Below are 45,790 nucleotides of genomic sequence, written 5' to 3'. Positions count from 1 at the left end.
TATTTCGGTGTTACGGAAAACAACTGGAAAGAAGGCACAAAGAAAGATAAGAACTTCATCGCCTCGGAAACCCCATGGTTCGTAGGCCGCGCTGCCGCTGCACTGGCCGCCGATCCCAATGTATTCTCCAAAACCGGCAAGGTCTTCAGTTCCTGGAACCTCTCCGATGAATATGGCTTCACAGACCGCGATGGCACCACCCCGCACTGGGGCAACCATCTCCGTGACGTGATCCCCGATTATCTCTACAAGCCCCTGGATGATGAGTTCTACAGCTACTGGCGTTTCGCTTCCGGCAAAAAGGTGGGAACCGGAGCCTGGGAATAACACTAACAATTCACTGGAACAGACATATAGAGTTTAGTTATGTAAAAAAAGCGTCCGGATTCTTCCGGGACGCTTTTCTCTTAAAACTCAAAACCGGCCAGTTCTTCCGGCTTGATATTATATCGTTGTTTAAGCGGGATGTTCTTGATGGAAATAACGCCCGGGGCGCTGTCTTCCAGGTAAGCGATGAAAGGGATGCCGCGTTTCTCGGCATACTTATATTGCTTATCCTGCTTGATATCGTCCGGGTAAAGTTCGGCAACGATTCCCCTTTCGCGCAGCAGGCTAACATACCCGAACACCTCAGCCAGCTTCTCCGCGCCGGGGTGGAAAAAGATCACCCTGGTGCTTTGCTGTGCTGTGGCGGGAAACAGCTTCAGCTCTTCCAGCACGTCATAGATCCTGTCTACCCCAAACGAAATACCTACGCCTGAAATACCCGGCAGACCGAACAATCCCGTGAGGTCGTCGTAACGGCCGCCGCCGCCGATGCTGCCCATATTCACCTGTGCCGGCGCTTTCACTTCCACGATCATGCCGGTATAGTAATTCAGCCCGCGCGCCAGCGTAAGATCGATGATGGGAGCGGATTTGAAGCCGGTGAGATTGCTGCTGACGATGAACCGCAGTTCTTCCACCCCCTTTAAGCCCGTGGGCGAATCCGCCAGCAGCTTGCCGAGGCGCTCCAGCTTTTCATCATTGGTACCTTCTGCGGAAATAAAATCCATCACGGTATTGATCTCCGCAGGCTGCAGGCCTCTCTCTGCCAGCTCTTCCCGCACGCCGTTCGCACCGATCTTGTCCAGTTTATCGATGGCGATGGTGATGTCGGTCATGAGGTCGGGACGGCCCACCAGTTCGGCAAGACCGGCCAATACCTTGCGGTTGTTGACTTTCAGCTGATACCCGTCCAGGCCGAGTTCGGTCATAACGGTATCGTAGATCTTCAGCAGCTCCACTTCATTGACCAGGGAAGGACTTCCCACCACATCGGCGTCGCACTGGTAGAACTCGCGGTAGCGGCCGCGCTGCGGCTTGTCGCCGCGCCACACCGGCTGTATCTGGTAACGTTTGAAAGGGAGGTTGAGCTTGCCATGGTTCATCACCACGTAACGGGCGAAAGGGATGGTGAGATCATATTTCAGTGATTTCTCACAAAGCAGCAAACCCAGTTCCCTGCTGTCTTTCGCCATCTGCGCCTGCCCGAGGATGTCGCCGTTGTTGAGTATTTTAAAGATCAGCCGGTCGCCTTCCTCGCCGTATTTGCCGAGCAGGGTGGAGGTGTTTTCCATGGCGGGCGTTTCCAGCGGCTGGAATCCATACAGTTCAAAGGTCTTGCGGATAGTGGAAAGAATGTAGTTGCGCTTGCGCACCACTTCCGGCCCAAAATCGCGGGTGCCTTGCGGGATACTAAGTTTTATCATTATGCGAAAAATGTAATGTTTGAATAAATCAACTGTTCCTGACGATGCGCTCGCACGCGGAAAAGATCAGCTTGTACACAGGCTCGAAAAGGGCATCGTCGTACCACGGATCGGGCACGGGCTGCTGGTGTTCCAGCAATAATTGTACCTTCCCCCGATCCGCGTCGCTGCGCGCTTTGCGCAGTACGTCGCGGTAATTGTCCAGGTCCATTACGAATATCCTGTCGAAGGTATCGAAGTCTTCCGCCTGGAACTGCCGCCCCCGGAGCCCCGAAATATCGATCCCATGCAGCCCGGCTACCTTTACCGAGCGGGGATCGGGAGGATGCCCCACATGCCAGTTGCCCGTGCCCGCCGAATCGATCTCCCAGCCCAGGCTCCGCTGATCGGATAAATGCCGTAGAATGCCTTCCGCGAGGGGCGAGCGGCAGATGTTGCCGAGGCAGACCATTAAAATTTTCATTGTGTTCAGATTGCTTCCGGGATAAACAACTGTAAACCAGCTGGTTAATTTCCTTTGCCGGCCTGCGTTCCCCCCGTTTTTTCAGATCGCAAAACTACCACATTTTCAGGGAAGTGCGCAACGTATTCCGGCACAATTGCATATGTTAAAACTTTAGTGTAATATGGAATCCATATGGAAACTGTTAGCCGGCGCATCTTAATTGCAAACTCCCGAACCAGGCCTGGCGGGTTTTTTAACAAACGAATAAAGTTTGCATAACTAGAATAAAACAATTTTTTTTGTATACTTGTAATTTGCCACTAATGCAACAGGAGAACGATAACACGAACAAACGGATGAATGTGTCATACCGCCCCATGGGCGAACTGATAAGGGGAGTCTTCTTTATCCTTTTCGGTTTGTATGCGCTATTTTCAGAGAAGCTGGGATTTGGTAAGCTGAACATTTCCACCGAGCTGACCTATGCATTGGGCGGCGTATTATGTGCGTATGGATTATTTCGTGTGTACAGGGGCGTTAAGCAATTATTTTTTTGATCAATTTTTCACCATTAGACTGTGTGTATGTTTTTAAAAGCTAAAAACTGGATGGGCTCGTTATTGACGGCTTCTGTGCTCGCAATAACCATCGCAGGCTGTGCCGGCGGCTCATCCCAAGGCGGTGAGAAAGATACCCCCACTTCAGGTACCATGCGTATTTCGGTGGATGAAACTTATCAGCCGCTGATAGAATCAGAGATCCGTGTATTTCAGTCACTATACCCGAAAACGAAGATCATCGCAGAATACAAACCGGAAGCGGACTGTTTCAAAGATATGTTCAACGACAGCTCCCGCATGATCATCGTTACGCGCGACCTGAAAGAGGACGAAAAGGAATTCTTCAAAAAGGAAAAGATACGCCCGCAGAGCCTGCAGCTCGCTACGGACGCCATCGCCCTGATCGTGAACAACAGCAACCCGGACTCCATCCTCACGATGGACCAGGTGCGCAAGATCATGGACGGCACCAGCGAACGTAAATGGCAGATCGTATTCGACCACCAGAATTCCAGCACCGTGCGCTTCATCCGCGATTCCATCAACAAAGGGAAGCCGCTTCCCGCCACTACCATGGCGGCCAAGTCGAACCCGGAAGTGATCGATCACGTATCAAAGAATAAAGACGCCATCGGCGTGATCGGCGTGAACTGGATATCAGACACGAACGACACAAAAACGATCGAGTTCACCAATATGGTGACCACTGTTAAATTGCGCGCAGATAATAACACAGACTTTGTAAAACCTTACCAGTTCTACATTGGCATGAAATCATACCCGCTCACACGGGGAATGTTCTACATTTTGAAAGAGCCCTATCAGGGTCTTGGCGCGGGGTTTGCTACCTTCCTCGGCGGCCAGGAAGGCCAACTGCTGATAGGCAAGTATAAATTGTATCCTGCAAGATTGAATATTGTCTTCAGGGAAGCCACTTTAAAGTGAAAAAATAAATACTGATAAACACAACTAAAACCGGATTGCTCATGAACAGAAGGAACAGTTTATTTGTAGCCATGCTTTGCATAGCCAACGGAGCCATGGCACAATCTGTGGAAGATGGTTTAAAGGATTTGTATTATGGCAAATACCAAACCGCGAAGCAGAATCTTGAAAAAGCCATCACTGCAAAACCGACGGATGACCGCGCTTATTACTACCTGGGGATAGCTGAACTGGGATTGGAAAACAAAGACGCTGCCGCTGCCGCCTTTTCCAAAGGCCTCACCGCAGTGCCCAACTCCCCCCTGCTCACCGCAGGCCTTGGCCGCATAGATCTGCTGAACGGTAAGTCTGCAGAGGCCAAACAGAAATTTGAAGCGGCCAGCACCGCCACCGAAGGCCGCGACGGCGACGTTGCACGCGCCATCGCAGATGCCAACTCAGAAATTATCGGCGGCGACCGCGGTTATGCGCTCAGCACCATGGAAAAACTGCTGAACAACGAAGGACGCAAGAAAAAACAAATGTATACAGCCACCGCAGCCGATTATATCGAGCTGGGCGACGCTTACCGCTTCCTGGGCGGTGAGAACGGCGGTAAAGCTATCAGCACTTACGAAAAAGCGCTGGAGCTGGAACCCAACAACGCCGAAGCGGTAATGAAACAAGGCCTGGTGAACTACAACGCCAAGCTGCTGAAACAAGCCGTGGAAGACTGGGCTAAAGCCACCAACATGGACGCTAACTACGCCCCGGCTTACTTCGAGCTGTACCAGTTCTACATCACGCAAAGAAAAGAACAGTTCTCCCTGCCGCATGCTGCGCAGTACCTGCAGAAATACGTTGAAGTAGGCGACCCGTCAGACAAAGCGAAGAACGAATATTACCTAGCCGCCATCGCTTTCTACCAGAAAGACTACGATGCCGCTATCACCAAGGCAAAATCCCTGATGGCTTCCGCTAACGAAGTGTATAAAGGCAAGCTCACCCTGCTGGCCGCTGACGCGCACCTGCAGAAAGGCGATTCCCTTTCCGCAAAAGCCCTCATGGACGAGCACGTAAAAACTACCGGCGAAGACAAGCTGAGCTCCAACGACCTGAAACTGCTGAGCGCCATCTACGGCAAGCTGAAGACTTCAGACTCCGCAACCCAGGCTGGTTACAAAGACCTCGCCGGTAAATACCTGGAAAGATATGCAGAGACCGATACGGCAAAAGATGCTGAATCTTTCAGGAACGTGGCAGAAGCGTTCAAAGACATGCGTAACTATGCTAAAGCAGCCAAATGGTATGGCAAAGCTGTGGAGGTGAAAGAAAATCCCGGCGCAGTATCCGACCACTTCTATAAAGGCTTCTATGAGTACTACGCAGGCAACTACGCCGCTTCAGACAGCTCCTGGACTGCTTTCACCGCTAAATATCCTGAGCAGGTGACCGGCTTCTACTGGCATGGTATGGCCAACGCCGCACTGGACCAGCTGGCGAAAGAAGGCAGGGCTAAAGCGCCGTTCGAGAAATACGTTTCCCTGGTAAAACCGGAAGACGAAGCCAAGAACAAAAGGTTCCTGACCAACGCGTACACTTACCTGATGCTGTACTACTACAACCTGGACGACAAGACCAACATGCAGCCCTACATGGACAAACTGCTGGCCTTCGACCCGAACAACGACACCGTTCGCCAGGTGAAGGAAAACCTCGCATCCACTGAAAAGGCAGCCTCTGCTGCGGCCACCAAAGCAGCCGCTTCAAAAGGCACCAAATAAGATAAAGTATTTTCCTGCAAAAGGGCAGCGCTGTACCGGCGCTGCCCTTTTTATTTGCGCTCCAGGCAAGGTTTTAACGTTTCCTTGCATTGTTTTTACCGAAATAAATGAGTAAATTCAGTAATGACTGAACAGCCATCGTGGCTCACTCTGGCATGTTTTTTTATTACATGAACCCATATTGCAGCCGAACTTATCTGGCCGCAGTAATGTTTAGATTAACGGATTAAATTAAAAAACCATGAAGAAGCGTATAAGTACACTCATTGCCCTGCTTTTCCTGGCTGGCGGGGTAATGGCTCAAACGATAGACGATGGGTTGAAGAACCTTTATTATGGTAAATATGCAACCGCAAAATCTGATTTCGAGAAAGCGATAGCCGCCAAGCCGAATGATGACCGGGCGTATTATTATCTCGGTATAGCGGAACTGGGGCTGGAGAACAAAGACGGCGCCGCCGCCGCATTCCAGAAAGGCTTGCAGGCTGTTCCCAATTCACCGCTGCTGAATGCCGGTTTAGGACGGATAGAACTTCTCAATGGCAACGCCGCCGCGGCAAAACAAAAATTTGACGCCGCCACTGCCGCCACCAAAGGAAAGAACGGCGACGTGGCCCGCGCCATTGCAGATGCGAATACGGAAGTGAAAGGGGGAGATAAGGCTTACGCCCTCACCACCATGGAAACCCTGCTGAACGGCAACGACAGCAGGAGAGGGTATAAGCCCGTTGCAGCGGATTATATAGAACTTGGCGACGTTTACCGCTACATGGGCGGTGAGAACGGCGGCAAGGCCATTTCAGCCTACGAAAAAGCGCTGGAGCTGGAAGCCAACAACGCTGAAGCCGTCATGAAGCAGGGGCATGTGAATTATAACGCCAAGCTGCTGGAACAGGCCGTGGGCGATTATGCCAAGGCCGCGCAGCTGGACCCTAACTACGCGCCCGTTTTCTACGAATTGTACCAATTCTACTACACGCCGAAGCCGCGCCAGTTCTCGCTTCCAAAGGCTAAAGAATATTTGCAGAAATACCTCGCCCTGTCTGACCAGGCGGATAAAACCAAGAATGAGTACTATTTAACTTCCATCATGTTCCTGGACAAGGATTATGACGGCGCCATCACCAAGGCTAAAGGCCTCATCCCGCAGGCCAACGAGGCTTATAAGATGAAGCTGGAACGCCTGATCGCGGATGCTTATTTGCAGAAAGGGGATTCCCTGGGCGCGAAGAAGTCATTTGACGAATACGTGCAGAAAACCGGCGAAAGCAAGCTGGAGCCGATCGACTATAAACTCGGCAGCGAGATCTACGGCCGTATCAAATACCAGGATTCTGCCACCCAATCCGGCATAGACCAGAAAGCGCTGACCTACCTGGAACAATACGCCAATGCTGATACCGTGAAAGAACTGGACCGTTACGAAGAGGTGGCCAAAGCCTTCCAGGCGGCCCGCGTGTTCGGCAAGGCAGGGGAGTGGTATAAAAAGTATGCGGACCTGAAAATAGAACAGAAAGAAAAACCGGCAGCTGTTGACTGGTATAACGTGGGTATCAACTATTACCTGGCTTCCGCCGGTTCCACCACCGATACCACTATGCTGGTAAAGGCGGATTCAGCCTTCAGCCAGCTGGCCACCAATTACCCGGACCTCACCACCGGCCACTATTGGCAAGGAATGGCCGCCGCGGCGCGGGACGTGGAGGCCAAAACAGGCGTAGCCCTGCCATATTTCGAGAAATACCTGAGCATGGCTGAGGCAGACCCGGTGAAGAACAAGGCCGGCCTGATCAAAGCATATACTTACCTGATGGTGTACTATTATAACAAAGAAGATAAGGCGAACCTGCAGAAATACATGGACAAGCTCACCCCGCTGGATCCGAACAGTGAGCCTGTGAAGCAGATCAGGGATATCCAGAACCAGAACAACAACAGAACCTCGAACAACCGGAGCGGCGCCGGGCGTACAACGCCGGCCAGGCCAAATAATTAACATTCAGAACCTTAGCATATCAAAGCCCGGGCAACCTGCCCGGGCTTTTTATGTTACGCATTTAGAGTCAATCCATTATGTATAAAGTACCCTAAGCCGGAAACTATGGAAACCAAGTAATCATATCTTATTATATTACATATACAAAAAAAAGATTAGATTTCTTGTCGTCGTCGATTTGATTTCTAGTTTAGTTGCAGTATTTTTGCGCTTTCGGACAATTTATATGGGAAGCTTATGTTTTTTGCCTCTGAACTTTTGACTGCTAACAACACTCCATTCAGTTATTTTCCTATCATTTTACAACTGATTGCGGCACTGGGTTTTGTTGGTATTACGATGATCGCCACCCATTTTTTAGGGCCTAAACGGAAAACCAAGGATAAGCTTGAGAACTTTGAAAGCGGCATCGAGCAAATGGGAAATGCCCGCCAGCCGGTTGCCATCAAATATTTCCTGACCGCCATCCTGTTCGTTTTGTTCGACGTGGAGGTGATCTTTTTCTATCCGTACGCTGTTAATTTTAAAGAGCTGGGCTGGGAGGGTTTCCTGGCCATGCTGGCATTTGTGGCATTCTTTATGGGCGGTTTCTTCTACATTATCAAGAAGGGAGCGCTGCGTTGGGAAGACTAGTACTTCGATTAAGTTAACTATTAATAATATTCCCGCTGTTTTTCGTGTGGCGGGAAAGGAGGGTAAAGAATATGTCTCGTCCTGTTCAGTTTAATAATAAGGTGAAGCTGGTGGAAATGCCGGAAGGCTACTCCGGCGAAGGTTTTTTTGCCACCTCTTTCGATAAGGTGATAGGCATGGCGCGTAAAAACTCTATCTGGCCTTTACCGTTCGCTACATCCTGCTGTGGCATTGAATTCATGGCTACCATGGCCGCCCACTACGACCTGGCGCGTTTCGGTTCCGAGCGCCTGGGCTTTACGCCCCGCCAGTGCGACCTGCTGATGGTGATGGGCACCATCGCCAAAAAAATGGGTCCTGTACTGCGCCAGGTATATCTGCAAATGGCCGAGCCCCGCTGGGTAATAGCCGTGGGCGCCTGCGCCAGCAGCGGCGGTATCTTCGATACCTACTCCGTATTGCAGGGCATAGACCAGATCATCCCGGTAGACGTATATGTGCCGGGCTGTCCGCCCCGCCCGGAAGCCATCCTGGACGGCGTGATGCGCATCCAGGACCTGGTGGGCGAGGAAAGCCTCCGCCGCCGCCACTCGGACCGGTACAAGGATCTGATGAACTCCTATGGAATAGAATAGAAACGATAATAGCTTATACATGTCTTTGACGAACGAGCATATAAAAAACAGGCTGGTTGAGAAATTCGGCGAGGCGTTGACGAACTTTGAAGAGTCGCACGGCATCATGTCCTTCCACGCTCCCAAAGAGCTGAACCTGAAGGTGATGCAGTTCCTGTACGACGAAGAGGACCTGCAATTCCGCTTCCTGTCCGACCTCACTGCCGTGCATTATCCCGATCAGAAAGGGGCGGAACTGGCCGTGGTGTACCATCTCCATGCCTTTGTGCCCAATGTGCGCCTCCGCTTCAAAGTGTTTACCGACATCCAGGCGCCGCAGGTATTTACAGCCTCACAGCTGTTTGCCAGTGCCAACTGGATGGAAAGGGAAACGTACGATTTCTTCGGGGTCGATTTTGTGGGCCATCCCAACCTGATCCGCATCCTGAACGTGGATGAAATGGATTACTTCCCCATGCGCAAGGAATTCCCGCTGGAAGACCAGAGCAGGGTAGACAAAGATGATGAAATGTTCGGCCGCGGAGGAAGCGTCGGGATTTAATTTAAACTACTATTAGCAAGCTAGGATATGTCAGAGCAGCAACATATAAAATTACCGGAAGGCTCCATCGAGAAGCAGACCAGTACGCTCAACCTGGGGCCTACCCACCCTGCCACGCACGGTGTGTTCCAGAACATTCTGGAAATGGACGGCGAGCGCATCGTGTCTGCCACGCCTACCGTAGGTTATATTCACCGCGCATTTGAAAAGATCGCGGAACGCAGGCCATATTACCAGATCACGCCGCTGACGGACCGTCTCAACTATTGTTCCGCTCCCATCAACAACATCGGCTGGCACCTCACCGTAGAGAAGCTGCTGGGTATTCAAACGCCCAAGCGCGTGGATTACCTCCGCGTGATCATCATGGAGCTGGCGCGCATTACGGACCACCTGATCTGCAACTCTGTGATCGGGGTAGACAGCGGCGCTTTCACCGGCTTCCTCTACGTAATGCAGTACCGTGAGCTGGTATACGAGATCTATGAAGAGATCTGCGGCTCCCGTCTTACAACCAATATCGGCCGCGTGGGCGGTTTCGAAAGGAACTTCACCCCCGCCGCTTTCCAGAAAATAGAAAGGTTCCTCGCTGAATACCCGGATGTGCTGAAAGAGTTTGAGAACCTCTTTACGCGCAACCGCATTTTCATGGAACGTACCCAGGGCGTAGGCGGTATTTCCGCTGAAAGGGCCATGAGCTACGGTTTTACAGGTCCTAACCTCCGCGCCACCGGCGTGGACTACGACGTGCGCGTGGCCAACCCGTACAGTTCTTACCAGGACTTTGAATTCAGCATTCCTGTTGGCAGCACCGGCGATACATACGACCGCTTCCTGGTGCGCAATGCGGAAATGTGGCAGAGCCTGAGCATCATCCGCCAGGCCATGGAAAAGCTGAAACAACTGCCGGAAGATGTATATCATGCCGATGTTCCGGCATATTACCTGCCTGATAAAGATGATGTATATACGAAAATGGAAGCGCTCATCTATCACTTCAAGATCGTGATGGGTGAGAGCGATATACTGCCGGGAGAACTGTACAACCCTGTAGAGGGCGCAAACGGGGAGCTGGGCTTCTACCTCATCAGCGATGGGGGCCGTTCGCCGTACAGGCTGCATTTCCGCAGGCCCTGCTTCATCTATTACCAGGCATATCCTGAAATGGTGAAGGGTGCGATGCTTAGCGACGCGATCATCTGTATGAGTTCGCTGAACCTGATCGCGGGAGAGCTGGATGCTTAGCAACAATTACGTTCCTTATGATACCTGTGAAAAAAGTTCTTTGTTTTTTAATATGCATAACCGCCCTGCAGGCGGCCATGGCGCAGGGAAACCTGCCGAAACCCTGCACAGGGCCGAGAGCGGCGCTGATCCCTTTCCTGAAAGGCACGAAGTGGGGATTTTGCGACAGCACGAAAAAACTGGTGATACCCGCAGTGTACGACGAAGTTTTTCCCTTCGGACAAACGCCGGGAAACACGGAGAACTGGCATTGGGCGAAGGAAGACGAAGCCTACGTGCGCAGAGGCAAACAGGCCTTCTGGGTGAACAGGAACGGAGAAACCAGGCCGGTGACCGGTGGGGATGAAAAAAAGCCGCAGGAAGTAGTGCAGTTCGAACGGGAAGGTTCATGGCCATCCAATTATTCTGCCAACGGCAAGCAGGGTTTTATCCTGAAAGAAGACACTACCGTGCCGGCGATTTACGATGAGGTACGCCGCCTGACCGCTACCGATTACCTGGTGAGGACAGGCCGGAAATTCGGCGTGGTGGACGACAAAAAGAATGTCATTGTGCCCATTGAGTTTGAAGAGATCCGGGGCATGCGGCTGAAAGATGATACCAGGGCCTACGAAGTGCTGAATGAAAAACTCCGCTGGGGCGTGTACGCGAAAGGCAAAGTGGTATTGCCCGCGCAATACCGGAGCATCGAAAAGATGGAGGCCTGGAGCCTTGACTGGTATAACGTAAACAATGACGACAATACCTGGGCACTGCTGGACGGCCATGGAAAAATGATAGGAACAACGCACCAGCGGATAGAAAGATACGACGCGGAAACCGACCGTTTTTGCGTGAAGGACAAAGAGAAATGGGGATTCATGGACAGAAAGGGAAATGTAGTGATACCCTGCAAATACGACAGCGTGGAACCTTTCGACTACCGTTGGGGGATTGCGCTGGTGACAGCCGGGAAACGCTCATTCTACGTGGATTGTAACGGAGTGGAATACTGTTCGAAATGATACACAACGATAAAGGACAAAAGCAATTTTAAATAAAGAAGATTAATCAATGGCCGTTCAATTTTCTGAAGAGAAGCTGAATAAAGTAAAAGAGATCATAGCGCGCTACCCGGAAGGGAAGCAGAAGAGCGCGTTGATTCCGGTGCTGCACCTGGCCCAGGAATCGTTCGGCGGCTGGCTGAGTTCCGAAACGATGGATTATGTGGCTTCACTGCTGCAGATCACGCCCATCGAAGTGTATGAAGTGGCGACTTTTTATTCCATGTACAACCTGAAGCCGGTTGGTAAATATCTCTTCGAGGTTTGCCATACCGGTCCCTGCATGGTAAGCGGGTCAGACAACATCATTGAATATATCAAACAGAAGCTGGGGATCGAAGTGGGAGAGACGACGGCCGACGGGCTGTTTACCCTCAAAACGGTGGAATGCCTCGGCGCCTGCGGTTATGCGCCAATGATGCAGCTGGGCAAGTTTTACAAGGAGCACCTGACCAAAGAGAAAGTGGACCAGATCATCGCGGAGTGCCGGGCGCAGGCGAACTGAGCCTGCCGGGGTGAGAGCTGAAAGCTGAAGAGTGCGACGCAACGGAGCTGACAGGAGCGCTGCGGCCGGATACATAAAAACAAACAGGGCTGCAAAGAGCGGCCACAGCAGAGAAAAATAAAACACTTGCCGCGGGAATGCAATACAGAAGCGGCAACCTTTACATAAAGCGAGACAATGGGACGTAAATTATTGTTAGATAAGGCGCATATAGAAGGCATCCGGTACTATGACGTATACCGGAAGAACGGCGGTTATGCCGCTGCTGAAAAGGCCCTGAAGAGCATGAGCCCGGATCAGGTGACAGAAGAAGTGAAGAAAAGCGGCCTCCGCGGCCGTGGCGGCGCGGGTTTCCCGACGGGCCTCAAATGGAGCTTCCTGGCGAAACCGGAAGGAGTGCCCCGTTACCTCGTTTGCAACGCGGACGAATCGGAGCCCGGTACTTTCAAAGACCGCTACCTGATGGAATTTATCCCTCACCTGCTCATTGAAGGCCTGCTGATCTCCAGCTTCGCCCTCGGCGCTAACCGCACTTACATCTACATCCGCGGCGAATACGCCTGGATCCCCGATATACTCGAAGAAGCCATTGCAGACGCGCATAAGAACGGCTGGCTGGGTAAGAACATCCAGGGCAGCGGTTTTGACCTGGACATCTACGTCCAGCGCGGCGCCGGCGCTTACATCTGCGGAGAAGAAACCGCGCTGATCGAATCGCTGGAAGGCAAACGCGGCAACCCGCGCATCAAGCCACCTTTCCCCGCTGTGAAAGGCCTCTGGCAGAGCCCTACCGTGGTGAACAACGTGGAAACGCTCGCTGCAGTAGTACCTATCATCAACATCGGCGGCGACGAATATTCCAAATACGGTACCGGCAAATCTACCGGCACCAAGCTCATTTCCGCCTGCGGCAACCTCAACAAGCCTGGCGTGTATGAGATCGACATGAACATTTCAGTAGAAGAATTCATCTACTCAGACGAATACTGCGGCGGCATTCCGAACGGCAAACGCCTGAAGGCCTGCATCCCCGGCGGTTCTTCCGTACCCATCCTGCCCGCCAACCTGCTGCTCAAAACAGCCAAAGGCGAAACGCGCATGATGACCTACGAAAGCCTGAACGACGGCGGCTTCGCCACCGGCTCCATGATGGGCTCCGGCGGTTTCATTGTGCTGGACGAAGACCAGTGCGTGGTGCGCCACACCATGAGCCTGGCCCGCTTCTACCACCATGAAAGCTGCGGCCAGTGCAGCCCCTGCCGCGAAGGTACCGGCTGGATGAAAAAAGTGCTGCTGAACATCGAGAACGGGAAAGGCAAAATGAGCGATATAGACCTGTTGTGGGACATACAGCGGAAAATAGAGGGCAACACCATCTGCCCCCTCGGAGATGCGGCCGCATGGCCTGTTGCCGCTGCCATCCGCCACTTCAGGGACGAGTTCGAATGGCATGTGACCCACCCGGAAGAAGCCGTGAAACGGAACTTCGGGCTGGCGCATTATGCGGACCCGCTGCCCATACCCGCGGCGGTAGTGTGATAAGGAAACAACATTATTTTTCTTTTTTACTTTTTTATAATGGCGGAAGAAAAGAAATTATTCAAGGTCAAGATCGATAACATACCGGTGGAAGTGGAGCCCGGCACCACTATCCTGAATGCCGCCCGCATGATCGGCGGGGATATTGTGCCGCCTGCGATGTGTTATTATTCCAAACTGCAGGGCAGCGGTGGTAAATGCCGTACCTGCCTGGTGAAAGTATCCAAAGGCTCCGATGCGGACCCCCGCCCCATGCCCAAGCTGGTAGCCAGCTGCCGCACCACGGTGATGGACGGCATGGAAGTGGCCAACATCACTTCGCCCGAAGTGCTGGACGCCCGTAAAGGCGTTGTGGAATTCCTGCTGCTGAACCACCCGCTGGACTGCCCCGTGTGCGACCAGGCCGGCGAATGCGACCTCCAGGACCTCAGCTATGAGCACGGCGTATCAGGCACCCGCTACGAATTCAAACGCAGGACCTTCGAAAAAGAAGATATCGGCGAGCACATCAAACTGCACATGACGCGCTGCATCCTTTGCTACCGCTGCGTGTTCACCGCAGACCAGCTCACCAACAACCGCCAGCACGGCATCCTTGGCCGCGGCGACCACTCCGAGATCAGCACTTACATCAAAGCATCGCTTGATCATACCAACTTCATCGGCAACGTGATAGACGTTTGCCCGGTAGGCGCACTAACGGACAGGACCGCACGGTTTAAGAACCGCGTATGGTTCCTGAAACCCGTAGACGCCCACCGCGAGTGCCATGACCCGAACTGCTGCGGCAAAACGGTGCTCTGGATGCGCGGCGACGAGATCTTCCGCGTAACCGCCCGCAAAGACAAATACGGCGAAGTGGAAGCATTCATCTGCGATACCTGCCGCTTCGAGAAAAAAGATGTAAAAGACTGGGTGGTTGAAGGCCCCCGTAAAGTGGCGCGTTACAGCGTGATCTCACAGGGCCATTACGTAGGCGTACACAAGCCGCATGAAACCGTGGCCAAAGTGATGGACGGCCGCCAGCCCAAGCTGCTGATGAACATCCATACCGTGAGCGAAGTGAACCAGCCCGCGGTGGACCTCAGCAAAATTGAAGGGCCCGCGCACTCGACAGATTTTCCTAAAAACAATGGCGTTCAATAAAGCGAGATATGGATCTGATGACATCATTTGACTGGTCTTTTGTAATTGAAAAACTGCTGCTGATCTCGGCGGTGCTGGGCCTGTCCCTGCTGATCGCGATGTACTCCACCTGGGGCGAGCGTAAAGTGGCAGCCTGGATACAGGACCGCCGCGGCCCTAACCGTGCGGGTCCTTTCGGCCTGCTGCAACCATTGGCAGACGGGGGCAAGCTGTTCTTCAAAGAAGAGATCATCCCCGCCACGGCCAACCATTTCCTGTTCGTGCTCGGTCCTTCCATGGCCATGCTCACCGCCTGCCTGACCAGTGCAGTAATTCCCTGGGGCGACGTGCTCACCTTCGGCGATTATGCTGTGAGCCTGCAGATCGCTGATGTGAACATCGGCGTACTGTGGATCATGGCCGTTGTAGGTATGGGCGTATACGGCATCATGATCGGCGGCTGGGCTTCCAACAACAAATTCTCCCTGCTGGCCGCCTGCCGCGGCGCTTCGCAGGTGATCTCCTACGAGCTGCCCATGGGGCTTTCCCTCATCGCGCTGTTTATGATCAGCGGTTCCCTCAGCCTGAAAGACATCGTGGAGCAACAGCGCGCCGGCGTTTGGTTCGTAGTGCTGCAGCCCATCGGTTTCCTCATATTCCTCATCTGCGCATTCGCGGAATGTAACCGTACCCCCTTCGACCTTCCCGAAGCGGAAAACGAGCTGAACGGCGGTTATCACCTGGAATATTCTTCCATGAAACTCGGTTTCTATCTCTTCGCCGAATACATCAACATGTTCATCAGCTCCGCGCTCATGGCCACGCTGTACTTCGGCGGCTACAGCTTCCCTTATATGGACAGCCTGGGCCTCAGCCCGAACCTGGTGACCATCCTGGGCATCTGTGCATTGTTCCTGAAAACATTCGTTTTCATCTTCTTCTTCATGTGGGTGAGGTGGACGCTTCCGCGCTTCCGCTACGACCAGCTGATGAAGCTCGGATGGAAAGTATTGATACCGCTGGCTTTGCTGAATATGATCATCACCGGCGCGGTGATACTGTACCGCCAGAACGGTTTTAACTAATAACGCTGAAACTCTTTATATGCAAGCATTAACAAACAGGGCGCAACCGGTAGACAGGAGGCCCATGACATTCTGGGAGAAATTGTATTTACCGGCCATTGCCAAAGGCATGGGTATTACCCTTTCGCATATATTCAAGAAAAAGGCCACGGTAAACTACCCTGAAGAGAAACGCCCCTTCAGCCCCGTGTTCCGCGGCCTGCACATCCTGAACCGCGACGAGGAAGGACGCGAGCGCTGCACCGCCTGCGGCCTGTGCGCGGTTGCCTGTCCCGCCGAAGCCATCACCATGGAAGCCGCCGAGCGCCTGCCGGGTGAAGAGCACCTGTACCGTGAAGAGAAATATGCCGCGCGTTACGAGATCAACATGCTGCGCTGCATCTTCTGCGGATTCTGTGAAGAAGCCTGCCCCAAACAGGCCATCTATATGACGGAGACCTTCGCGCCGGCCAACTACCAGCGTAAAGGCTTCATCTATGGGAAAGACGACCTGCTGATCCCCGATCCTAAACATCCAATCACTGTAAACAAGTAAAACGGCAATGGGAATAGATCTGATTATTTTTACGGTGCTTTCCGCGGTTGCCATTGCGGCGGCACTGGGCGTCATCCTGAGCAAAAATCCCGTTAACAGCGTGCTGTGCATGATCACCTGCTTCGTGGCCATTGCCGGGCATTACATTATGCTCAACGCGCAGTTCCTGTTTGTAGTGCACCTCATCGTATACACCGGCGCCATCATGGTGTTGTTCCTGTTCGTGCTGATGATGATGAACCTCAATGCAGACATTGAGCCCCAGAAACGCAACTGGCTGAAATACGCCGGGGCCATCAGCGGCGGCGCATTGCTGCTGGTGCTGGTAGCCGCCCTGAGAGACGCCAGTGTGCCCGCCATACAGTCCGGCAACGCTACAGACATCGGGCTGATCTCCAACCTTGGTAAAACATTGTTCACCAACTACGTGGTACCCTTCGAGCTCAGCAGCGTGCTGTTCCTGAGCGCAATGGTAGGGGCTGTGGTCATCGGTAAAAAATAAAAAAACGAATTCATGCCGGTTCAATATTACATCTTTCTCAGTATCGCCCTGTTCTGCATCGGGATCATGGGCGTATTGATGCGCAGGAATGCGATCATCATTTTTATGTGCATAGAGCTGATGCTGAATGCCGTAAACCTTTTGCTGGTAGCCTTCTCCAAAATGTGGGTAGACGCCGGCCGCATAGACGCCGCCTCCGCGCAGCTCTTTGTATTCTTTGTAATGGTAGTGGCAGCGGCAGAAGTGTCCGTGGGCCTGGCCATTATCGTGATGATGTACCGCAATACGCATTCGGTAGACATCAATATTCTCAGCAGACTGAAAAACTAGGAATTTAAAAATAGTATAGATCGATGATACATCTTGTTTGGCTGGTACCGTTCTTACCGTTGTTAGGTTTCCTGATCAATGGATTGGGCCGGAATTTTTTACCTAAATCGCTGACCGGCGTGATAGGTAGCGGCACTGTGCTGGCGGCTTTTGTGATCAGCCTGCTCATTTTCTTTGAAGTGCGGCAGCCGGGCTTCGCCCCGCAGGTGGTTTCACTGTTCGATTTCATCAGCGCAGGCAGCCTGCACATTCCCTTCGCTTTCCAGGTAGACCAGCTGAGCGCATTGTTCCTGCTGATCATCACCGGCGTGGGATCGCTGATACACATCTACTCCACTTCCTATATGCATGAAGAAAGCAGCGAAAGCTTCGCGCGCTACTTCGCATACCTGAACCTCTTCGTGTTCTCCATGCTCATACTGGTGCTGGGCGCCAACTACGTGATGATGTTCATCGGCTGGGAAGGCGTGGGCCTCTGCTCTTACCTGCTCATCGGCTTCTGGTTTAAGAACATCAACTACAACAAAGCCGCCAACAAGGCTTTCATCATGAACCGCATTGGTGACCTGGGCTTCCTGCTCGGTATCTTCCTGCTCATCCAGCAGTTCGGTTCTGTTACCTTCATTGAAGTATTCGACAAAGTGCCCGCCCTCGGTGAAGGCAGCGGTGTGCTGTTTGCCATCGCCATGCTGCTGTTTATCGGCGCCATGGGGAAATCAGCACAGATACCTTTATACACCTGGCTGCCCGATGCGATGGCCGGTCCTACCCCGGTATCCGCCCTGATCCACGCCGCTACGATGGTGACTGCCGGTATTTACATGGTGGCCCGCAGCAACGTGATCTATTCACTGGCGCCGCACATCCAGGCGATCGTTGCGATCGTTGGCCTCGTAACCGCGCTGCTGGCGGCTTCCATTGCACTCAAACAAAACGACATTAAAAAAGTGCTGGCATACTCCACCGTGAGCCAGCTGGGTTATATGTTCCTCGCGCTGGGCGTTGGCGCTTACACCGCCGCCGTGTTCCACGTGATGACGCACGCTTTCTTCAAAGCGCTCCTGTTCCTTGGCTCCGGCTCCGTGATCCACGCCATGGGCGGCGAGCAGGACATTCGCAAGATGGGCGGCCTCAAGAAATGGATGCCCATCACCAATATTACTTTCCTCATCGGCTGCCTCGCCATTGCAGGCATACCGGGGCTGAGCGGGTTCTTTTCCAAAGACGAGATACTGGCCCACGCCTGGGGATATAACAAGGTCATGTACGCCCTCGCGCTTATCGGTGCGCTCATGACGGCCTTCTACATGTTCCGCCTCTATTACATCACCTTCACCGGCAAATTCCGCGGCACGCACGAGCAGGAACATCACCTGCATGAAAGCCCCGCCGCTATTACCCTGCCGCTGATCGTGCTTGCTGTACTTTCTGTCATCGGCGGTTACGTAGGCCTGCCCGAAGTATTCGGCGCGCCGCACCTGCTGGCGGAATACCTTAGCCCGATCTTCGCGCCTTCCGCTCCGTACCTGCATGTCCACCATCTCAGCCACGGGCTGGAATGGGGACTGATGGGCCTGAGCACCGGCCTTGTGATCGTAATGATCCTTTTCGCCCGCAGTAAATTCATTAACTATACAGACGGCGGCGCCGAAAACACCGGCATCGCGAAAGTGCTGGAAAATAAATGGTATGTGGACGAACTCTACGACGCCATCATCGTAAAACCCCTCATGGTGCTCAGCCGCTTCTTCCAGGACGTGGTAGAGAAAGCCGGGATAGACGGGCTGGTGAACGGCGTTGGCACCGGTGTGAAATGGGGCGGCCGCCAGATCAGGCTGCTGCAGAACGGCCAGGTGGGTTTCTACATCTTCGCCATGGTGATAGGTATGATCGTATTGTTTGTGATCAGTTTGTTTTTATAAATCAGTAGCGGATTAAGAAAAAGATATGTTGACAGTATTACTCATATTGATTCCTTTGATAACAGGTCTGATCACATTCGGACTGAAAGGGCCGGGTGCAAAGGTATTCAGCCTGTTGTCGTCATTAGCCACGCTGGCCATTGCAGCAGTCGCCTGGACGCAGTACCAGTCTGCCCCCGATTCCCTGCAATTCACAGCGGATTGGATACCGCAGCTGAACAGCCAGTTCAAAGTAGGCCTGGATGGGTTGAGCCTCATGCTGGTGCTGCTCACTACCATTTCCTTCCCGCTGATCTTCATCACTGTTTTTAGCCGGAGCTATGAAAATGCAGGCAGCTTCTATGGTCTTATGCTGCTTTCGCAGGCCGGCCTGCTCGGCGTATTTCTCGCCTACGACGCGCTGCTGTTCTACTTTTTCTGGGAACTGGCGCTCATTCCCGTGTATTTCCTCTGCTCCATGTGGGGTGGCGAAAGAGCGGTGCCCGTTACATTCAAATTCTTCGTATACACCTTTGCCGGTTCCCTGCTGATGCTGGTAGGCATTATTTACATCTACTTCCAGACGCCCGGTTCCTTCAGCTGGCAGGCTTTCACCAGCCTCTCCCTGAGCAATGGTGAACAATCCTGGTTGTTCTGGCTCTTCTTCGTGGCATTCGCCATCAAGATGCCGGTGTTTCCTTTCCATACCTGGCAGCCCGATACTTACGAACAATCGCCCACTCCCGTTACCATGGTGCTGAGCGGCATTATGGTGAAGATGGGTCTTTTCGGCGTAATGCGCTGGCTGGTGCCCGTACTGCCGCAGGGCGTGTACATGTGGCAGGAAGCGGCCATCGTGCTGAGCGTGATCGGTATTATCTACGCCAGCTGCATCGCCATCATGCAATCTGATCTCAAGAAACTGATCGCGTATTCTTCCATCGCCCACATCGGGCTGATGAGCGCGGCCATCTTTGCGAATAACGAACAAAGCCTCGCAGGCGTGCAGGTGCAGATGTTCAACCACGGTATCAACATCATCGGTTTGTGGATCATCGTGGAAGTGATAGAGCAACGCCTGAAAATAAAGAACATGGCTGAGCTGGGCGGCATTGCCACCTATGCGCCCAAACTGGCCATCCTGCTGGTGATCGTGAGCCTGGCCAATATCGCCCTGCCGCTCACCAACGGGTTCGTCGGCGAGTTCCTGATGTTCAGCGGGCTGTTCCAGTACAATCCGTGGTTTGCCGCCATCGCCGGCCTGGCCATCATCCTGGCCGCCGTGTATATGCTGCGCATGCTGCAGAAAGTATTGTTCGGCGAAGCCAATGCGCTTACCGCCACCACTACAGACCTGCGCGCCGGCGAAATGCTGGCGATGGCCTGCATTACAGCTGTTATCTTTGTGCTGGGCGTGTATCCCAAACCCCTGCTGGACCTCGCGTCAGGCTTTGGTTTGCAGGAAGCCGTAACCGCTGTTATCCGCTGATTATTAAATTGAGATTCTGTAACGCTAAGATATGAACGCAATAATTACAACTGCTGTATTCGGGATTGTTCTGATGTTCGTGGGCCTGTTCGTGAAGAATAAGCAGCAAATAAAATATTTCGCCATTGCAGGTACCATCCTTGCATTCATTGCAAACTGGTACGACGGCATGCTGGCCGGCGGCAGCAGTGTAGTGCTGCACGGCATGGTGGAAGCAAGCAGCTTTTCCGTGCTGTTCAACGGGGTGGCCATCGCTTCCACGTTCCTCTATTTCCTGCTGTGCGGCAGCGCATTCGAAAGAGTAGGGGAAGACGTTGCGGATTATTTCGCCCTGGTGTTCTTCATCCTCAGCGGCATCACCCTTACCGCATCTTATAGCAACCTGCTGATGCTGTTCCTCGCTATCGAGATCATTTCCATCCCCCAATATATCCTGGCGGGCGCAGATAAAAAGAACCTGAAAAGCAACGAAGCTTCCCTGAAGTATTTCCTGACAGGCTCCTTCACCACCGGCATCATGCTGATGGGCATTGCCCTCATCTACGGCGCTACCGGTACCTTCAATCTCCGTGAAATGGGCCTTGGCGCTGGAGACCTTAGCCCGCTGGCATTATGCGGCATCATCCTGCTCGCGTTTTCCCTGGCCTTCAAAGTATCCGCCGCCCCCTTCCACTTCTGGACGCCCGACGTATATGACGGCTCACCCACCGTGTTCACCGCCTTTATGGCCACCGTGGTGAAAGCAGCCAGCTTCATCGCTTTTATGCGCCTTTTTTATGTGAGCTTCACCGGCGGCAACCTTACCCATCACTGGCAGCTCATCATCGCGCTGATCACGGCTGCCACGCTGCTGGTCGGCAACTTCACGGCAGTATTCCAGCAGAGCGTGAAAAGGATGCTGGCCTACTCCAGCATCGCGCAGGCCGGTTTTATGCTGTTTGCCGTTGTGGCAAACAACGAAACGGCCACCCAGGGGCTGATACTGTACGCCGCGGCGTATAGCGTAGCTACCATCGGCGTGTTTGCCGTACTCCTGAAACTGAAAGATTATACATTCGACGGATATAACGGCCTGGCCCGCAAAGAGCCTTTGCTGGCGCTGGTTACCACCATCTTCCTGCTGAGCCTCGCAGGCATCCCGCTGACGGCCGGCTTCTTCGCGAAGTATTTTGTGCTAAGCGCAGCCGTGCAGGCAGGCGGTTTGCTGTGGCTGGTGATACTGGGGGTGCTTTGCGCCGCCATCAGCGCCTACTATTACTTCCGCGTGATCATCGCCATGTATTTCAAAGCCGGCGACGCTGAGACCCTGCCCATTACAGGCGGCTTCAAAGCGGCGCTGCTATTGGCCGCGGCCGTTGTGATCATCCTCGGCGTGTTCCCCGGCCTGCTGCTGCAATTCCTGTAAGCAAAAGGCATTCAACTGATTGAGCAGCACAACCTAACCGTTGTGCTGTTTTTTTATACCCCTGCCACTCATCCTGAAAGGTGCTTTTGATAAGGGAAATCCGTTAACTTTATACTAACCGTCGTTATGCGATTAAGAGATACATTTTCCCTCGCCATGCGCTCCATCAGCGCCAACCGCCTCCGGGCCGGGCTTACCATTTTCATTATTGCCTTCGGCATCATGGCATTGGTGGGCATCCTTACCGCTATAGATTCCATCCAGAGCTCCATTTACAACAGCTTCGCCAGCATGGGTGCCAACGGCTTCTCCATCCGCAACCGCGAGCTGAAAGTGCGCATCGGCGGGCCGGGCAACGCCACCCGCGGCACTACGAAAAAAGGGAAAGTGCGCACCTCCAACCAGAATAAAGTGATCACTTTCCAGGAAGCTATGGCCTTCAAGGAAAGATATACCTTCCCCGCCGTGGTCAGCGTGTCTTTCAGGGCAGGGGGGAATATGACGGTGTATAAAGACGATAAGAAGACCAATCCCACGGTGCAGGTGATCGGCGGGGATGAAAATTACCTGGGTTTGTCGAACTATGAACTGACGATGGGCCGCAATTTTAACAAAGCAGACATCGAATCCGGCCGGAACGTGGCTGTGTTGGGCAGCGATGTGGCCAAGAAACTGTATGGCGACCATCCCGAAAGGGCTGTGAACGATAATATCCGCATCGGCAACGTACGGTACAAAGTGATCGGGCTGCTGAAGGAAAAAGGAAGCAGCAACATGATGAGTGCGGACAATGTGGTGATCACCACCGTGACCAGCACGCGCCGCGTGTTCAACCGCCCCTGGGCTTCTTACCAGGTGAATGTGAACGTAGATGATGTGTCCAAGATGGATGCCGCGATGGGCGAGGCTACCGGCGTGTTCAGGATCATCCGGAAAATGGATATCAACGAAGAAAATAATTTCTATATGAGCCGCAGCGACAGTATCGCGGAGCTGTTGTTTCGCCAGCTGGGCACGGTGACCGTGGGCGCTGCGCTGATCGGTTTCATTACCCTGTTCGGCTCCGCTATCGGGTTGATGAATATCATGCTCGTATCTGTGGCTGAACGCACGCGCGAGATCGGTGTGAACAAAGCGATGGGGGCCACTGGCCCGGCCATCCGCCAGCAATTCGTGTTCGAAGCGATCATTATCAGCGTGATGGGCGGGCTGCTGGGCGTTTTCCTGGGAATGATGCTGGGCAACCTCATGTCGCTGCTGCTGGGCTCTGCCTTTGTAGTGCCCTGGCTGTGGATCTCCATGGGCATTGCGCTGTGCGGGATGGTAGGACTTATTTCCGGGATCTATCCTGCCATAAAGGCTTCTAAACTGGACCCGATCGTAGCCCTGCGGTATGAATAACTGTCAACAAAAAAAGAGGAGGGTGTCAATCAATGTTGACATCCTCCTCTTTTTTATTCGGATATTTTACAACGTCAATTCTCCTGTTTCCATATCAAGCGCCGTGGCTTCGGGGTATTGTTTGGTGATATAAGGAATGGTGGTCACCATATACGGCTTCATGGCAGATGTGGTAATGGTAGTCCCGATAACGCCGCCAGCCACGGCACTCCAGAACACTGCCTGGTTGCGTCGTTTCGCTTTCTGCAGGTAGTTGGACAGCACGAAGCCATGCCCGCTTTTTTCAATGGGGAGAACCGCGCCCTCACTGACGCGGTACAACTCACCTTTTATACAAAAGCCCCAGGCATTCTCAAGGGGTGTATGCGCTGCGTCGTCGGTATACAATTTGATCCCCGTTCTTACTTTTTCCGTTTTGAATGCCGTGATGGAAGGCTTGTTGGCCTTGAATTCCTTAAAAGAGGTATACACACCTTCCACATAGGCTGCGTCCTGCAGGATGGGCATCTCCTGTACGGCCAGCTGCGCTGTTTGAATAGTATTCTTTGGTTGCAGGGAAGGCTGCGCATCCAGCAGGGGCAGGCCTTTTTTCAGCGTAGTGCGCAGCAGCTCGTACAGGGCCTCCGCGACATTCTCATCGTGGCGTTTGGTAACATCACCGCCGTTGCGCACGATCACGGTGTCAAATGCCTGTACAAATGCGTACTGCTGGCCGTCACGCGAGATGTAGGCATCTGCTTTCAGCCGGCAAAAGGCCTTTTCTTTGAGCTGAAAGGTCCTTTCGTTGACGCGCACATCTTTCACTGCCCAGAGCAGGTGCACGCCGGAAGGAGACAGTTTGCTACCGTACTGCTGGTTAATGTACTGCTGCAAATATTGATTGTGGGGCAGGTCGGGCACCACTTCTATACGCCGGTTGGCCATGCCTACCTGCGCAAACCCCAGCCGGGCGGTATCCCATTGAACGGAAAGGACTTCAATGGCGGCTACTTTATCCAGCTGTAATTCGTATTGACTGTATGTTTTCAGGTGAATGGCCCTTCTGTCGGCGGAAGAGTTTTTGTCGGGCGCGTTATCCGCGTACACGGCGTCTTGTGCGTAGACTGTTTGTACCAGGAAAATAGCGCTGAAAAATAATGGCAGATGTTTCATGGTATGGGTTTTTATCTCTACTAAAATAAGCGTTTTCCGTGTTCCAGGTCAAGATCGTAAATGTTAAAGTTGCAATAATACCCGGCCCGCCTTCTCAAATACCGGGTTATCATAACGGTGATCTTGATAATTATATAGCGTACGACCGCCCGGCAAGGATCGAATTTTTGTGAGTGGCGGATTAATTGGGAGCCGGGCTCCCGCCCGCTATGAAGCCGCCGTTGCGTCGCACTCTTCGGCGCTGATACTTTTTTCTGCTTTTGGGGGGGAAATAAAAAAGGTTGCCCGCTTTCACGAACAACCTTTTTTAATATCAGGTGAGCGGATTACTCAGCTACCACTTCAAATTCCAGCTCAGTTTCATTGCCTTTGCCGAAATCGAGGCGGGCTTTGTAGGTGCCCAGTTCTTTCACGTCGCCGATGATGTGGATGCGGCGGCGGTCGATCTCATAACCTTTCTGTTCTTTGATAGCGCGGGCGATCTGAACGCCGGTAACACTACCGAAGATCTTGCCGGAAGTACCGGTCTTGGCGCCGATCTTCACGGGAGAAGCTTTCAGCACTTCAACCACTTTCGCGATCTCAGCCAACATCTTCTCTTCCTTCACCTTAGCCACTTTCAGACGTTCGTCCAGCTGCTTCAGGTTGGAGTTGCTTGCTTCAACAGCAAACTTTTGAGGGATCAGGAAATTCCTGGCGTAACCGTTCTTCACGGTCACCAGCTCATTCTTCCCGCCCAGGTTGTCTACGTCTTGTATTAAGATTACTTGCATTGTTTCTTACTTTAAAAGGTCAGTAACATAAGGCAATAAAGCCATTTGACGAGCTTTTTTGATAGCCTCAGCCACCTTGCGCTGGAATTTCAGCGAGTTGCCGGTGATACGGCGAGGCAGCATCTTACCCTGATCGTTCAGGAATTTCTTCAGAAACTCGGCATCTTTGTAATCTACATACTTGATACCTAATTTCTTGAAGCGGCAGTATTTTTTCTGGCGCTTCTCTTGCTTAACCGCGGTTAAGTACTTGATCTCTTGTTTAACTGCCATAACTTTAAGCTTCTACAGGTTTAGGTTCAGCATCGTAGGTACCCCTCTTTTTGGCATTGTACGCCTGAGCGTGCTTGTCCAGTTTGGTTACCATGTAACGCAATACATTTTCATCGCGGTTCAGCTGGATCTTCAGCTTCTCATTGAAGTCGGATGGCGCCTTGAACTCCAGAACCAGGTACATGCCCGTGGTTTTTTTCTGGATCGGGTACGCCAGTGATTTTAAACCCCAGGGATTTTCGTGCACTAATTCGCCGCCATTGTCTTTCACCAGGTCAGCAAATTTTTTCTGGGCAGCTTTGTAGTCTTCCTCAGAAAGCACAGGGGTAAAGATCACCATCAATTCGTAGTTTGACATAATTTTCCCTTGTTTGTTTGTAATAAAAATTAAAATGGAGTGCAAAGATAGGGGGAATTTCTGATTCTTCCGCTTTACTGGCGCTAATTTCCGCTTTTTTTCAGCCACAACCCCCCATTATTCCGCATAAAAAATCCGGAGCCCGCTTTCCAGGCCCCGGATTGGCTCATAAAGTACTACATATCAGCGACTAATGAATATTTTCTTTACTTCCGACTTATTCCCGCACTGCACCCTCAACAAATAAATTCCCGTAACCAAATTCCCAACGTCTATCGTCTTGAAATTCATGCCTTTATGGAAATTCATCTGTGTCTGGTACCGTGGGGTGCCTTGTATATCAAACAGTTGTATCGTAGCCGGACCACTCTCGCGGGCGTCCATGTAAATGTACAGCTGCCTTCCCAGGATAAACCACAGCAGGCGGAACCAGCTTTCCCGGCTCAGCACCAGCACGCTCTGGATCGCGCTGTATTGGCTGGTACTGTCCAGCCCGAACTGGTGCAGGCGGTAATGCCAGTACCCAGGCAGCACCGTACCGTCGAAGCTCCGGTAACCCGCGCCCTGGCCGTTGAGAGCCGCGGCCGGAAGGGTATCTACCGGCTGCCAGTTATTCCCGGTCAGCGAACGTTCCACCACGAAATGGCTGTTGTTGATCTCGCGGGTCGTGTTCCAGGTAAGGACCACGCCGCCGTTGTCTTCCCGCGCGGTGAACTGGGTGATCACCACGGGATGGGCCAGCACCCGCAGGTCGTAGCGGCTCAGGATGGGGAAGTGGTCGGAGGTTGAATTGGAATAGGAAGGGACGAGCGATTCCACATTCCGCGCTACCCTGGCGGAACCCGGCATATAAGCATAGAGCATTTCGTTGGTGCCCATGGCATGGTCTATCATATCCGGGAACGATGCGGTGGACCGCTGGCGCGCCAGGCTTAAGGCGTAAGTGAACGGGATATAATCCAGGCTGTCCAGCTTGAAATCGATGTAGGAGGTAGTGGTATCCGGCGCCACCTGGGAGGTGATGGTCCGGTCGAAATCGTCGTTGAAATCGCCCAGCACCAATACATTTTTATATGCAAAATGTGCATCCAGCGTGTCTTTCAGCTCTTTTGCCCCATTCTTCCTGCGGTGCCAGCTTTCGATGAAGTCCGCCGGCCCATCGCCGGTATTGGCTTTGGCGTGGATTACGATGAAGTGGATGCGCGCGGAATCGCCGCCCAGGTTCACCATGGCCTCCATCAGGTAAGGGAACCTGCCTGACGACCAGTTGAAATATGCGTCGGCGCTGGCGTTCCTGCGCAGCACGCCGTAGGTGCGAACGTTTTTCACCAGGGCTTCGCGATATACGAAGGCCAGCTTCTGCGCGGAATCGTATTGAGGCGAAGTAAGGCTATCCACCCGGCTGCCGAAATCGGAAACGGTGAACCGGTAGCCCGGCATGGAATCCACGAGGGCTTTCAGGCGGATGGTGTCTACCACTTCGCAAAGCGCGTACACGTCCGCATCCAGGCTTTTCATCACTTTCAGCGCATTGGCCTGCTGCAGGGCTTCGTTGGTGGGACCGAATTGCAGGTGACCAAACCATTCCATGTTCCAGTTCACCACCTTCAGCGTGCGCAGGCTGGTGCCCGACAGCGAAACTTTCTGCTGCTGCAGGCCCGCGGAACTGAAGGAGATGCTGCCGCTGTAAGGCTGGTTGGCAGCGGAAGGCGCAAAGCGCACCCAAATGGAATCCAGCGCTGCAGTAGCTTCCGCGGCAGGGATCGTGAGGCTGGACTGGTATTGGATATTATCGGCTGAAAGCTCGAAACCGGCCGGGGCGGTGATCACCAGCGGAGCGGTGAGATCGCTGGCCCAATAGCTGAAGGGCTGTGGAGCGGAGCGCTGGCCGGCAGGAGCATAGTCGAAGTCCAGCTGCGCGGGCAGGACATATACATCTGGCGCGGGCGCGGCGCTGGTATCGGAAATATGGATATCGTCCAACGTCCAGCGGCTGGCTTGCAGCGTGGGTGAAGAGGTATACACCCAGGCGATGTATACGTCGGCGCCTTTGAAATTGCTGAGATTGATGCGGGAGGATGTTTTCCAGACATCGGTGCCCACTTCCGGGAAACGCCCGCTGATGCTGGTCCAGGTGGCGAGGCGGGGATCGCCGCTGCCGGAATAGTTGGTGGAAATGCGCAGCTCCAGCGACGGGCCCTGGAAGGCGCTCCTGCTTGCAAATGCCAGCAACGGCACGTTAAAGCCGCCCAGGTCGAACACGGGACTGATGAACCAATCCTCGTTTTCCCTGGCCCCGCCTGAAAAGCCATTGATCTGCACGCCGTTCCCGCTCTGCCCAAATGTCGTGCAGGCCCAGGTTTGCGCGCCGGTTACGCTATATTGCGTAAAGCCGTCCGGCAGGGTGCTGCCGCAGGTGCTGAAGGTGAAATCGAGCAGCTGGCTGCCGGTGATAAAGCGCCAGCTCAGGCTGTCCGATATTCCTGGGAAGCCGTTGCCGTTGGAATCCTGTATGGCATTGCTGTCCAGCGTAGTGAAGTATTCCCTGTCTGCGCGCAGCGCGGCAGGAATGGTAAGGGTATTGGCGGAAACAATTACGGAAGGATCGGTGATATTCAGCACCAGGCGCGTGCCCTGGCTGAGATTGTGCACGGTAACGGTGCCAGCGTTTTTCCGGATATTTTCGTCAAACGTGATCACAGCATTTGTGCCGGGAACCACGCCGGTAGCGCCGTTGGCCGGCAGCAGGCTGCTGAGGACCGGGGGAGTGGCGTCGCCGCTCACGCCCCAAACGGCCACGCTGTCTATCGCAAAAGAAGGCCTGGAGCCCGCGCCGCCGATCTGCCGGTTCACCCAGCGCAACTGCACAACAGGCTGGTTCTCGCATTCCGCAGGCAACAGCGCTTCGATGGACATGAGCTGCTGCGGCGTGGTAACGCCCGAAGCGGTCTGCGTAACGGTATTGTTCTGGTAAACGGTGCCGGGAAGCGTGGTGAAATTGCCGCTTAACCCCACCCGGTACTGCAACACGGCCTCATTGATGCGGGTGTTGGTATTGCCGTCGTAAGGATTGCGGAGCGTCATCACCTGGTACCTCACACGCACGTTGGTGTTGGCCGTGGTATTCAGGCTCAGCGCCACGGCATTGTCCATGCTGCCGCTGTTCAGGTAACCGATCTTGCCATTGTAGTTATGCACGCCGTTGGCCGTGGAAGACGCACTGCTGTTGGCCACCAGCGCCTTATCGCCCGCCGCGGGCAGCAGGTTGAAGGCGGAACCCGGGGCGCCGCTCAAAGCCCATCCCTGCCAGCCTTCCGGGTATGCCGTGGAAGTATGGGGCAGGGCGGAAAAGTCCTGCAAATACGGGATACTTTGTGGGGCAGGGTTGGTGCCTTGCGCAAAAACCAGTAAGGGAGACAGTAAAATAACCAGGAGTAGAGGTTTTTTCATAAAGGGTTTTTCGTTTTTAGTGGATTAATCGGGGTTATAATTTTGTATCCCTAAATTACGCCGGTTATTTTATCCGTAGATGAAATGACATGATGATTTTGTTAATTTAAGGTGTGAAAAATATGTGACGCCCGGTCAACTTGTCAGCCCCGGGGCCATGGCACATCATTTGAAAGCATTTCTCCCGTTAAAAACTGATATCATATGCAGAAAGGTGCCATACGTGTACAAACAGAAAACATTTTCCCCATTATCAAAAAATTCCTCTATTCAGATCACGACATTTTTTTACGTGAACTGGTGAGCAACGCGGTAGACGCCACACAGAAGCTGAAAACGCTGGCCAGTGTAGGGGAGTTTAAAGGAGACATCGGCAGTACCGATATTACGGTTGCATTGGACAAAGAGAAAAAAACGATCACGATCTCGGACCGCGGCGTAGGCATGACGGCCGAAGAAGTGGATAAATACATCAACCAGGTGGCATTTTCCGGCGCAGAAGAGTTCTTGAAAAAATATAAAGGACAAGCCGAAGGCGCCAATATCATCGGGCATTTCGGCCTCGGGTTCTACTCTTCTTTCATGGTAAGCGGCCAGGTGGAAATATTCACAAAGTCCTGGAAGCCGGAAGCACAGGCCGTTCGCTGGGAATGCGACGGCAGCCCGGAATACCAGCTGGAAGAAACAGGAAAAACAGAACGCGGTACAGACATCGTGCTGCACATCAACGAAGAAAGTGAAGAATTCCTCGATGAGCACCGCATCCGCACCATCCTCGAAAAATTCTGCCGCTTCCTGCCTGTGCCCATCAAATTCCAGGACACACAGGTCAATAACACCACGCCCGCATGGGTGAAAAAGCCCAGCGAGCTTACCGCGGAAGACTACCAGAATTTTTATAAAGAACTGTATCCCTTCGCGGAACCGCCGCTGTTCTGGATCCACCTGAACGTAGACTATCCTTTCAACCTCACCGGCATCCTGTACTTCCCGAAGATCACCAAATCGTACGAAATACAGAAAGACAAGATCAGCCTGTACAGCAACCAGGTGTTCGTAACAGACGAAGTGAAGAACATTGTGCCGGAATTCCTGATGCTGCTGCACGGCGTGATCGACTCGCCGGACATCCCGCTGAACGTGAGCCGCAGCTACCTCCAGGGCGATCCCAACGTGAAAAAGATCAACGCGCATATCACGAAAAAAGTGGCGGACAAGCTCGATGAAATGTTCCGCACAGACCGCAAGGCTTTCGAAGAAAAATGGGAACACATCGGCCTGTTCGTGAAATACGGCATGATGACGGAAGACAAGTTCCTGGACAAGGCGAACAAATTCCACCTGATGGAAGACGTGACCGGTGGAACTTTCTACACGCTGGACGAATATCGTACCGCTACGTCTGCCCTGCAGACCAATAAAGAAAATAAACTCGTGATCCTGTATGCTACCAATCCGGTGCAGCAGGACAGTTACGTCAACGCCGCCACTGCCAAGGGTTTCAAAGTAGTGAAGCTGGATACGATGGTAGACGCCGGTTTTATCAATCACATGGAACAGAAATGGGAGAACGTGCAGTTTACCCGCGTGGATGCAGACATCCCGGACAACCTGATCGACCATGAAGCTACAGCGCAGAGCGTGCTGAGCGAAGAGCAGGAAGGAAAGCTGAAGGAACTGTTCGGCGCACAACTGGCCTTGCCGCATATCAAGGTGGAGCTGAAGGGGCTTGGCACGCAGGACCAGCCTGTGATCGTTACCCGCGGCGAGCTGATGCGGAGGATGAAGGACATGGCGGCGATGGGCGGGTCCGCAGCCAGCTGGTATGCCGGCATGCCCGACGAGATCACGATGACGGTAAATGCAAACCATCCTATTTACCAGGACATCCTGCAGGAAGGAAATGGCGAATTGCAGCAAAAGCTGGTGCGCAACCTGGCGGACCTGGCGCTGCTTTCACAGAACCTGCTCACCGGCGCGGACCTCACCGCCTTTGTGCAGCGCAGCGTTGAACTGATGGGGAATAAATAATAGATAACCAAATATATTCCGGGCGGATAGTCTGAAAGGGCTATCCGCTTTTTATTTTTGACGGGAGTAGCGCGGCTAAAAAAATACCATGGAAATAACTTAGCCGCAAGAGTCACCGCGGCCACTATACAGTCTGGTTATTATCACTTTGGTTGCATATATGAATTTCCAATAGATTATATTTTTTCATAAGCCGGTGGCTGGTTTCAGGGCGATGGGCAGTAATGATTGGTATAATCATTGCCTGAGCAGTATTAATTGAAAAACCGATTTAGTAAAACCATATCTCTCCTTTATGCGTTACAAAGTACTCCTTGGCGTCGCTATTGTATTAATAATGGCTGCGTGTTCAAAAACATCGACTGTAGAGCCTTCTGGCAAAGATTCAAAAGTAGTGCCCGGGACAGAGGCTCCTGATCTTACAAAGGACCCTGCCTCATTTACACCTCAACAAACTGGCGTCACTTTCCGGAAAGTGAATAATCCCAAAGGTATAACTGGCTACGTGCTGCAGATTCCTGCCACTTATAATACGGAAACTACCAAACGCTGGCCGGTGATCATTTTTCTGCATGGGATAGGAGAAAGGGGGAACGACCTAAACATGGTTAAGAGAGCGGGCCTGGCGGCGATAGCAGCTAAAAATGCCAACTTCCCCTTCATTGTAGTATCGCCGCAATGCCCGTTAGGCACTTGGTGGAATATTCCAAGCCTGAATGCTTTGTACGACGACATATTGAAACAGTATAATATTGATCCTAAAAAGATTTATGTGACGGGTCTTAGCATGGGCGGTTTCGGCACCTGGGAGTGGGTGGCAGCCTATCCTTCAAGGTTTGCGGCGGCAGTGCCCATCTGCGGGGCCGGGCCGGTGGCTAAAGCCTGCGCGTTGAAAACCAAACCGGTATGGGCTTTTCACAATGCGGACGACCCGACGGTAAATGTATCTGGTTCAAGGAATATGGTGAATGCCATCAAAGCCTGCGGCGGTCAGCTGGTGAAATATACGGAGAATCCTACGGGCGGCCATGATGCCTGGACGAAAGCCTACAACAACCCGGCACTGTTCACCTGGCTGAGTGCACAGCGCCTGCCATAGATCTAAGCTGAAGCACGGATGTCTATCACTTTCAGTTGAAGGGATACTGTTCCGTTCCATTCATTTTCTTCTACTGTGAAAACCAAATCAAAGGGTTTTTTGTGGTTGATGAGCTCGAATTTATCGGCCATGAAAAACCCTATTCCTGAGAATGATCCCCCATTCCGTTGTTTGACAGACAATTTCAGGTGCTCTTCTTTTACAATCTTTGAAAATCCTGTATCCATCAGGTTCCTGGCGAGGAAGACGGGCCGCAGGTTCTCCGGGCCCAGTGGTTCAAATTGCCGCATGATGTTGTAGAATGCGGGCGTTAGGTCAGCCAGGTTGATCTCCGTATCGATCACGATCTCCGGGATCAGCAGGTCCGGGTTGATGGTAGAGGCCACCACTTCTTCGAATTTGGCCTGGAAGGCGGTCACGTTTTCGGGCTTCAGCGTCATGCCGGCGGCGTAAAAGTGCCCGCCGTAATTCTCAAGGAGGTCCTTGCACTGGTGGATAGCTTCGTACACGTTAAACCCTGATACAGAGCGGGCGGAGCCGGCTACCTTGTCGTTGCTCTGCGTAAGTATGATGGTGGGCCGGTAATAATATTTATCGATCAGGCGGCTGGCTACGATGCCCACTACGCCCTTGTGCCAGTGGGGCTGGTAGAGCACGGTGGATTTGCGGCCATGCAGTGAAATATCATTCTGGATAATGCTCACTGCTTCCTGGGTAATGCTCATGTCTATCCCTTTCCTTTCCATATTGTCGCCATGCAGCATTTCGGCGAAAGCATACGCCTTGTCGAAATCCTTTTCAATGAAGAGGTTCACCGCTTTGCGCGCATCGTCCATCCGGCCGGCGGCATTCACGCGCGGGGCGATCACGAATACGAGGTTGGAAGTGGTTAGCTTTTCTTTCAGGTTGCTGAGCTGGATGAGCGCTTTAATGCCCGCGCTGGGCGTTTCGTTCACCTGTTTCACGCCATGGAAGGCGAGGATGCGGTTCTCGCCGGTCATGGGCACAATGTCTGCCGCAATGCTGGTGGCCACAAGGTCCAGGTAAGCATACACTTCCTGCATAGGCCGGCCTTTTTTCTGCGCGAGGGCGCTGATGAGCTTGAAGCCAATGCCGCAACCGCTCAGTTCCTTGTAGGGATAAGGGCAGCCTTCCTGCTTGGGATTGAGGATAGCCGCTGCAGGCGGCAGTTCCGGGTCGGGCAGGTGGTGGTCGCAGATAATAAAATCTATGCCGATGGATCTGGCATAAGTGATGTATTCAATGGATTTGATCCCGCAGTCCAGCGCAACAACGAGGGTGAAATCGTTGTCCCTGGCGTATTCGATACCCTGCATGGAAATACCGTATCCTTCGCGGTAACGGTGCGGGATATAGAATTCGATATTACTATAGAGGGATTGGAGAAAGCCGTATACGGTGGCAACGGCCGTAGTGCCGTCCACGTCATAATCGCCGTATATCAGGATCTTTTCCTGGCGGAAGAAGGCTTCTTCCAGGCGCGAAATGGCTTTGTCCATGTCCTTCATGATCCAGGGATCGTGAAGGTCTTCCAGGGAGGGACGGAAAAAATGTCTGGCCTCGTCATACTTTGTAATGCCGCGTTGAACCAGCAGCCGGCATAGGATGGGATGTATTTTCAAAGCTGACTGAAGCTGCTGCTCCTGTATTGGTTGATATTTTTTGACTGTCCAGCGTTTCTGCATGAAATTGTATTGGCGGGAATTGCTTCCTCTTGTTGGTTCTGACTTCTGTTGTAATATAAGGATGATTAGCGTATTTGCGCTAAAAGCGGGAAATTCTCCGGTATAGGGAGAGGAAACCTTAAAATTTCCGGTCCGTGGTAAACCTTACGAGCGTTTCGAGCCCCGCCCTGATATTGCTTTCGGGCAGTTCATGGAGAATGGCCAGGGCCTCGTCGCGGTATTGCAGCATTTTTTGCCGGGTATATTCGATCCCGCCGCTTTCTTTTACGATGGCAATTACTTCGTTGACCTTCTCTTTATCTTTATTATGATTTTTTACTATATTTATAATATGCCGGCGTTGTTCCCTGCTTCCGTGCTGGAGGGTATAAATGAGGGGCAGGGTCATTTTCTTTTCCCGGATGTCTATCCCTGTCGGTTTGCCGATATTGGCGGAACCGTAGTCAAACAGGTCGTCTTTGATCTGGAATGCGATACCGACCTTTTCGCCGAAGAGGCGCATTTTTTCGGTGAGGGTATCGTCTGCCGTGGTGCTCCAGGCGCCGGCCGCGCAGGCGGAGGCGAGGAGGGAAGCGGTTTTGCGGCGTATGATCTCAAAATAGATATCTTCTTTGATGTCCAGCTTGCGGGTTTTTTCGATCTGGAGCAATTCACCTTCGCTCATTTCCTTTACGGCCTGGGAAAGGATCTCGAGACTGCGGAAATCTTTGTTGCTGACGCTGAGCAACAGGCCTTTGGAAAGGAGGTAGTCGCCCACGAGCACGGCAATCTTATTTTTCCAGAGCGCGTTGATGGAGAAGAAACCGCGGCGTTCGAGGGAGTCGTCTACCACATCGTCGTGCACGAGGGTGGCAGTGTGTAAAAGTTCCACAAGGGCGGCGGCGCGGTAGGTATTTTCATTAATGCTGTTGGAGAATAACCTGGCGGAGAGGAGGACGAACATGGGCCTGATCTGCTTGCCCTTCCTTTTCACGATATAATGCATAATCCTGTCCAGCAGAGGAACATGGCTCTTCACTGCATCTGCAAACTTTCCCTCGAAATCTTGTAATTCCTTCCCGATCAGTTGTTTAATTTCCTCCATGGATATAATAAAAAGGTTTGCTAAGCTAGGCCTAAAATAGGACATTTTGCAAAATTGGCCCCGAATTTGTATACATTAGGTGGATGTTCTTTAAATTATACTCTAATATTGAGTCAGTTATCAATACAAATAAAATCGCAATAAAAATTTGTATATTCATTTAGGATTTTTACCTTTGCTTGGTAAAAAACGCGTTAATTGTAAAATCTTTAACAGTTTTTAAATAAAAAAACAATTATGGCAAGCAAAAAGTACTTACTACTGGCAGGTGCAATGACTCTTCTGGCAGCATCTCCTGGTTTTGCGCAGGTTAAACCCACATATGATGCCCTGGACTCCTCAAAAGTTTCGGCAAAGAATATGGCGCAATTTAACAGCTTCAGAAACAACCAATCCGACTACCCCGCTAAACCCCGTAACATGTGGGAACTTGGTTTCCACGGTGGTTACCACTTCATTAAAGGTGACGTAGCTGCTCTCCCCGGCTTCGGCGGCGGTATCTCCCTGAGAAAAGCTATCGGTCATACTTTCTCCATCAGAGGTGAATATACTGGTTCTTTCGACTATGGTCTGGATTACCAGCTGAAACCCAACAATGGTGGTTTTGCCGCTTACAATGCCACTGCTGCATTGAACAATGGCAACATCGTTCCTGCTTACAAAACGGCTACTCACCAGCTGTCCCTGGACTTCATCGCTTCCCTCAGCAACATCCTGTTCTACAAGGCTCAGCCTAAAGTGAACTGGTATGTATTTGGTGGTTACAGCATCCTGATGGCAGACGTTGACGTTGACGCTCTGAACGCTTCCGGCCAAGGTTACGATTACGGTGCAGCCGGCATCAACTTCAGCGGTAAAAAGAAAGACATCCGCAAGGCGTTGAAAGATTTCCATGACAAAGAATACGAACAAAACGCTCCCGCTCAGGGCAACCGCGTTCAGATCGGCCGTAACGACGACAACCAGCTGCTCCGTCACGCTGTTGACTTCGGTACTGGTATCGCTTTCAAAGTTTCTAAACGCTTCAACATAGGCATAGAAGAAAAACTGACCCTGCCCTTCGACGATTATCTGGACGGTTTCACCTCCGCTCAGTATGATAAAGGCCAGGATTTCTTCTCTTACACCAGCCTGCGTCTGAACTTCAACCTGGGTAACCCGAACAAACGCGTAGAACCCCTCTGGTGGGTTAACCCGCTGGACTTCGCCTACAACGAGCTGAACAGCCCCCGTCGCATGAAACTGCCGACTCCTGTTCTGCCTGATGCTGACGGCGACGGCGTAACTGACCAGTTCGACCGCGAACCCAACACCCCTGCCGGCGCACCTGTTGATTCTCACGGTGTAGCTAAAGATACAGACGGTGACGGTGTTCCTGACTACAAAGACAAACAGCTCATCACCCCGACATATTGCCAGCCTGTTGACGCTGACGGCGTAGGTAAATGCCCGGATCCTGAGTGCTGCAAGAACATGGTTCAGCAACCTGCATGCGCTAGCCTGGTATTCCCCAGCGTAGCCTTCAAAGGTTCTTCTACCAAAGTATCTTCCGACAACGAAGCCATCCTGAGCAGCGTAGCTAACACCCTGCGTCAGAACCCCTCTTGTAACGTACTGGTTACCGGTCACGCTGGTGCCAAAGGCAAGAAAGGCGGTGTTGACCTGAGCTCCCGCCGTGTGGATGCAGTGATCGACTACCTGGCTGAAAAACAAGGTATCGACCGCGGCCGCTTCATCAAACAAAACACTCCTGGCGAATCCAGCACTGTAGACTTAGCTCCTGCTAACTAATACAGACCGGATAACCACGGTAAATATTTCAGAACAGGCTGCTCAAACGAGCAGCCTGTTCGCTTTCAGGCATGTCCTGAAAATAAATCTCCTGCCGATTGAACCCCCGCCCCCCATTACCCGTTATACAATAACGCGTTTTTTACACTTGCAAATCCTGATTAATTATCACTAAATTTGACCAGCCTTAAACTTATACTGTTTTTAGCGTGGTAAAAGACTTCAATAAAGCTACCCTGGCCGGTCTGATTGTGGCGTTGGGTATCATCTACGGCGATATCGGTACCTCTCCGCTTTACGTGTTCAAAGCCATTGTTGGAACCAACGAGATCAGCGAACTGCTGGTGATCGGCGGCATTTCCTGCATCATCTGGACATTGACCCTTCAGACCACAGTCAAATATGTAATTCTCACGCTGAAAGCTGATAATAAAGGAGAAGGCGGTATTTTCTCACTGTACGCCCTGGTGCGGCGGCATGGCAAATGGACGGTCGTTTTCGGTATGATCGGCGGCGCCGCGCTGCTTGCAGACGGCATTATTACGCCTCCCATCACGGTCACCTCGGCCGTGGAAGGCTTGCGCACACTACCCGTTTTTAAAGACCTCGGCACCTGGACCATCGTAAAGATCGTGCTGGTGATCATCACACTGCTGTTTTTTATGCAGCAGTTCGGCACTATGTCTATCGGCAAAATGTTCGGCCCCATCATGGTCATCTGGTTCACTATGCTCGCCGTATTGGGCATAGCGCATATTGCGGACGACCTGTCCGTACTCAAGGCCTTTAATCCCTACTACGGCGTGAAGCTGCTGTTGCTTTACCCGCATGGTTTCCTGTTGCTGGGGGCGGTCTTTCTCTGTACCACGGGGGCGGAGGCCCTCTATTCGGACCTTGGCCACGTGGGCCGCGGCAACATCCGCGTTTCCTGGATATACGTTAAAATAGCGCTGATACTCAATTACCTGGGCCAGGGCGCCTGGCTGCTCACCCAGCAGGGCCAAACGTTGAACGGGGAAAATCCCTTCTTCCTGATCATGCCCGAATGGTTCGTGATCTTCGGGGTACTGATCGCTACCATCGCATCCGTTATCGCCAGCCAGGCCCTAATCTCCGGGTCGTTTACCCTCATCTCAGAGGCCATGCGCCTCAACCTCTGGCCCAAACTCAAGATCAATTACCCGACGGAACTGCGCGGGCAGCTGTATATCCCCGGCATCAACTTGATGCTGTTCGTGGGCTGCGTGTCCATCGTACTGCTGTTTAAAGAATCATCCGCCATGGAAGCGGCTTACGGGCTGTCCATCACCATTTGCATGCTGATGACCTCCTGCCTGTTCGCTTTTTATTTATATACCCGCCGCGTAAAACTCGCCTGGATCGCCGTGTACCTGGCCGTATACCTCACCATCGAGTTTTCTTTCCTGCTGGCCAATCTTGTGAAATTCACGCATGGCGGCTATGTGACCGTGATCGTGGCCGGCGCGCTCTTCCTCGTCATGTACGCCTGGTTCAGGAGCCGGAAGATCAAGAACCGTTACGTGGAATTTGTGCGGCTGGAAGATTACCTGCCCATCCTGCAGGAACTCAGCAACGACACGTCTATTCCAAAATACGCCACGCACCTCGTATACATGAGCAGCGCGGATAACCCGAAAGAAATCGAGCACAAGATCATCTACTCCGTTCTCAACAAAAAGCCCAAACGCGCCGATATCTATTGGTTTGTGCATGTGGATGTGGTGGACGAACCGTATATGAGCGAATACACCGTGCAGACCATCATTCCCAATGAAGTGATCAGGGTGGAATTCAGGCTTGGCTTCAGGGTGGAGCAAAGGATCAACCTGATGTTCAGGATGGTGGTGGAAGATATGGTGCGGAACAAGGAAGTGAACATCACCAGCCGCTACGAATCCCTTAGCAAAAACAACGTGGTGGGCGACTTCCAGTTCATCGTGATGGAAAAATTCCTTTCGCACGATAACGACCTGCCCCTGCACGAACGGATCATCATGCGGATATACTTTATGCTCAAAAAGATCGGGCTGTCTGAAGAACGCGGTTTCGGGCTTGATTCCAGCTATGTGACCATTGAGAAATTCCCGCTGGTGGTGGCGCCTGTGACCAACCTGCAGCTCAAGCGCGTGCAGGACAGGTACCGCTACGATATCGAATAGAATGGGTTTGCATGAAAGCGCAATAGATATTATATTGTGAGCTTCCAAACATGCTACTCGTTATGCTTAAACACGTCTTTGCCACGGGCCTGTCCCTGGCGTTTACCCTGACTTTACATGCCCAAAACGGCGTTTCGGCCGATTACAAGGAACTGAAAGACCCGCGTGAAGTGGACCATGCGGCCTGGCGGAGTGTTCGTGCCGGCATGAATGTGGCCTTCGGCAGCGCCGATGTAAGGTACGACAAGATCTTCGCCCCCGAATCCCGCTCCCTGCGCTCATCCTGGAGCACAAAGGCCTGGAAGGGCGAGAAGGTACATACACAGTTCCTGCTCTGGTCTACCCTCCCGGAAACCGGCGTCAGCATCGTGACCAGTACGCTCAAAGACAAAAATGGCAACGTGATCCCTTCAGGGGTCATTACCACGGGTTTTGTGCGGTATGTGATGACTGATGAGCTGAACAGTGAAGGTGGCGGATGCGGGCACCGCAAGCCCGGTCAGTTTGATTCTTCCCTCGTGGCAGACGGTATCGATTTTATCAAAAGCATCAATATGGAGGCGCACACCACACAGCCCGTCTGGCTGAGCGTGGCCGTGCCGCCGCAAACGCCCGCCGGTACCTATTCCGGCAGCATCCAGGTGAAAACAGCCAGGGGAGCCGTTATGAGCAGCCTGGAATACGAGATCACTGTGCTGGACCGTGCGCTTCCCCAGCCGAAAGACTGGGCCTTCCACCTGGATCTCTGGCAAAGCCCCTACGCCGTCGCCCGCATGCACAACACGCCGCTGTGGAGCAAAGCGCATTTCGAGGCGATGAGACCTTACATGAAGATGCTGGCCAACGCCGGACAGAAAGTGATCACCACCAGCATCATTTACGATCCATGGAACAGCCAGACCGAAGACATTTACGGCGACATGGTGAAGTGGACCAAAAAGAAAGACGGTTCCTGGAACTTCGACTATACCGTGTTCGACCAATGGGTAAGTTTCATGCAGGAAATGGGCATCAAAAAAGAGATCGCCTGCTTCAGCATGATCCCCTGGAACCTGAAATTCTATTACTTCGATGAAAGCACCGGTAAAAACGAAGTGCTGGTAGCCAAACCCGGCACCGCTGAATACGACAATCACTGGCGCCCCATGCTGGCGGACTTTGCCAAACACCTGAGGTCAAAAGGCTGGTTCGACATTACCTGCATTGCCATGGACGAGCGGCCGATGGAGGCCATGCAAAGCGCCATCAAGCTGATACGCAGTGTGGATAAGGATTTCAAAGTCTCCCTCGCCGGCAACTACCACAAAGAACTGGTGAACGACATCTTTGATTATTGTGTAGCCTCCGGCCAGGATTTTACCAAAGAAGAAAGAAAATGGCGCCTGGAGAAAGGCTGGCCTACCACGTATTACACTTGCTGTTCCGAAGGTTTCCCCAATACCTTCACCTTTTCGCCGTTGGCCGAATCCGCATGGCTGGGCTGGCATGCCGCCGCAAAGAATTACACCGGCTACCTGCGCTGGGCGTTCAACTGCTGGGTGAAAGAGCCTTTGCAGGATTCGCGTTTCCGCACCTGGGCTGCGGGCGATACCTATCTCGTATATCCCGGCCCGCGCTCTTCCATGCGCTTCGAAAGAATGATAGAAGGCATACAGGCGTATGAAAAGATCCGTATTCTGAAAGCAGAAGGGAAGGGCCCTCAGCTGGAAAAGATATTGTCAACTTTCGAGATCAATGCATTGAAAGCAAAGAAGGCGGGAGATATGGTGGACGCGGGAAATGCAGTACTGAACTCGCTTTAAGCGCATAAAAAATCCTCCGAAGAGTCGGAGGATTTTTTTTAACACAACTAAAAAACAATCAAACTAATTTTCTTTTTGTTGCATCAGTCGGGTTTTTTGCCATCCAGGAAGGTGTTGATCGTGTTGATCTCCGCCTGGTCGTTTTGCCCGTTGCCAACGGTGTAGCTGGAGTAGAAGTGTTCGGCGGAGCCGGCACCATTATCCAGGTTCACATTCCGGCGAAGGTATGCCGGCACATTTTCGATCTCCTGGTTGTTTTCCATATTCTTCACGTTGAAGCTGATGCTGCGTAATTTCGCCACCCTTTCCATTTGCTTGCGTTTTTGCTCTTCCTGCTGTTCGTCCAGCAGCTGCTGGGGCTGCGGTTGCGCCTGCTGCTGTGGTTGAGCGGGTTCCGGTTCGGGGGCGGTCTCTTCTTTGTACACCATTTTCATTTCATCCTGCTGGTTATTGTTCACCGGTTCCACGTAGATGTTGGAAGGGCGGTTCAGGTAACCTCCGGAGGAGCTGCCTGCCGGTGCAGAGGGCTGCTGCTGGGCCTGTTGAACAGGTTGTGGCTGCGCCTGCTGAATGGGTTGCGGCTGTGCCGGCTGTTGGGGCTGCGCGGGTTCTTCTACCGGCTCAATGTTGAGCGTATAGGTTTCGCGCGGCGGCGCCGGCGGTACAAAGGCTGCTGTAGGTGCGGGATGGGCCACCTGCGGTTCTACGAGCTTCGGCGCCATCACGTCTTTGATCTCTTCGTCGGGCTCGTCGGAAAAGAGCATGGCCTGGCTGTTCATTTTCTTTTCGTCGCCTTCCTGGCCGAGGGTCATCACGATCTTCGGCTCTTCTTTCACGGGCTGGGCGGCCACGCTGCCGGAAGGTTTCTGCTGCTGGATGGGGTTCTGCTCAAAGCCGGTGGCAATGATGGTAACGCCCAGGTTGCGCTCCAGCGACTGGTCGTAGCCCACACCGAGGATCACGTCGCAATCCTCGCCCGCCATGCTTTGCACGTAGGCCTGGATGGTGTCCATTTCGTCCAGCGTATGCTCAAACTCGCCTTCGGCGGAAGAGATATTGATAAGGATCCATTTGGCTCCTTTGATGTCGTTGTCGTTCAGCAGCGGGGAAGTAAGCGCTTCCTCGATGGCTTTCTGCGCGCGGTATTCGCCTTCGGCCACTGCTGCGCCCAGGATGGCCACGCCGCCGTTGCGCATTACAGTGCAGACGTCCGCAAAGTCAACATTGATCTGGCCGGTGCTGTTGATCACGTCAGTGATGCACTTGGCAGCGGTAGCCAGCACGTTGTCTGCCTTTTCGAATGCGGCCTTGAATTTCAGGTCGCCGAATTTCTGGCGGAGCTTATCGTTGGAAATGATCAGCAGGGTATCCACATAATCTTTCAGGCGGTTGATGCCTTCTTCCGCCTGCTGCATCCTCTTCTTCCCTTCGTAAGAAAAGGGAGTGGTAACGATGCCGACAGTGAGGATGCCCAGCTCCTTGCATATCTTGGCAATGATGGGTGCGCCGCCGGTGCCGGTGCCGCCGCCCATGCCTGCGGTGATGAACGCCATCTTGGTATTCACCTCCAGTATCTTTTTGATTTCTTCAAAGGATTCTTCCGTTGCCTGCTCGCCGATCCGGGGATTGGCGCCGGCTCCCAAACCCTGTGTGAGGTGTGGCCCCAGCTGTACCTTGTTCGGTACGGGACTGTTTGCAATTGCCTGTGCATCGGTATTGCAGATAATGAAGTTCACCCCCTCGATGTTCTGGCTGAACATGTGGTTCACCGCATTGCTACCACCGCCACCAATGCCTATCACTTTGATGATGGAGGATTTTTCCTTTGGAAGATCAAAATGTATCATGACTCTTTCTCTTTAAATGGGTTAGTATTGGTGTACCGTTTTCCTACGCTACTATTTTTGATCGTGTTTTTTAAAAAATTGATTATTCATGCAACAATCACGCCACGCTGCGGCTGTTACAGCTTTGCGTCTTCCTCTTCGGTGAACATGTCGATGATCTTCGTTTTCATCCTGTCCAGGAAACCTTTGAGGGAAGCGTTCCTTTCGGCTGCTTTCCTGTGCTGGCGCGCATCTGCTGTTTCTTCAGGCTGTTCGTCTTCTGTCCATTCTTCGCCATCTTCTGCCAGGCGGGAAGCTTTTTCTTTCGCGAAGTAGCTGGTGTTGATCTTCACGTAATTTTCTTCCAGTGCGCGTTTATCGTTTTCGTAATCGTTGTATCCTTTCAGGATGAGGCCAACGCAGGTGGCATACATGGGCTTGGTAAGCTCGTCTGTATGGCCGCTTGCCAGGTGCTCGTTCGGGTAGCCGATGCGTGCGCTTACGCCGGTGGTGTATTCCGTGAGCTGGATCAGGTGTTTCAGCTGGGAACCGCCGCCGGTGAGGATGATGCCTCCGTTCAGCATCTTGTTGTCCATCCCGATCTGTTTGAGGTGGTATACCACGAAATCGAGTATCTCGCTCATCCTGGCCTGGATGATGTGCGCGAGGTTCTTCACCGAAATTTCTTTCGGGCTCTGGCCGCGCAGGCCGGGAATAGTGATGTATGCGTTGTTCTTGGCCTCGTCTGCCAGGGCGTAACCGAACTGTACCTTCATTTGTTCAGCCTGTGTTTTCAGCACACCCAGGCCGTTCTTAATATCGTTGGTGATGTTTTCGCCACCATAGGGGATCACAGCGGTATGTTTCAGTACGCCTTCGTAGAACACGGCCAGGTCGGTTGTGCCGCCACCGATGTCCACGATCGCAACGCCGGCTTCAAAGTCCATATCGCACATAACAGCCGCGGCGGATGCAAGCGGTTGCAGCACGAGGTCTTTGATGCGCAGGCCGGATTTCTCCACGCTGCGGTTGATGTTACGGATGGCGTTCTTGTCGCCGGTAATGATGTGGAAGTTCGCACCCACTTTCACACCGCTCATCCCGATGGGATAGGTGATGTTCTGCAGGCTGTCCACGATATATTGCTGCGGGATCACGTCAATGATCTGGTCGCTGGCGGGGATCACGGTTTTGTACTGGTCGTTGATCAGCTGGTCGATGTCCTTCTGGGAAATTTCCGCATCGGTATCGTTGCGCACAATGTCTCCGCGGGTTTGAAGGCTTTTGATATGGTGACCGGCGATGCCTACGTATACTTCGTTGATCTCGAGGTTTGGATTGGATGCATAGCAGTTCTCAAGCGCCTGGCGGATGGCCTTGATAGTTTGATCGATGTTGAGCACCATGCCGTGCTGCACACCAAATGATGGGGCTTTCCCGAATCCGAGGATTTCCAATTTCCCGTATTCATTCTTCCTTCCTGCGATGGCTGCTATCTTCGTGGTACCAATGTCGAGACCTACAATGATGGGAGCTTCCTGATTCATGGTTCTTTATTGTTTTTAGTTGCGATTACGTTGATTAGGTTTACTATACACTGCTTTGGGCGTTGGGCCGGAATTCCGGCTGGCTGGCCTGGCAATGGGTCTGGAAGCGGGTTTTACCGGTTTAACTGGCTTTGCAGCCGGTTTTGGTTTTTCAACCGCCGGTTTATCCGCTGGCTTGGGGTTCGTTACGGCTGCCGGTGGCGCCAGGTCTGCATCCATCGTTACGTCTGCAATGGATGAATCCCGGTACATCGGCGGCGGGGGAGCGCTCTTTCCATCTCTGCGTGTTCCGATCACTTCTTCATGATACGCTATGTTTATCCGTGAATAAGTATTCCAGCCTGCCTTGCTTAATCCTTCGCGGTAGAAGATCAGCAGTTTGGAAAATTTAGTGTCTATATCTGTACCATCCCCGAATACGATCACATGATCGCCGAGTTTGGGGGTGATCTCGAATTTCCTGTCGCCCGTGATCATCACCTGCTCTACCTGCGCATTCCAAAATGTATCGGCGGAGATGAAACGCGCCATGTCGCCGATCTGCGCATACAGCAGGCTGTCTTCTTTCCGGAGCTGCACCGCGTCGGTGGGGAAGCCGGTGAACACGGGCACCCTGGCGGAAAAACGGTCAGACACCGGGATGCGTTCGCCCTGTTCGTCAAGGTAAAAGCTGCTGCCCGAGAAGGTGAACACCCGCGCTACGGGATCGCGCTGCACCACGTTCACGTTGAGGACGTCCTGGTTGTCCAGGTACAGTTCCGCGGAGCGCACCCAGGGATCGCTTTCCACCACGCGTTCCAGGTTGGCCAGGTTGATCTGGCTGATGGGCGTGCCCACGGGGTTCTGGCTCTTATCGTTGACGATCAGTTGTTTGATGTCTTTTTCATTGATGAATGCATTCCGGTCGTCGCCCCGGAGGGTAACGTGAATGCCTTTACACTTTTCACTTTCCTTGTCATGCACCGCGGCCGCCAGCAGCACGGCAAAGCCGGCCAGCACGCCGCTCCAGAGGAGCACGAGGCCGATGCGTTTGAGGGCTGTTTTGGTTTTAGGTTGCATGTTCTAAATCAGTTTTTATCAGTTCAATATTTCAGTCAATGGTTCGCGCAGCAGGTCTATATCTCCTGCGCCCGCGGTGATCAACAGTTCCGGCCGGTGGCTGCGGATCCAGTCCGGCACGGCGTTCCTGTCCATGATGGTCACTTCAGGCCCTTTGATCTTTTCCGCGATCATTTCGCTGGTCACGCCTTCTATCGGCAGCTCGCGCGCCGGGTAGATAGGCAGCAGTATCACTTCATCCGCCAGCGACAAGGTTTCTGCGAAGCCTTCGGCAAAGTCGCGGGT

The 45,790-nt window shown here is 52.7% G+C and carries 38 protein-coding genes (2 of these 38 only partly in view); 25 read left to right on the top strand and 13 right to left on the bottom strand.

What is annotated here, in order from left to right:
- Positions 1-327, top strand: the final stretch of a protein-coding gene (locus tag R3I13_RS16950) for an SDR family oxidoreductase (RefSeq protein WP_346319139.1). 633 nt of this gene lie to the left of the window's left edge; only the last 327 of its 960 coding nucleotides appear in the window; its start codon lies beyond the left edge, outside the window; it ends in the stop codon at positions 325-327.
- An 80-nt stretch (positions 328-407) separates the two neighbouring features.
- Here R3I13_RS16950 and hisS read toward each other — a convergent pair whose 3' ends face one another.
- Both hisS and R3I13_RS16940 read right to left on the bottom strand, forming a co-directional pair.
- On the bottom strand, positions 408-1,751 hold the full coding sequence (gene hisS, locus R3I13_RS16945; protein ID WP_346319138.1) for a histidine--tRNA ligase: 1,344 nt from the start codon (positions 1,749-1,751) through the stop codon (positions 408-410).
- 28 nt (positions 1,752-1,779) lie between these two features.
- On the bottom strand, positions 1,780-2,214 hold the full coding sequence (locus R3I13_RS16940; protein ID WP_346319137.1) for a low molecular weight protein-tyrosine-phosphatase: 435 nt from the start codon (positions 2,212-2,214) through the stop codon (positions 1,780-1,782).
- Positions 2,215-2,804: 590 nt separating this feature from the next.
- Between R3I13_RS16940 and R3I13_RS16935 the strand changes: the two genes are divergently transcribed.
- From R3I13_RS16935 to R3I13_RS16845, 19 genes are all read left to right on the top strand, one after another.
- A complete protein-coding gene (locus R3I13_RS16935) occupies positions 2,805-3,701 on the top strand; it encodes a substrate-binding domain-containing protein (protein WP_346319136.1) in 897 nt (298 codons plus the stop codon).
- A 41-nt stretch (positions 3,702-3,742) separates the two neighbouring features.
- Complete coding sequence (locus R3I13_RS16930) at positions 3,743-5,464, top strand: tetratricopeptide repeat protein (protein ID WP_346319135.1); 1,722 nt, start codon at positions 3,743-3,745, stop codon at positions 5,462-5,464.
- Positions 5,465-5,705: 241 nt separating this feature from the next.
- Complete coding sequence (locus tag R3I13_RS16925) at positions 5,706-7,460, top strand: tetratricopeptide repeat protein (RefSeq protein WP_346319134.1); 1,755 nt, start codon at positions 5,706-5,708, stop codon at positions 7,458-7,460.
- Between the two features lie 237 nt (positions 7,461-7,697).
- Positions 7,698-8,093 (top strand): NADH-quinone oxidoreductase subunit A, encoded by a 396-nt coding sequence (locus R3I13_RS16920; RefSeq protein WP_346319133.1) that lies wholly within the window; start codon positions 7,698-7,700, stop codon positions 8,091-8,093.
- A 71-nt stretch (positions 8,094-8,164) separates the two neighbouring features.
- Positions 8,165-8,728, top strand: a complete 564-nt coding sequence (locus R3I13_RS16915; protein WP_120518632.1) for an NADH-quinone oxidoreductase subunit B — start codon at positions 8,165-8,167, stop codon at positions 8,726-8,728.
- 19 nt (positions 8,729-8,747) lie between these two features.
- A complete protein-coding gene (locus R3I13_RS16910; protein ID WP_346319132.1) occupies positions 8,748-9,269 on the top strand; it encodes an NADH-quinone oxidoreductase subunit C in 522 nt (173 codons plus the stop codon).
- Positions 9,270-9,296: 27 nt separating this feature from the next.
- Positions 9,297-10,514, top strand: a complete 1,218-nt coding sequence (locus tag R3I13_RS16905; protein ID WP_346319131.1) for an NADH-quinone oxidoreductase subunit D — start codon at positions 9,297-9,299, stop codon at positions 10,512-10,514.
- Between the two features lie 17 nt (positions 10,515-10,531).
- Positions 10,532-11,518: a WG repeat-containing protein gene (locus R3I13_RS16900; RefSeq protein ID WP_346319130.1), complete on the top strand. Its 987-nt coding sequence runs from the start codon at positions 10,532-10,534 to the stop codon at positions 11,516-11,518.
- A gap of 49 nt (positions 11,519-11,567) precedes the next feature.
- Positions 11,568-12,062 carry an NAD(P)H-dependent oxidoreductase subunit E gene (locus R3I13_RS16895; protein WP_346319129.1) on the top strand — a complete coding sequence of 165 codons (495 nt, stop codon included), beginning with the start codon at positions 11,568-11,570 and terminating at the stop codon, positions 12,060-12,062.
- Positions 12,063-12,239: 177 nt separating this feature from the next.
- Positions 12,240-13,601, top strand: coding sequence for an NADH-quinone oxidoreductase subunit NuoF (gene nuoF / locus R3I13_RS16890; RefSeq protein ID WP_346319128.1), 1,362 nt, complete (start codon positions 12,240-12,242; stop codon positions 13,599-13,601).
- 39 nt (positions 13,602-13,640) lie between these two features.
- The gene (locus tag R3I13_RS16885; protein WP_346319127.1) at positions 13,641-14,747 is read left to right on the top strand and encodes a 2Fe-2S iron-sulfur cluster-binding protein; all 1,107 of its coding nucleotides are present in this window, start codon (positions 13,641-13,643) and stop codon (positions 14,745-14,747) included.
- Positions 14,748-14,755: 8 nt separating this feature from the next.
- Positions 14,756-15,811, top strand: coding sequence for an NADH-quinone oxidoreductase subunit NuoH (gene nuoH / locus R3I13_RS16880; RefSeq protein ID WP_346319126.1), 1,056 nt, complete (start codon positions 14,756-14,758; stop codon positions 15,809-15,811).
- Between the two features lie 19 nt (positions 15,812-15,830).
- Positions 15,831-16,346, top strand: a complete 516-nt coding sequence (nuoI, locus tag R3I13_RS16875; RefSeq protein WP_346319125.1) for an NADH-quinone oxidoreductase subunit NuoI — start codon at positions 15,831-15,833, stop codon at positions 16,344-16,346.
- A 7-nt stretch (positions 16,347-16,353) separates the two neighbouring features.
- Positions 16,354-16,848 carry an NADH-quinone oxidoreductase subunit J gene (locus R3I13_RS16870; protein WP_346319124.1) on the top strand — a complete coding sequence of 165 codons (495 nt, stop codon included), beginning with the start codon at positions 16,354-16,356 and terminating at the stop codon, positions 16,846-16,848.
- Between the two features lie 12 nt (positions 16,849-16,860).
- Entirely contained in the window at positions 16,861-17,178 is a 318-nt protein-coding gene (gene nuoK / locus R3I13_RS16865; RefSeq protein ID WP_126249360.1) for an NADH-quinone oxidoreductase subunit NuoK, read from the top strand.
- A 23-nt stretch (positions 17,179-17,201) separates the two neighbouring features.
- The gene (gene nuoL / locus R3I13_RS16860; protein ID WP_346319123.1) at positions 17,202-19,100 is read left to right on the top strand and encodes an NADH-quinone oxidoreductase subunit L; all 1,899 of its coding nucleotides are present in this window, start codon (positions 17,202-17,204) and stop codon (positions 19,098-19,100) included.
- Between the two features lie 25 nt (positions 19,101-19,125).
- The gene (locus R3I13_RS16855; protein WP_346319122.1) at positions 19,126-20,568 is read left to right on the top strand and encodes an NADH-quinone oxidoreductase subunit M; all 1,443 of its coding nucleotides are present in this window, start codon (positions 19,126-19,128) and stop codon (positions 20,566-20,568) included.
- A 31-nt stretch (positions 20,569-20,599) separates the two neighbouring features.
- Positions 20,600-21,973, top strand: coding sequence for an NADH-quinone oxidoreductase subunit N (locus tag R3I13_RS16850; RefSeq protein ID WP_346319121.1), 1,374 nt, complete (start codon positions 20,600-20,602; stop codon positions 21,971-21,973).
- A 126-nt stretch (positions 21,974-22,099) separates the two neighbouring features.
- Positions 22,100-23,374 (top strand): ABC transporter permease, encoded by a 1,275-nt coding sequence (locus R3I13_RS16845; protein ID WP_346319120.1) that lies wholly within the window; start codon positions 22,100-22,102, stop codon positions 23,372-23,374.
- 66 nt (positions 23,375-23,440) lie between these two features.
- On the opposite strand, the gene R3I13_RS16840 is transcribed toward R3I13_RS16845, so the two are convergent.
- The 5 genes from R3I13_RS16840 to R3I13_RS16820 form a co-directional block, all read right to left on the bottom strand.
- Complete coding sequence (locus tag R3I13_RS16840; RefSeq protein ID WP_346319119.1) at positions 23,441-24,526, bottom strand: hypothetical protein; 1,086 nt, start codon at positions 24,524-24,526, stop codon at positions 23,441-23,443.
- Positions 24,527-24,852: 326 nt separating this feature from the next.
- A complete protein-coding gene (gene rplI, locus R3I13_RS16835; RefSeq protein WP_346319118.1) occupies positions 24,853-25,299 on the bottom strand; it encodes a 50S ribosomal protein L9 in 447 nt (148 codons plus the stop codon).
- 6 nt (positions 25,300-25,305) lie between these two features.
- Positions 25,306-25,572, bottom strand: coding sequence for a 30S ribosomal protein S18 (rpsR, locus tag R3I13_RS16830; RefSeq protein ID WP_119078554.1), 267 nt, complete (start codon positions 25,570-25,572; stop codon positions 25,306-25,308).
- Positions 25,573-25,576: 4 nt separating this feature from the next.
- On the bottom strand, positions 25,577-25,930 hold the full coding sequence (gene rpsF / locus R3I13_RS16825; RefSeq protein ID WP_346319117.1) for a 30S ribosomal protein S6: 354 nt from the start codon (positions 25,928-25,930) through the stop codon (positions 25,577-25,579).
- Positions 25,931-26,113: 183 nt separating this feature from the next.
- Positions 26,114-29,380, bottom strand: a complete 3,267-nt coding sequence (locus R3I13_RS16820) for an Ig-like domain-containing protein (protein WP_346319116.1) — start codon at positions 29,378-29,380, stop codon at positions 26,114-26,116.
- Between the two features lie 204 nt (positions 29,381-29,584).
- On the opposite strand from R3I13_RS16820, the gene htpG reads away from it, so the two are divergent.
- Both htpG and R3I13_RS16810 read left to right on the top strand, forming a co-directional pair.
- Positions 29,585-31,411 carry a molecular chaperone HtpG gene (gene htpG / locus R3I13_RS16815; RefSeq protein WP_346319115.1) on the top strand — a complete coding sequence of 609 codons (1,827 nt, stop codon included), beginning with the start codon at positions 29,585-29,587 and terminating at the stop codon, positions 31,409-31,411.
- Positions 31,412-31,916: 505 nt separating this feature from the next.
- Positions 31,917-32,510: a hypothetical protein gene (locus R3I13_RS16810; protein WP_346319114.1), complete on the top strand. Its 594-nt coding sequence runs from the start codon at positions 31,917-31,919 to the stop codon at positions 32,508-32,510.
- Positions 32,511-32,512: 2 nt separating this feature from the next.
- On the opposite strand, the gene recJ is transcribed toward R3I13_RS16810, so the two are convergent.
- On the bottom strand, positions 32,513-34,216 hold the full coding sequence (gene recJ / locus R3I13_RS16805) for a single-stranded-DNA-specific exonuclease RecJ (RefSeq protein WP_346319113.1): 1,704 nt from the start codon (positions 34,214-34,216) through the stop codon (positions 32,513-32,515).
- Between the two features lie 118 nt (positions 34,217-34,334).
- A complete protein-coding gene (locus R3I13_RS16800; protein ID WP_346319112.1) occupies positions 34,335-35,300 on the bottom strand; it encodes a polyprenyl synthetase family protein in 966 nt (321 codons plus the stop codon).
- A 420-nt stretch (positions 35,301-35,720) separates the two neighbouring features.
- On the opposite strand from R3I13_RS16800, the gene R3I13_RS16795 reads away from it, so the two are divergent.
- The 3 genes from R3I13_RS16795 (at position 35,721) to R3I13_RS16785 (ending at position 41,073) form a co-directional block, all read left to right on the top strand.
- On the top strand, positions 35,721-37,091 hold the full coding sequence (locus tag R3I13_RS16795) for an OmpA family protein (RefSeq protein WP_346319111.1): 1,371 nt from the start codon (positions 35,721-35,723) through the stop codon (positions 37,089-37,091).
- A 209-nt stretch (positions 37,092-37,300) separates the two neighbouring features.
- Positions 37,301-39,271, top strand: a complete 1,971-nt coding sequence (locus R3I13_RS16790; protein WP_346319110.1) for a KUP/HAK/KT family potassium transporter — start codon at positions 37,301-37,303, stop codon at positions 39,269-39,271.
- A gap of 62 nt (positions 39,272-39,333) precedes the next feature.
- The gene (locus R3I13_RS16785; protein ID WP_346319109.1) at positions 39,334-41,073 is read left to right on the top strand and encodes a glycoside hydrolase domain-containing protein; all 1,740 of its coding nucleotides are present in this window, start codon (positions 39,334-39,336) and stop codon (positions 41,071-41,073) included.
- Between the two features lie 83 nt (positions 41,074-41,156).
- Here the strand turns inward: R3I13_RS16785 and ftsZ are convergent, their stop codons facing one another.
- The 4 genes from ftsZ to murC form a co-directional block, all read right to left on the bottom strand.
- Entirely contained in the window at positions 41,157-42,920 is a 1,764-nt protein-coding gene (gene ftsZ, locus R3I13_RS16780; RefSeq protein WP_346319108.1) for a cell division protein FtsZ, read from the bottom strand.
- A 116-nt stretch (positions 42,921-43,036) separates the two neighbouring features.
- Positions 43,037-44,446 (bottom strand): cell division protein FtsA, encoded by a 1,410-nt coding sequence (gene ftsA, locus R3I13_RS16775; protein WP_346319107.1) that lies wholly within the window; start codon positions 44,444-44,446, stop codon positions 43,037-43,039.
- 15 nt (positions 44,447-44,461) lie between these two features.
- Positions 44,462-45,505: a hypothetical protein gene (locus tag R3I13_RS16770; protein ID WP_346319106.1), complete on the bottom strand. Its 1,044-nt coding sequence runs from the start codon at positions 45,503-45,505 to the stop codon at positions 44,462-44,464.
- Between the two features lie 18 nt (positions 45,506-45,523).
- On the bottom strand, positions 45,524-45,790 hold the 3' end of the coding sequence (murC, locus tag R3I13_RS16765) for a UDP-N-acetylmuramate--L-alanine ligase (protein ID WP_346319105.1). It continues 1,086 nt past the right edge of the window; only the last 267 of its 1,353 coding nucleotides appear in the window; the start codon falls outside the window, past its right edge — the gene reads right to left on this strand; it ends in the stop codon at positions 45,524-45,526.

This window comes from Chitinophaga sp. YIM B06452, from assembly GCF_039655965.1.
Classification (GTDB): Bacteria; Bacteroidota; Bacteroidia; order Chitinophagales; family Chitinophagaceae; genus Chitinophaga.
This window is presented reverse-complemented; position numbering and strand designations above follow the sequence as displayed.

Excerpts from the sequence above, each read along its gene's own strand:
- R3I13_RS16895 (WP_346319129.1), top strand. The coding sequence starts at position 11,568 with ATGGCCGTTCAATTTTCTGAAGAGAAGCTGAATAAAGTAAAAGAGATC.
- nuoF (WP_346319128.1), top strand. The coding sequence starts at position 12,240 with ATGGGACGTAAATTATTGTTAGATAAGGCGCATATAGAAGGCATCCGG.
- R3I13_RS16900 (WP_346319130.1), top strand. The coding sequence starts at position 10,532 with ATGATACCTGTGAAAAAAGTTCTTTGTTTTTTAATATGCATAACCGCC.
- ftsZ (WP_346319108.1), bottom strand. The coding sequence starts at position 42,920 with ATGATACATTTTGATCTTCCAAAGGAAAAATCCTCCATCATCAAAGTG.
- R3I13_RS16940 (WP_346319137.1), bottom strand. The coding sequence starts at position 2,214 with ATGAAAATTTTAATGGTCTGCCTCGGCAACATCTGCCGCTCGCCCCTC.
- R3I13_RS16855 (WP_346319122.1), top strand. The coding sequence starts at position 19,126 with ATGTTGACAGTATTACTCATATTGATTCCTTTGATAACAGGTCTGATC.
- R3I13_RS16795 (WP_346319111.1), top strand. The coding sequence starts at position 35,721 with ATGTGGGAACTTGGTTTCCACGGTGGTTACCACTTCATTAAAGGTGAC.
- R3I13_RS16935 (WP_346319136.1), top strand. The coding sequence starts at position 2,805 with ATGGGCTCGTTATTGACGGCTTCTGTGCTCGCAATAACCATCGCAGGC.
- htpG (WP_346319115.1), top strand. The coding sequence starts at position 29,585 with ATGCAGAAAGGTGCCATACGTGTACAAACAGAAAACATTTTCCCCATT.
- R3I13_RS16785 (WP_346319109.1), top strand. The coding sequence starts at position 39,334 with ATGCTTAAACACGTCTTTGCCACGGGCCTGTCCCTGGCGTTTACCCTG.
- R3I13_RS16925 (WP_346319134.1), top strand. The coding sequence starts at position 5,706 with ATGAAGAAGCGTATAAGTACACTCATTGCCCTGCTTTTCCTGGCTGGC.
- R3I13_RS16845 (WP_346319120.1), top strand. The coding sequence starts at position 22,100 with ATGCGATTAAGAGATACATTTTCCCTCGCCATGCGCTCCATCAGCGCC.
- R3I13_RS16800 (WP_346319112.1), bottom strand. The coding sequence starts at position 35,300 with ATGGAGGAAATTAAACAACTGATCGGGAAGGAATTACAAGATTTCGAG.
- R3I13_RS16770 (WP_346319106.1), bottom strand. The coding sequence starts at position 45,505 with ATGCAACCTAAAACCAAAACAGCCCTCAAACGCATCGGCCTCGTGCTC.
- R3I13_RS16870 (WP_346319124.1), top strand. The coding sequence starts at position 16,354 with ATGGGAATAGATCTGATTATTTTTACGGTGCTTTCCGCGGTTGCCATT.
- R3I13_RS16905 (WP_346319131.1), top strand. The coding sequence starts at position 9,297 with ATGTCAGAGCAGCAACATATAAAATTACCGGAAGGCTCCATCGAGAAG.
- R3I13_RS16910 (WP_346319132.1), top strand. The coding sequence starts at position 8,748 with ATGTCTTTGACGAACGAGCATATAAAAAACAGGCTGGTTGAGAAATTC.
- hisS (WP_346319138.1), bottom strand. The coding sequence starts at position 1,751 with ATGATAAAACTTAGTATCCCGCAAGGCACCCGCGATTTTGGGCCGGAA.
- R3I13_RS16930 (WP_346319135.1), top strand. The coding sequence starts at position 3,743 with ATGAACAGAAGGAACAGTTTATTTGTAGCCATGCTTTGCATAGCCAAC.
- R3I13_RS16885 (WP_346319127.1), top strand. The coding sequence starts at position 13,641 with ATGGCGGAAGAAAAGAAATTATTCAAGGTCAAGATCGATAACATACCG.
- rpsF (WP_346319117.1), bottom strand. The coding sequence starts at position 25,930 with ATGTCAAACTACGAATTGATGGTGATCTTTACCCCTGTGCTTTCTGAG.
- R3I13_RS16850 (WP_346319121.1), top strand. The coding sequence starts at position 20,600 with ATGAACGCAATAATTACAACTGCTGTATTCGGGATTGTTCTGATGTTC.
- R3I13_RS16920 (WP_346319133.1), top strand. The coding sequence starts at position 7,698 with ATGTTTTTTGCCTCTGAACTTTTGACTGCTAACAACACTCCATTCAGT.
- R3I13_RS16840 (WP_346319119.1), bottom strand. The coding sequence starts at position 24,526 with ATGAAACATCTGCCATTATTTTTCAGCGCTATTTTCCTGGTACAAACA.
- rpsR (WP_119078554.1), bottom strand. The coding sequence starts at position 25,572 with ATGGCAGTTAAACAAGAGATCAAGTACTTAACCGCGGTTAAGCAAGAG.
- nuoK (WP_126249360.1), top strand. The coding sequence starts at position 16,861 with ATGCCGGTTCAATATTACATCTTTCTCAGTATCGCCCTGTTCTGCATC.
- R3I13_RS16915 (WP_120518632.1), top strand. The coding sequence starts at position 8,165 with ATGTCTCGTCCTGTTCAGTTTAATAATAAGGTGAAGCTGGTGGAAATG.
- recJ (WP_346319113.1), bottom strand. The coding sequence starts at position 34,216 with ATGCAGAAACGCTGGACAGTCAAAAAATATCAACCAATACAGGAGCAG.
- ftsA (WP_346319107.1), bottom strand. The coding sequence starts at position 44,446 with ATGAATCAGGAAGCTCCCATCATTGTAGGTCTCGACATTGGTACCACG.
- nuoL (WP_346319123.1), top strand. The coding sequence starts at position 17,202 with ATGATACATCTTGTTTGGCTGGTACCGTTCTTACCGTTGTTAGGTTTC.
- R3I13_RS16820 (WP_346319116.1), bottom strand. The coding sequence starts at position 29,380 with ATGAAAAAACCTCTACTCCTGGTTATTTTACTGTCTCCCTTACTGGTT.
- nuoH (WP_346319126.1), top strand. The coding sequence starts at position 14,756 with ATGGATCTGATGACATCATTTGACTGGTCTTTTGTAATTGAAAAACTG.
- nuoI (WP_346319125.1), top strand. The coding sequence starts at position 15,831 with ATGCAAGCATTAACAAACAGGGCGCAACCGGTAGACAGGAGGCCCATG.
- rplI (WP_346319118.1), bottom strand. The coding sequence starts at position 25,299 with ATGCAAGTAATCTTAATACAAGACGTAGACAACCTGGGCGGGAAGAAT.